Source organism: Paenibacillus sp. P4_A9 (assembly GCF_056402415.1).
In genome coordinates this window covers 1-45,944 of the sequence record NZ_JBFUHL010000043.1, presented here as the reverse complement: position 1 = coordinate 45,944, position 45,944 = coordinate 1, and the positions used below count along the sequence as shown (strand labels likewise).

Below are 45,944 nucleotides of genomic sequence, written 5' to 3'. Positions count from 1 at the left end.
GAGCAGATGAGATTAAATCCACCATAATTTTGAATAGATTTTGGTGATATAATGTAAAATTCTCGAACTTCATCGTATAGACAGAAATGACAGCAACAACTTTACCTTGGTTAATGACAGGAGCAGCGAGGAGTGGAATGCCTCCTTCCAAACCTTTGTTAATAAAGAGTTTTTTCTCCTGAAGAATAGTTTGGATATAAGGGAAATCCTCCACCTTCATCGATTTGCCCACTTCGAATTGCTTACTGTTGGATTTTGCCAAAAGGCGAAGGTAACTGCCGTATTTATTTACCGTATAGATGCTGACTGCCTGCGATTTCATGACGGATTCCACGACACTAACGGTCGAAGTAAAGATTTTCTCTGGCTCCAGACTCTCCAACTCTTTAATAACGGAATAAATTTTACCAAAGCTATCTCCGTTATTCATAATTTGCTGCTGAAGCTCCTCTTTGACCTGTCGAGTCTCCTTAAACACCTCAGTTAAGAAATCGTGCTTCTCGGAAAGCGTATCCAGTTCCTGTCTCTTCGCTTCAAATAAAGTGTTTTTCCGCTCTACGGTATATCCGACGACTAACCCAATAAATATGTAAATGGCGATATGGAAGAAGAAGTCTGGGTCGTAAAAAAGGGAAAGCAATTCCCGGCCTGTATTGAGTTGATTGTCTATATAAAGTACGGTTGACATCCCGACAGCAAGCATGGATTGCCTATTGCCATAGAGAATGYCAAGTAAAATGATATATATAATTTTAATATCGAAAAAGTTTGATAAGCTGTCACCGATTTGCTGTCCGATCCATGCTGTTACTGCAAAAGCGAGTACATTCTCAGCATATGGCAACAGTGAACGAATGATTGGAATTAGTCTTGATGGTATATCTCGTTTCGTTTCTTTAACCCTAGTCTGCCTATGGGATAAATGCTTCTGAAAAAACCAATCATACGTCTTAGCAAGCCCCTGCTGGAACGTATATTTGTGCACCCAGTCTAACTCGTTCGAGATACGACTGTTGTCCAAACTGGAACGGTAGATATCACTTTGACGTTGATCTGCATGCACAAGCGACACCGATCCATGCATGCCTTCCAAAGTGCTAATCAACTCGTTAACTGAATTCTCCGTATTTGTGGACAAATTATAAACGCCACTCAGACTTGAATAGGACGAACGATAAATCGCGTCTGCCACATCTTCTACGTAGATGAAGTCTCTGCTTTGACCGCCATCTCCATAAACGACGAGTTCCTTTCCGTTCATCACTCTTTCCATAAATATGGAAATTACGCCACCTTCACCGACACTGCCTTGACGTGGACCATATACGTTAGAAAAACGGAAACAAAGTGTCTCCAGTCCATACATTTCCTTCCACTTGTTGCAATACGTTTCACCGATCCATTTATTAATGCCATAGGGAGAAATGGGATCACATGCCGCAGATTCAGATAGAGGGATTGCCTCATTGTTTCCATATACAGCAGCAGAAGATGCAAAAATAAACTTATGAACATTGTATTTCTGTGCTAAGGTTAGCATATTGGACAGTCCGAGAACATTGGATCTCGAATCAAGTAGCGGGTCTTCAACAGATATCTTCACATTCACTTGAGCCGCTAGATGAACGACAGTATCGAATCGGTTGCTGCGAAAGACCTCCTCACATTTCCGATCCTCCACAGATAAGATGTATCCCTTATGTTTAAAATCCACATTTTGCTTATTGCCGGTAGACAGATTATCAATAATGTAAACTTCATAGCCTTCTTTATAGAACCGTTCAGCGACAAAAGACCCAATAAATCCATATCCTCCTGTAATTAGCACTTTCATACCGATTTCCCCCAGGATAGATTTGATGTTCTTATAGTACTTATAGCATATTTTTTAGCAATTTCATAGTAATTTTCTACATATATTTAGCAATTAATAGTTCTTTAGAACTATTTTTATAATGAATTTCATTAATATTCCCAGGATTTGTATTGTAAAGACTTCCCCTGTCTGATACGATTTCAAAGATAGTTCATCAAGGGGGTAAATATCAATGAATTCTCCTCGTTTTCGCACGCTTATTGCAATCGTCCTAATTTTAGGACTTATCAGCTTTTTGGGTTACTGGAAGCTGCATGCAACTGATATAAACCGAGTTTCTTACTACTCAGTAGAAACGGATCAAGTTCTGAACAACMCCTATATGGGGTTTGTCATAGATGCAAGATATGATGAAGCCACGCAGCCCTTTCGGCTTGCTTATGCCAATTTGACATGGGCTGACCTGGAACCGGAAAAAGGGAAGTATGCATTTGATGCAATTGAAAAAAAATTTAAGTTTGCATTGTGGAAGTCAAAAGGGGTTTCACTTATTCTGCGAGTCATTCTTGATTATCCTCGAGAGAGTAAGCATATGGATATTCCAGACTGGTTGTATACAGAAATCGACGAAAAAGGTGACTGGTACGATATTAATTATGGGCAGGGATTCAGTCCTGACTACAGCAATCCTATACTAATCGAAAATCACGAACGTTTGATCCAAGCATTAGGAAACAGATATAATAACGATCCCCAAATCGCCTTTTTCGAGTTGGGGAGTATTGGGCATTGGGGCGAGTGGCATACCAAGAATGAAGGGGAYGCGCCCATCGCGTTTCCTAAAGAAGAAATTACCGATCAATATGTCAAACCGTATTTGCGTTATTTCGACCAAAAACGGCTGATGATGCGAAGACCACATGACATTGCATTGAACAATAATTTGGGGCTATTTAACGACGCTTTCGGGGACCGTAAGTCAACGATCGATGGATTCCTGAAATGGTATACCGATGGTTATAAGTCATGGTTAACTCAAAATGTTCAACCTGCCATGCCTGACTTCTGGAAGTCAGCGCCCAGCGGCGGCGAATTTACACCTGATGGCAACTATTTGAATAATGCTCATATTGAAGAAACCCTGCTGCAAACGAAGCTGACGCATGTCAGCTGGCTTGGTCCAAGCGCCCCCTCAGATGAACCTTTCGGCGGTCGTCTTCAACCGAATATCGACCGATTTCTGAAAACCATTGGATATCGTTTCGTAATTGCCAAGGAGTCCCATGAAAAGATTATTCGTGCAGGAAAATCTCTGCATGTCAAACTCAGCATAATCAACAGAGGTGTGGCACCATTTTATTTTGCTTGGCCTTTGGAACTTTCACTGTCCAATGAACAAGGCGATATCGTCACCCGTATGCGAACAAATTTGGATATTCGCGAATGGCTTCCAGGAGACATGGAGGTATCTGACACATTGCCTATACCGGCGAACCTCCCGCCTGGCACTTACAACGTCAACGCTGCGATACTCAACCCGCAAACCGGCAAACCAGAAGTAGACTTCGCGAATGACGGCAGGAGAAGTGACGGTCGTTATTCACTTGGAACTGTCCAAGTAATGGAATAGCAAATAAGCCCATGCTTTTGCATGGGTTTATTACCTATACTTATAAGATCGGTGAAATCAATTTCGAAATCGACTCCAGAAACCGGATTCGAAGCGACCGCTTCTCATATTCCTCCAGCGTCAACTCCATACACCCCTCCATATCCGCCCAGAAGGTGTTCTCCAGTTTCGTTGCCGTATCCTCATGAAATATCAGCGCATTCGTTTCGAAATTAAGCCGCAGGCTGCGAATATCGAAATTCGCTGTTCCCACAGAGGCCACTTTACCATCGACGATAATCGTTTTCGCATGCAGGAAACCGTAATCATACAGATAACATTTCACGCCTGCTCGGAGCAGCTCACCCACATAATACAAAGAAGCCCAATGCACGAATAGATGATCCGCTTTCTCTGGTATCATAATCCGCACATCAATCCCCGAAAGCGCAGCAATCCGCAAGGCATTCAACATACTTTCTTCAGGTATAAAATAAGGCGTTTGCAGCAATATGCGGCTCTTAGCCATATGAATCAGTTTGAGAAACGTATGCACAAAATGCGGCCAAGTCTCATTGGGACCACTAGCGACGATTTGCATCGGGACCTGTCCTTGTACGGTATCCTCCTTAATCGTTGGAAAATAACGAGCATCCACCTCCAACGCATCTGACGATGCTAGGTTCCAATCAAGAACAAACCGGGATTGCAACGCACGTACGACACTGCCTGTTAATCGAAGATGCGTATCCCGCCAATAGCCAAACTTTGGGTTTAAGCCTAGGTACTCATTACCAATATTAAATCCRCCTATATAGCCGATTTGACCGTCAATAATGACAAGCTTTCGATGATTTCGATAATTAACCCGATAATTAAGAAAAGGAATACGTGATGGAAAGAAGGCTGCTTTTTGTCCGCCTGCCTGTTCAAATTCCTTGAAAAATGAGTCCTTCAACTTACGCGAACCGATATCATCATACAAAAAGCGAACATCCACGCCCTGCTTCGCTTTTTGGGTGAGCACTTCCATAATGCGCTGACCCAGCGAATCATTCTTCACAATATAATATTGCATATGGATATGCTGCTCCGCTGCCTCGAGTCGGCTAATCAAATCATTAAACTTTTCGACCCCGTCCGTGAAAATATGTACGTCATTATCCTGCGACAGGAACGAATCATTCGTAGCTACATTCAAATAAATCAAATAGCGATACTCGGTTAGCATTGGATCGTTATAGGKAAAAGTTCCCTCCATGAGCTGCTGCCGCTGCTCGCCAATCACAGTCTGCATCCGTTCTAGCATACGCTTATTCCATTTATACAGTTTTCTGCGACTCAAATTTTGACCTAACATCACGTAGAGTAGGAAGCCGAGAATAGGAATGAACAACAGCACCATCAACCATGACCATGTTGCAGCCACATTACGACGCTCTAAGAACACCACGGTGAGCGCCAATAAAATATTGACGACGAATACCACGGTCAATACATGCGATAGCCAATCCACGCCCACAACCCACCAACTCCAAACCTCTAAAGTCTGCTGATCTTATTATACCTGAATTTTCTAAATAACGAAAAAGACCCCCTCATTCTTACGAATCAGGAGGCCAACTTCCTTAACCTTATGAGGTCATTTCAGTGTAAAGTGCGATATACTGCTGAGCAGATTTCCGCCAACTAAAGTCGCCTTTTTTCATATTCTGCTGAATCTTCTTCCAACTGTCACGATCATTCTTATAAAAGAAAACCGCGCGCCGGATGATATGCAGCATATCATGCGCGTTATAATGCGTGAAGGAGAAGCCTGTGCCTTCCCCTGTAAACTCATTATACGGCTGCACTGTATCCTTCAGACCGCCCGTTTCCCGTACAATTGGCACGGATCGATAGCGAAGTGCAATCAATTGCCCGATACCGCATGGCTCGAACTGGGATGGCATTAAGAAGAAATCCGAAGCGGCATAGAACTGATGAGCTAACGCTTCATCGAAGTATATGTGCGCTGACACTTTCGTGGGATGTGTTACCGCGGCGTTCCGAAACATTTGCTCATAGACAGGTTCGCCTGTTCCAAGTACAACAAGCTGTATGTCTAGCGCTAGAATCTCACGCAGCACGTGCTGAATCAGATCTAAACCCTTCTGCTGTACTAGGCGAGTCACTAGCACGATCATTGGAATGTCGGCATTCACAGGAAGTCCTAGACGCTCCTGAAGTGCCAACTTATTCTGCCCCTTCTTCGATAAGGAATCTCGATAATTCACAACCAGATTCTTGTCCGTCATAGGGTCGAAAACATCGTAATCAATCCCGTTCACGATGCCCGTTAATTGGTCTTTGCGGTGACGCAGCAGGCTGTCCAAAAACTCACCGTAAAACGACGTTTGAATTTCCTCTGCATACGTTTGACTTACCGTTGTAATCTGATCCGAATACAAAAGTCCACCCTTCAGAAAGCTAGCGCCGCCGTGAAGCTCTAACGCGGTTCCGGAGAAGTGATCGTCCGACAACCCGAACAAATCCTTGAACACCTGTTGGCCAAACACACCTTGGTATTTTAAGTTATGAACCGTCGTCATCGTCTTGATCTTGCTAAAGAAAGGCAAATGCTGATAATGCGCCTTCAGCAAAACAGGAATCATACCTGCTTGCCAATCGTGACAATGAATCACGTCCGGTTGGAAATCTAAGTAGGGCAGCGCCTCAATTACGCCTCGACAGAAGAAGCCGAATCGCTCAGCCTCATCCCCGTACCCATAGATCCCAGGCCGGTTGTAGTAAAACTCATTATCGACGAAATAAAAGGTAACCCCTTCATACACCAGCATATCAATCCCGATATATTGCTTTCGCCAACCCAGCTGCACTTCGAATGCCGTAACATGGGTCATCTCGTCCTTATATATAGCCTTGATATCGCCATATTTAGGCAAAATCACACGTACATCCAACCCCTGACGCGTCAGCTCCTTGGGCAAGGAGCCGATCACATCCGCTAATCCACCTGTCTTTATAAAAGGCACGGCCTCCGAAGCCGCGAACAGTATTTTCATCTTGCCACTCCTCTAAACCAGCAATTAGATTACTTTCGTTTTCGCTGCAATGAATGGTGCTTTATTGTCACCGGTTAACACTCGACCACGGCTAATGAAGACATCCTTATCCAGAATTGCATTCTCGATAATGACGTTTTCTTCAATCTCGCAGTTTTGAAGGATAATACTGTTTTTCACGTATGCCCCTTTGCGGATTTTTACGCCACGGAACAAGATACTGTTCTCCACTTTTCCTTCAATCTGACAACCATTCGCGATAAGCGCGTTTTTGGCTGCAGCGGAGTCCAAATATTTGGCAGGCGGCTCATCCTTAACCTTGGTATAAATGAGGTTCTTCTGGAAGAAGAGCTCGCGCCAAATCGCTGGATTCAGCAGCTGCATACTGTGCTTGTAGTAACCTTGGATCGAGTTCACAATACCCAAATGACCTTCAAACTTGTAGCCGTAGACACTAAGTTTATCAATGTTTTTCATAATGCCATCACGTACCAAATGATCATATCCTTGCGCTAGGCAGGATTCCACCATATCCAAGAGCAAAGCCTTGCTCATGATATACATTTCCATGGAGATGTTGTTCGTCCGCAAGCGGCCCGTGTGATCTTCCATCAATGTAACTTGACCGTTATCCTTCACCGCCATGCGACGGAATTTCCCATGAACTTCTTCATCCGTTTGTTTATAAATCACGGTAATATCAGCTTGCATATCTTCGTGGTAACGCACCGCATCGCGCAAATCTAGATTGCATACCATGTGACTGCGGGAAATAATCACGTACTCTTCTTTACCACGATAGAAATAGTCACGGTGGCTATAGAATTGATACAAATCGCCGCGGGAGATACCCGTCGGTTCATCGAGTACAGATGGAAGGACGAAAAGTCCGCCGCGTTTACGATCCAGATCCCACTCTTTGCCAGACCCAAGATGATCCATGAGCGAACGATACTTGTGTTGTGTGAATACAGCCACATTATCAATACCTGAATTCACCATATTGGATAGAGCAAAATCGATTAACCGATAGCGTCCACCGAAAGGCACAGATGCCGGGCAGCGGAAATAAGTCAGTTCCTCCAAATCATCCGGTTCATTGACTAAATTAATGACTCCCATCACATTTTTCATCTGACATCATCCCTTCTCTTTAGCGTTGCCTGTTACCCGTTCGTTACCGCCAATTAGTACAATTTCACCCTTGCCATCTACAACAGCACCATCTTCAACGACCGTATTTTCACCAATAATCGCTTTGATGATCGTTACGTTATTACCAATCTTGGCATTCGGCATGATGACGGAATCCTTAATTTGGCTGCCTTCGCCAACCTGTACACCGAAGAACAGAACAGAATGATCGATATCACCGAAAATCGCACAACCCTCATTAACTAGGGATCGTTTAATATTCGCTGTTGGTGCTACGTATTGAGCTGGTTGGTATGGATTCTGAGAATACACGCGCCAGTCTTTATCATTTAATTTAAGCTCGTTATTGTCGTCTAATAGGTCCATGTTGGCTTCCCATAGACTATCGATGGTACCAACATCTTTCCAATAGCCTTGGAACGGATAAGCAAACATTCTCGCTTCATCCTTCAGCATCATTGGAATGATATCTTTACCGAAATCTTTACTGGACTCCGGATTCGCCTCATCTTCGAGCAAATACGATTTCAATGCTTTCCAGTTAAAAATATAAATCCCCATCGAAGCCAAGTTGGAGTTCGCTTCCTTCGGCTTTTCAGCGAATTCCGTAATCTCCTGCTTCTCGTTGACACTCATGATGCCGAAGCGGCTCGTTTCTTCCCATTTCACTTCGATAACCGCGATCGTTGCGTCCGCTTTTTTCTCTTTGTGATAGGAAAGCATGAGGTCGTAATCCATTTTATAAATATGGTCACCCGAGATGACCAACACGTATTCTGGATCATATTGCTCGATAAAGCCTATATTGCGATAGATGGCATTTGCTGTACCTTTGTACCAATCGCCGCCTTTTTGCTCCATGAACGGTGGCAGCACCGTAACTCCGCCATATTTGCGGTCAAGATCCCATGAGCTTCCGATACCGATATACGTATTAAGTACTAGAGGCTGATATTGTGTTAAAACACCAACCGTATCAATCCCTGAATTCGTACAATTGCTGAGAGTAAAATCAATGATGCGATATTTGCCGCCAAAATGAACAGCTGGCTTAGCTAAATTGTTCGTCAGTACGCCTAATCTTCGCCCTTCTCCTCCAGCGAGGAGCATGGCAACACATTCTTTACTGCGCATATTTGATTTCCCCCTTCAACTTCTTCAATCTCTGATTGGAATTCACTCACACACTTGATATAGACAGCCGCAAGCGGCGGAATACATAGAGATAAACTATACGGATAACCGTGCATGGCACTTGCCCTACTTGTGATCGGCAGTGTATTTCCTTGTCCGGAACCGCCAAATTCAGTTGCATCACTATTAAAAACAACCTCGTACACGCCTAACTTTGGAACGCCGATTCGATAATCCGGATGAACAACAGGTGTGAAATTACACACGAGAATGAGTTCATCCTCCGGCAGATTCCCTTTTCGCAAATAAGTGACAACACTTTGGCTCTCGTCATGGGGGTTAATCCATGCAAAGCCTTCTGGATCATGATCCAGCTGCCACAGGGCTGGTTCTTTCAAATAAAACTGATTGAGCGACTTCACGTAATGGTGCATCTGCTCATGCTTCTCATAGCCATCCAATAAAAACCAATCAAGCTCCTCGAGATCCTTCCATTCGTCGAATTGACCGAATTCACTTCCCATGAAGAGCAGCTTTTTCCCTGGATGCCCCGACATGTAGCCATATAATACCCGCAGATTAGCAAATTTCTGCCAATAGTCTCCAGGCATCTTATGCAGGAGAGAACGCTTTCCATGCACAACCTCATCATGAGATAGGGGAAGTACATAATTTTCGCTCCATGCATACATGAACGAGAAAGTGATTAGCTTGTGATTATATCTTCGGTGGATGGGATCCAGCTTCATATACTTCAGCATATCGTTCATCCAGCCCATATTCCACTTGTAGTTAAACCCAAGTCCGCCCTCGTGTACGGGAGCCGTCACCAAAGGCCAATCGGAGGAATCTTCCGCCATCATTAACGCATCCGGGAAATAGGAGAAAACGACTTGATTCAGCTTGCGAATAAACGCAACCGCCTCTAAATTCTCATCGCCTCCATGTTCATTTTGGATAGGCGCCTCATCCCATCTGCCGAAATTCAGATGCAGCATGGAAGCCACAGCGTCCACTCTTATACCATCCATATGATACATGTCCATCCAGAATACGGCATTTGAAATTAAGAAGCTCTGAACCTCCGGCCTGCCAAAGTCAAAGGTTAATGTCCCCCACTCCAGCTTTTCCGCTTTGCGAGGATCCTCATATTCATACAAGGGCTTGCCATCAAACATGCGGAGTCCATGACTATCCTTACAGAAATGGCCTGGAACCCAGTCCATAATGACCCCGATCCCCTTTTGATGACAGGCATCAACGAATCGCATGAAATCCTTAGGCGCACCATGACGGCTTGTAACGGAATAGTAACCTGTTGCTTGATAACCCCAAGAGCGATCAAAGGGGTGCTCGGCCAGCGGCATAACTTCGATATGGGTATAACCCATTTCGACCGCATAATCCACCAATTCACTCGTTAATTGCTCGTACGTGTACTGCTCTTCACTCAGTCGGTCTTTTTTACGCCAAGTGCCTGTATGCACCTCGTAAATGGACAGCGGCTTGTTATAAGTTGGTACCTCTTTCTTCTTCTGTTGCCAGTCTTGATCCTGCCAGTCGTACCCACCCAAATCAACAACCCGGGAAGCTGTACCAGGCCTTAATTCGGAATAGAAAGCATAGGGATCAGCTTTAAGTAAGATCTGTCCAGTTTGGCTATGAATTTCGTACTTGTAATAGTCGCCTTCACGTGCTTCCGGGATGAAGATCATCCAGAGGCCTAACGAACTAATCTTCTCCATACTGTGCTCGCCGGATTGCCACTCGTTGAAATCTCCAAGTACATTCACGTTTCTTGCATGAGGTGCCCATACGGCGAATCGAACACCTTCATGCCCTTTTTCATTGCTAACATGTGCCCCTAAGATACGATAACTGTGGAAAAGGGATCCTTCATGAAGCAGAAACAAATCCTCGGAGCTGGGTATACCAACATTTGCTCCCACATTATCCCTCCCCTATTTCAACATTTTTTTCATTTAAGCTGCGTGTTGCAAGATTTCTCTACTTGTATAAATACAACAAACATGTAATGAATTCCTTCAATTTCCACATGAGAAAAAAAGGAAATGTATGAACCTTTGGTGAATTATTGGGAGGACAAGATACGAAAGGTGGATCCATCATAATGAAAGACAAAGTAAAAGGACTTATTCTAGGATTAACCATTGGTTCCGTATTAAGTGGAACCGTAGCTTTTGCAGCAGGAACTCAAATCGAGGTGGCTTTCCGTAATCTGACTTATATGTTTGATGGTGTCGAAAAAGCCCCCATTGATGGCAAAGGGTTTATTTATGAAGGCACAACCTATGTACCGCTACGATTCATGAGCGACTCCCTTGGCAAGAAAGTGGCGTTTGATGAGGCAACTAGTACCATTTGGGTCGGAAATAATCCAAATCAAGTCGTTGCTGCATACAATGGCGGGACTGTAACGAAGGGTGAATTCGATGCGTTCTTTGGCCTCAAAGCACTGTTCAATAATGCTCATGCAGCCTCCAAAGATAATGTTGACTATCAGACAAGTGTACTTAAGGAATTAATTGCAAACCGCATTCTTTATAGCCGCGCTTCTGAGGCAGATCAAGAAGCTGCCAAGAAAAGTGCCGCTGCACTAGTTGCGACTTGGAAGCAACAATTTGGCGAAGATAAATTTAAAGCCGACTTGAAAAACGTGAATGCCACAGAAATGGCTATCCAATATTATCTTGTTGGCAGTATGACTGGTATAAACTATGTGAAATCTAGTATTACGGATGCTCAGTTAAAGGCCAACTATGAGGCAACACTAGCAGCGAATAAAGATGCGTTTACAATTGCATCTGTGCGTCATATTTTGATCGGACTTACAGACACAGAGGGTAAAGCCGTTCGCACAAAAGAAGAAGCACTTACACTTGCCCAAGACGTTCAACTGAAGCTCAAAAATGGCGGAGACTTTACTGCGCTAGCCAAACAATATTCCACCGATCCAGGTTCTAAAGATGCAGGCGGACTTTATGCAGATGCGGATGTTAGTCTGTGGGTTGAAGGCTTTAAAAATGCGGCTATCTCACAACCTGTTGGAGCTATTGGTGATCCCGTTGAAACAGAGTTTGGCTATCATGTGATTAAAGTGGAATCGCGCTCTGTTAAACCTCTTGAAGCGGTGAAAGAGACACTTCGTGCAACACTTGAACAAGCGCAATATCAACAATTTACCGAAAAAGAACTACCTAGTTTGATTGAAAACATCGATTTAGGTCAATAAATGAGGGTTCAAAAAGTCGGATTTTCAGCACCGAGAAGGTTGCGAGAACCTGAAGAAGGTGGAGCGGAGTGTAGGCAAAACCTACATGAGCACCTGCCTTCGAAGGTGAACGTAAGATTCGATGTCGAATAGACTTCTTGGCTTGCTTCGTGATCAAATGACGACTTTTTGAACAACCTATATAAATGGTGTACAATGGATGTTTAGTTAAGTTTATTAGTTGAAGGATGGATTACAGCATGTTTTATGCAAAAGATTGGGTCGATTATGAGCTGCTTGATACAGGCGGCGGCGAAAAGTTAGAGCGCTGGGGTACGATTGTGCTTCGCAGACCCGACCCGCAAATTATTTGGCCCTTACAGAAAGAAACACCAGCTTGGCGTCAAGCTGATGCTCATTATCACCGCAGCTCAAGCGGCGGCGGCCAATGGCAGCAGAACGCAGAGCTCCCTGAGCGCTGGACGATCACTTATGATCAGAAGCTGACCTTTTATATTAAGCCAACGAGCTTTAAGCATACGGGTCTCTTTCCTGAACAAGCGGTCAATTGGAAATGGATGATGGACAAGATTAAGGGTGCCGGTCGTCCCATTAAAGTTCTCAACCTTTTCGCTTACACGGGCGGCGCTACGCTTGCTTGCGCTCATGCAGGCGCTGAAGTGTGTCATGTGGATGCCTCTAAAGGGGTTGTCCAATGGGCGAAGGAGAATTTGCACCTGAGTGGCATGGGCTCCAGACCTGTTCGATTCATTACGGATGATGTTTTTAAATTCGTTCAGAGAGAACAGCGCCGCGGCAGCAAGTACGATGCGATTATTATGGATCCACCGTCCTATGGACGTGGACCTAACGGTGAAACTTGGAAATTGGAAGATGACCTCTTCCCTTTCATTCAGACTTGCCAATCCATTTTGACGGACAATCCATTGTTCTTGTTGATCAATTCGTATACGACAGGTATCTCGGCTACTGTGCTTCAGAACATTTTGACGATGGCGATGAAAGAAAAGCATGGCGGAACGATCTCCAGCGGTGAAATCGGCCTTCCGATCACGCATTCCGGTCTTATGCTCCCTTGCGGTATTCTGGGACGCTGGGAGGCGTAAGCGGTGGCGGGATTCAAAGATGGTAACGGCGCATCGCAAATACCGATTTTGTTCGAAGACAACCACATTCTTGTGGTTGAGAAGCCCGTCAACATGCCTACGCAGGAAGATGAGTCTCGTGATCTTGACTTGCTGAACGCCTTGAAGGCGGATCTCAAAGAGCGTTACAACAAGCCCGGTAACGTCTACCTTGGGCTTGTCCATCGCTTGGATCGACCCGTTGGCGGCGTCATGGTCTTCGCCAAAACGTCAAAAGCCGCGTCCCGATTATCGGACGCGGTACGAACAAGGCTGCTCGACAAGACATACGTCGCTGTCGTGCACGGTAAACCCTCACAGTCGGCCGCTACGCTGCGGCACTGGCTGTGGAAGGATACGCGGACGAATACCGTCAGCGTGGTCAAGGCAGGCCAGCAGGATGCCAAGGAGGCGGTGCTGGACTATAAGCTGCTCGGCAGCCAAGACGGGCTCAGCTTGATCCAGATCAAGCTGCACACCGGGCGGCCGCATCAGATCCGCGTGCAGCTGGCTGCCATTGGCTGCACGTTGTATGGGGACCAGCGTTACGGCAGCGCTGTGAACAAACCTGGGCAACAGCTTGCGCTGTGGGCAACGGCACTTGCCTTTGAGCATCCTGTGCTCAAAGAACAGATGCACTTCCGGTCGCTGCCTCCGGTGCAGCGGCCTTGGAACGAATTTACCATCCCCGAGCTTTGAGGGGATGCACTAATTCGCTAATTCGCAACCTTGCCCAATAAATAAATAAGCAATTTTTGATTATGAGCGGAAACGCGATTCAGGTACGAATCCAACAGTTCTTCACGGATTCCACGGCCTCTCTCGCATTCCGCTTTTCCTTTGTCCGTTACGTGGATCCAGACGATTCGACGATCCTTTTCGTCACGTACACGCGTAATCAACTCCGCTTTTTCCATCCGGTCTAATAAGGTTGTGACGGCAGCAGGTGTCGTGGATAAGTATTCGATTAAATCCGAAGGCTTCATACGGTCGTGGACCAGGAGCAATTCAAGCACGTTCAACTGACCTTCCGTAATCGTAGGGGCTAAGCCTACCTCCATCTGATTTTTCAATTCCTTCGATAATTTTAGCCATAGCTTTCCGAATTCATCGGAATACATCCTCATCAACTCGCTTCCATTTTCACCTATTTACAGCAAGTATAGCACGCCTATTCGCTAGTTTAAAGATTAATGCCATTAATATTTTCTTACAAAAATTGCAAGTTAGTTGGACATGCTGTGGTTTGCTGAAACCTGGTGTCGAGCCCTCTCAAAGTTTGTCAACTCCTGTGTGGGATGACAGGCGAATCGACTCTTTTTAACATATTGCCCAGTGCCTACATATACTGATCGAAGGTGTCATGCACCCTTGTAGACAACAGCGAGTCCCTTTACTTTCGAGGAAACTTGACGTTCAAGTCTGTTAACTTACATTCAAGGAGTGATTGGATTGGAAGATTGGAAACTGGAGCTAGGCCAAAAAGCGCTGGAAGCCGGCATACTGAAAGACCCACAGTGGCTTGATCGATTAGACGAACCGATGCCCCTGTGGGTCTTATTAGAGTTAGCTTTTGCACTAATTGAAAGACTGGATCCCCCAACGATTAGTTACGATTGAGGAAAGCGTAAAATCTCAACAATCGATTCTGTTTTACTCACTGAAATGAGTGACTTGCCTTGAGCTTTACGATCTTCCAATGGAGCTGTTTCTGTTGAGAACCGATGCTTCTCGCCAGTGCTCATCACAGCCGTAACCACGTAATCCATTTTCACGATTAATGTTCGGATTAAGGCTGAACCGTTAGGTCTGACACGCTTACCTTCCTTGAATTCGAAGGTAATAATACCCTTCCCGCCGCGACCTTGAATTGGATAATCCACAACGAGAGATCGCTTCGCATACCCGAGGTCCGAGATGACTAGCACTTCCCCTTCATCCCCATAAATCCACTCGGCAGACACGACTTCATCGTCTTCCTTGAGCTGGATGCCGCGCACACCAGCGGCCGCACGGCCCATCGGGTTTACTTCTTCCTCACGGAAACGGATGCTCATGCCATGCTTCGTGACGAGCAGAATTTCCTTCGTATTGTCACTCATATGAACATGCAGCACTTCATCTTGTTCACCAAGCTTACAAGCAACAATCGCGTTGGAACGGTTCGTCATGTACTCTTTGAGCTCTGTACGCTTGACTTGACCCTTCCGTGTAACGAACACGAGTGACTTCGTCGGATCTTCAAAGCCCTTTACTGGAATCACATTCACGATGCGATCTTCCTTCGCAATCGGGATGACATTCACAATGGCAGTACCGTTCTCTTTCCACTTGTACTCCGGCACTTGATGGACAGGCAATAAGTAATATTGTCCCTTCTTCGTGAAGATCAGCAAGCTCTCGATCGTGTTGACATCGAGCAAGAAGCGAAGATAATCGCCGTCCTTCATGCCTGTATTCTCAAGGTCTCCACCCGAACGCGTGTAAGAATTCTTACTTGTCCGCTTCAAGTAACCTTCGTTGGACAAGGTAACGAGCACATCTTCTGCGGTTACAAGGACTTCCAGATTTACTTTCAGTTCTTCAACCTCACCTTGAATCTCTGAGCGGCGATCAATGCCGTATTTCTTACGGATTTCGCCCATCTCATCTTTAATTACGCCTAGGAGCTTCTTCAAGCTGCCGAGAATCCCGCGCAAGTACGCGATCGTTTTCTCAACATCTTTCAATTCCTTCTCAAGCGTTGTTATTTCCAAATTTGTTAAACGGTATAATTGCAGGACGAGAATGGCATCAGCTTGTCGTTCCGAAAAATGAAACTTCTCTACGAGATTATTTTGTGCGTCCTGCCGATTTTTCGATGCTTTAATCGTAGCAATAACCTCATCCAAAATGTTCAGAGCTTTAACAAGCCCTTCTAGGACATGTGCCCGATCTTCCGCTTTCTCCAGCTCATATTGCGAGCGGAACGTCACGACCTCTTTCTGATGCTGAATATAAGCTTCAAGAATCTCGCGGATACCGAGCTGACGAGGCGCTTTATTCACAATCGCAACCATGTTGAAATTATAGGTAACTTGCAAATCGGTTTTCTTCAGTAAATAAGCCAAAATCCCTTGTGYATCCGCTTCCTTCTTGAGCTCGATAACGATACGAAGCCCATTCCGTCCACTCTCATCCCGTACTTCGGCAATACCCTCGATTTTTTTCTCCAGACGGATGTTCTCCATCGCAGTAACTAACCGGGATTTAACGACTTGATAGGGAATTTCCGTAATGACAATTTGTTGTCTGCCGCCGCGCATCTCTTCGATTGCGGTTTTGGAACGGACGTAAATACGGCCTTTGCCCGTACGATACGCATCACGAATGCCTTCTTCCCCCATGATGATACCTGAAGTTGGGAAATCTGGTCCTTTCACAATCTCCATCAATTCGTCGACGGTGATTTCAGGTTTATCGATCATGGCTGTACAAGCGTCAATGATTTCACGCAGATTATGAGGCGGAATTTCCGTCGCAAAGCCTGCAGAGATCCCRCTAACGCCGTTTACGAGCAAATTCGGATAACGTGCAGGTAATACAACCGGTTCTTTGGTTGAATTATCAAAGTTATCCTTGAACATCACGGTACGCTTCTCAATATCGCGCAGCAATTCCATTGCAATTTCAGATAAACGTGCTTCGGTGTAACGCATAGCTGCCGGTGGATCATCATCTAACGAACCCCAGTTACCATGCCCATCGACGAGGGTATGCCCCATTTTCCACGGCTGCGCCATACGGACCATACCATCATAAATGGACGCGTCTCCATGAGGATGATAATTACCCATAACATCCCCTACGGTTTTCGCTGATTTCCGATAAGGCTTATCCGGCGTGTTGCCAGAATCATACATCGCGTATAATACACGACGTTGAACAGGCTTCAAGCCGTCTCGAACATCGGGGATTGCGCGATCCTGAATAATATATTTGGAATACCGACCGAAGCGATCGCCAACGATCTCCTCCAGAAAGGCTGGTAAAAATTCTTCTATAATGCTCAACTTCTCGTCACCACTCTTTTTGGTCTACTCAACATATTCGGTAAAATCAACATTCTCGATGATCCATCTCTTGCGTGGATCTACTTTATCGCCCATCAATGTGGTCACACGTCGTTCTGCTTTGGCCGCATCTTCAATCTGCACCTGAAGCAGTGTTCGGCTTTCCGGATTCATCGTCGTTTCCCACAGCTGATCCGGATTCATCTCGCCAAGTCCTTTATAGCGTTGAAGCTCCGTATTCTTACCGAGTTCTTTGACCACAACCTGCAGTTGATCATCCGTCCAAGCGTATTTATGACCACCATTTTTACCTTTTCTCGTAACTTTATACAAGGGTGGCTGTGCAATATACACTTTACCAGCATCGATCAAAGGCTTCATGTAACGATAGAAGAAGGTTAACAGGAGTACCTGAATGTGCGCTCCGTCTGTATCCGCATCTGTCATTAGAATAATCTTGCCGTAATTCGTCTCGTCTGCTTCAAATTCGGAGCCAACGCCTGCACCTATCGCAGCGATAATGGCTTTATACTCTTCATTTTTCAAAATATCGAGCAGCTTCGCCTTCTCAGGATTCATCGGCTTGCCTTTTAGCGGCAGTATCGCTTGATGCTTCGAATCGCGCCCTTGCTTTGCAGACCCGCCAGCGGAATCACCTTCCACGATGAACAACTCATTCCGTTGCAAATCCTTGGATTGTGCAGGCGTAAGCTTACCATTCAGGTTCGAGCTCTCGCTCTTCCCTTTCTTGCCGCTGCGAATCTCTTCACGTGCTTTACGTGCTGCTTCTCTCGCTCTGGATGCTTGTACAGCCTTTTTCAGCATCATTTGAGCGATTTGCGGATTTTCTTCAAGGAAAACCGTCATTTTATCGGATACAACGGCGTCCACTGCACTACGTGCTATGGCACTTCCCAATTGGTCCTTGGTTTGGCCTACAAACTCGACATCGCCCATTTTGATATTGATAACGACCATCATACCTTCTCTGAGATCCGTTCCGTCGAGGTTTTTATCCTTTTCCTTGAGAATGCCCCCTTTACGGGCATATTCATTCATCACACGAGTATAAGCTGCTTTGAAACCCGTTTCATGTGTTCCGCCGCCGCGGGTAGGTATCGAGTTAACGAACGAAGCAATCGTCTCTGTATAGCCATCATTGTATTGCAACGCGACTTCAACTTCAATTTCATCCTTCTCAGAGGCAAAATGAATCACAGGATGCAGCACCGTCTTCTCTTCATTCAGGAAAGCCACAAACTGACTCGCTCCGCCTTCATACTGAAAAGAATCCACTTTATCGGTGCGATCGTCTTTCAGGTTAACTTGGAGTCCGGAATTCAGGAAAGCAATTTCTTGCAAACGCTCAGCAAGTGTATCGTAATTGATCGTTGTCCCGCCTTGAAACACACGTTTATCTGGTTTAAACGTAACTTTCGTACCTGTACGATTGGTATTACCGATAACCTCAAGTCCAGTAACCGGTTCACCAACATGCTCGATACCTTTATCATCTACCCAGTATTCAAAGCGCATCTTATGCACTTTGCTATCACGGTTAATCTCCACTTCTAACCACTCGGATAGTGCGTTAGTTACAGAAGCACCAACACCATGCAAGCCCCCGGATTTCTTATAGCCTGACCCACCGAATTTACCGCCTGCATGGAGAATCGTAAAGACGACTTGCGGCGTAGGAACACCAGTCTTATGCATACCAGTTGGAATTCCGCGGCCATTATCCTGAACGGTAACGGATTGATCTTTATGTATCGTGACATTAATTTTGGAACAATGCTTCGCCAGATGCTCATCGACTGCATTATCTACGATTTCCCAGATCAGATGATGAAGACCTGAGGAACTGGTACTGCCGATATACATCCCTGGTCTTTTACGAACAGCAACAAGCCCTTCCAGGACTTGAATATCATCTGCTTCGTAATCTGTCGTGGGTGTCGGGGCTTTCCCTTTCGCAAATTCTAGCTGCTCAGCCATTGGAGCCCTCCTTTATCTCTCTTATCTCTAATTTAAAATATCTTTGCGTGAAAAAACCGTAAACGATACGATTAGCGCCGCTAGCGTCCATACGCTTAAAACACTAAGCGAAAATGCTAAATCCATTCCTTGAATGGGTGGGATCCCTCCGGTCAAATACTTCGTCAGGTCCAAATTGACCATAAACAAATATTTGGCTGTTTCCCACGAGGAAACCATGTTCGAAAGAATAGTCCCTGATATTAATACGGCAAGCATGACCCCCATACCTGCTGCGGTTGATCGAATTAGTACAGAAAGCATGAGCGACATAATCGCTACGACAATGGCTGTGAACCATACTAAGCCGAATTCCATCAAGAGGAAGAACCATTGGTCCACGGCGCGCACTCGACTAAAATCGACATCTGCACCCGTCAACTGTATGCCTGTAAATATCGGCAAGTTCCATCCGTTATAGCCGAAAACAACGCCTGAAATCAAATAACAAATCAATCCCGTCGACAAAACAGTCAGTGAAGTGAAGAAGACAACGGTAATTAATTTACTCAATAGGATTTTCCAACGCCTGACCGGTCTTGTCAACAATAATTTAATAGTCCCCGTAGAATGCTCAGATGATACGATATCTGCTGAAATGACCATGATAATCAAAGGAATAAATAAACCCACGGCATTTTTCACAAATTCACGTGTAAATGTAACCGCATTCGGCGAGCTTGGATTCACATCTTTTTCGAGATAATAGTTAGCAATTTGAATTTGAACGCGAAGCTGCTGCTTCCACTCATCAGGTGTTCTAGCTGAACTCAGGCGTTTTTCCCAATCGGTAACCTTTTGCCGTTGATCAGCCTTCCAATCCGATGTACCAAATTGCTTCTGTGTATGTTGAGCAACTCGCATTTGAGCATAAGTGAACATGGGAATTAAAGCAAGAAGAATAAGTAGAATGACGTAAAACCGCTTTTTCTTAATCATTTTGATCATTTCATTTTTAACTAAAGCATATAGACCTGTCAATTCATTCACCTTCTCCTACTCTATTCGTTCCCCTTCGGTTAAACGCAAGAACAAATCTTCGAGTGTTGGATTTTTAATTTCTACCGCATACAGGCTAATTCCTTTTTCGATCAGGAGTTGACTCAACTTCGGAATATCCGCTTGATCCATTTGCGTTGAAATCTGCTTAACGGTTGTTGGTAAGTTTGTTAGGTTATCCGTCTCCATTGCGAGCGCTGAAATCACAAAATCTGATGATTGGAGTACTCGTTCCGCTTCTTCACCTGGTGAAACCGTCCATACAACTCTGCCGCCTTGAGCAATTAGCTCATCTACAGCACCTACTTGAATCACTTCGCCATGACTAATAATCGCGACACGATGACACATTTGCTGAAGTTCGCTAAGCAAGTGGCTGGAGACAAACAAACTAAGTCCATCCGCAGCTAACCGTTGAATAAACTCCCTCATTTCTTTAATTCCCTGAGGATCAAGTCCATTCGTGGGTTCGTCCAAAATCAGTAGGCTTGGTCGCCCTAGGAGTGCTTGCGCGATCCCTAAACGCTGGCGCATACCCAGAGAATAGGTGCGCACTTTATCATGGATCCGAACATCCATCGAGACAATTTCGACGACTTCCTGGATTCGCTTCTCATCCACATCGGGCAGCATGCGGGCAAAATGCTCGAGATTTTCCCAGCCTGTTAAGTAGGAATACAGTTCAGGATTTTCAACGATACAGCCCACTTTTCTCATCGCTTCGTCATGATCCTTATGAACATCAAATCCACAAATATGTATAGTCCCTTCCGTAGGACGTATTAAATCCACAAGCATGCGAATTGTTGTTGTTTTGCCTGAACCATTAGGGCCAAGGAAGCCAAAAATTTCACCCGCATAGACATCAAAAGAAATGCCTTTGATGATTTCTTTGTTTTTAATATTTTTTTTTAGATTATTGACAGATAGAACGATCTGAGGCGTTGCTATAGCCATCTTCCATGCCCTCCCTATTTTAAAATTTGGACAATCCGATCCGCGATTCGTTCATAACCATCTCCATTAGGATGGAAATGATCGGCAGAAGATAAATATTTGATCAAATTTTGCTCAAATAGGTCGTAGGTAGGAACGATGAGCATCTGTGGATATTGATTCGTGAGCTTAAAGACGCCGTTATTCCAGCGCTGCACCGTTAATGAGCCCTCTCTCGATGGGTCAAGATCTAGAAAAGGATGATATAAACCGATATATAATAGCGTTGCTTTCGGGTTCGCTTTGTTGATGGTTGAGATGATTTTCTCCATTTTGGCCAGTGCAGGGTCTACCCGCTTTTCTGCCGCCTCTGGATTAAATTCAGTTTGATTAGTTCCTTTAAAAAGCCCATCCCCTCCTGCAAAAATATCATTTCCACCGATGGTAAGCAAAATGATATCCGCTTGCGACAGCGCATCTTGCGTCTTTTTCTGCGCCAAATCTGTCAGAAGTTGATCGCTTTTATAGCCAGGAATCGCGAGATTATTCAATACAAAAACAGGCTTACCGCTTTCTTTTTCCAGCTTTTCGCGGACTCGTCCGACATAACCTTTTCCAGTATTGTCGCCTGTTCCAGCTGTGAGTGAATCTCCTAATGCTACGATTTGGAGCTTACTGGTGCTGTCGATGATGGATGGTTTCGTAGGTGCTGGAGTGGCGAGTTGCAATTCTCCAGATGCTTTAGGAAACCATATTTGATTCGCCGCGTAAGCAAAGCCAACAGCGAAAACAATCGTAGATATGGACGCGGTTAAACCAATGGCACCCCAGATGAAGCGAGATGATTTCAATGCTGTCCCCTCCTGCGAATCTTTGGCATATTTTCATTTTAAGATTATAGCTTCTCGCCAAATTTTGCAAACATTATGGAGATTAAGCGAGTTTAGCGGATGCGGCTAGATCTTTAGTCGCACCTAAGTGAGGTGCTTTAGGGGGATGGGAATACGCGAGTGCGGATGAATAAACGCAAAAGAAAAAGCTGCCCAACCACCATACGGCGACTGAACAGCTTTTTTCCTAGTTGCTATACGGCATCCTGCAAAAATTTATACTGGGCTTGGATCAAGCCATAGTAAATCTTTTGTTCCTTCATGAGCTCTTCATGATTGCCGATTTCCATCAYGCGCCCGTGATCGAGGACAACGATTTTATCAGCATTCCGAATCGTTGATAGGCGATGTGCTACGATAAAGGACGTACGGCCCGCCAGGAGTGTCTTAAGTGCCTCTTGGATTTTCAACTCCGTATCTGTGTCGATGCTTGCTGTCGCCTCATCTAGAATGAGCACACGCGGATTGGCGAGCAGCGCTCTAGCGAAGGAAATCAATTGGCGCTGCCCCATGGACAGGACATTACCGCGCTCTTGCACCTGTGTATCGTACCCATTTGGCAACAGTGCAATAAAATCATGCGCATGAACAGCCTTAGCCACTTGCTCGATCTCATCATCTGTAGCATCTAAACGTCCAAAGCGAATGTTATCACGAATCGTACCTGAGAATATAAATGTATCCTGGAGCACGACACCAATTTGTGAACGAAGGCTTTGAATCGTGACGCCATTAATGTTATGTCCGTCAATCTCGATGCTCCCCTGATTCGGATCATAGAAGCGACAAAGTAAATTCATGATCGTACTCTTCCCTGATCCTGTGTGACCAACTAGCGCAATGGATTGCCCCGCCGTCACGTCCAGGTTAATGCCATTCAGAGCAGGACGTCCTGGCTCATACTCGAAAACGAGATCCTTGAACTTCACATTCCCTTGTACATGAGGTAAATCCTTCGCACCTTCGATTTCAGCCACCGTCGGCTTCTCATCGATAAATTCAAAAATCCGCTCTGCCGAAGCCATCGCAATCAAAAGCTGCGAGTACATTTGCCCTAACCGGTTGATAGGCTCCCAGAAGTATCCAATGTATGTCGCGAATGCAACTAGCAAACCAACTGAGATTTCCTCGGTTTGAATCAAATGTGCGCCATACCAGAACAAAATACAATATCCGATCGCACCCGTAATTTCAATGATTGGACCGAACGATTGATTCAGCAATGAAGCTCGGTTCCAAGACAATCGATTGGTCATATTCATCTTCGTGAAAAAGTTAATGTTCTCTTTCTCTTGTGTATAGGCTTGAGTCACACGAATCCCTTGTATACACTCATTCAGATGCGCATTCAATCGGGACTGCTTCATTGTAACATCTTGCCATGCGCGGCGAATTTTGGTGCGAAGCTTCGTCGACACCATAAACATAATTGGAACCGTAACAATGATCGAAGCACCTAATTTAAAGTTAAACGATAACAAAATAATGATAATCCCCACTAATTGCACAACATCAATCAATAAGTTGACTACACCGTTCGTAAACAAATCTTGCAGCGAGTTGACATAGTTCGTTACACGAACGAGAACAGACCCCGCAGGTCTTGTATCAAAGAATCGAAAGGAGAGCTTCTGAATATGACTAAAGAGGTCATGACGCAGATCATAAATGACACGCTGCCCGATCATATTCGTATATTTGATACGAAATGTATTGGCTATCCATTGAATCAAATATACGCCGAGCATAATACCAACAATGAGTACTAGTAATTTCGAATCCTTAGGAATAATGGCATTGTCAATCGCTTTACTGATGAGAAGTGGAACTGTCAATTTCGTAATCGCGCCTAAAAACATCATGATAATGATAATAGGCAGCATTTGTTTACGATAAGGTTTCATGTAACTAAACAAGCGTTTTAATTGGCCCCAGTCAAAAGGTTTTTCGATCAGTTCATCATCTTGATAAACGAATCGATGCCCTGTTTGTGAATCTGGATTCGGTGAAGCTGCCTCAGCTTGATTTGATGGAGTACTCAATGTGCCAACCTTCTTTCTGGGTTAGAGGCAAGGAATATTGGTTTATCCTGTGAGTCTGAATCTGTAGCATCTGCAGAAGTCCCCTCTTCTCGGGCAACCGCAGCTTGGTTCTGTGCAGTTTGGTTTTGCGGTCCGTCCGCATATTGAATGTCATACGTTTGACGATATAAGCCATCTTGCTCTAAAAGCTCTTGATGGGTTCCTCTTTGAATAATTCGGCCTTTATCAAGCACAATGATTTCATCCGCATGCTTCAAGGAAGAGATCCGATGTGCGATGATGAACGTCGTACGGCCTTTCATAACTTCCCCGAATCCAGCTTGAATCTCATGCTCAGTTTCCATATCAACTGCACTCGTGGCATCGTCTAACACAAGAATTTTCGGATCTTTGATCAAGGCTCTAGCGATCGCAATCCGCTGTTTCTGCCCTCCTGAAAGCCCAAGTCCACGTTCACCGACAAGCGTTTCATAGCCTTCAGGAAGCTCCGAAATGAAGTCATGCGCTTTAGCAAGTTTAGCTGCACGGATAATCTCGTCCATCGTTACATCTTTGCGGCCATAAGCGATATTGTTGCGAATTGTAGATGAAAATAAGAATGTTTCTTGGAAAACCGTAGAAATTTGGCTGCGGTAGCTTTCAAGCTGCAAGGATCGAATGTCTTTACCATCCAGCATTACCTTGCCTTCTTTGACGTTATAAGCTCTCATTAGGAGAGAAATCACGGTTGTTTTGCCCGATCCTGTGCTTCCTAAGAGTCCAATAACGGAACCAGGAGGCGCATCCAATGTAAAATCATATAAGGCCGGTTGTTTTTCGGGATAAGCGAATGTCACATGATCGAATCGTACATGCCCGTCGACCTTGGTCAGCGCAGCGGCGTTTTCACTGTCTTTGACATGCATGTAATGATGAAGAACTTCAAGAATTTTTTCCCCAGATGCTTTGGTTTGCGTAAAGTTATTAATGTGAAAGCCTAGCCCCCACAACGGCCCGATTATGTACCAAATGAGACTAAAGCAGGCTACCAATTCACCTAGTGAAATCGTCCCGTTAATGACCATATAGCCGCCAGCCCCGAGTAAAATGACAACACTCAAGTTCGCTAGAATTTCCATAATCGGAAAATACTTCGCCCATATGCCTGACGATTCAATATTCATGGACTTATAATCTTCATTGCGCGCTGCAAACTTGGATACCTCATGCGGTTCGCGAGCAAAGGATTTAACCGTCCGTACACCTGTAATATTTTCTTGCACAGCCGTCGTCATCGTACTTAGGGACTGTCGTACCATCCGGAATGCAGGGTGGATTTTGCCCTCAAAGCGAACTGCCGTAAATGCCAGGAATGGCATCGAAATCATCGTAAGTAAGGCTAACTTCCAATTGATGGAGAACATCATGCCCATTCCAAAAACGAGCATCAACATGACATTCAGGAGTTGAGCAAAGCCGAAGCCAATAAATTGGCGAATCGCTTCCAAATCGGCTGTCAACCTGGACATCAAGTCTCCAGTTCTTGCTTGATCGTAGTACTGGAACGACAGATATTGCAATCTGTTGTAGAGTGCATTCCGTAAATGGTAAGCAACACGGTTTCCTAAGCGACCCCCGCATAAACCATGCAAAAACTGGAACATCCCTTTAGTAGATACAACAACTACAACGATGAGTGCCAGTCGCGGCACAAGGTCAAATTGCTTCTTGGTGATGACTTCGTCAATCAAATACCGAAGTAAATTGGGATACACCAAGCCGAGCGCGGTAGCGATTGCAAGACATGCAATGGCTCCAAATAACAGTTTTTTCTCTGGCCAAAAATATGGCTTCAGTTGCCTGAATACATCCACTTTGGGCCCTCCTTAAAAGGATAGATTTGAAACGCTTAATGTTTGTGAACACTTTATGAATCTTAACACCATCACTATATGTGAGCAATTCGAGGATACTCGGATTTAAACGCTTAAAGAGGCATAAATTCACAAAAACGTGTAGTAATCCCCCCTATTCTTTTAAATCATCGGGATAACCGCCAATGAAAGCCTTTACATGAGCATTCCAAAAAAAGGGGCAACTAAGTTCCTCAGAACCTAGTCCCCCTTTTGTTCAACGACTAAACAAATGCCTTTAACTGATGCTGTTTGGATATGAGTTCATCCAAATCAATCTTCATTTGTAGGGCATCGCGAAGCCCTTCTGCGTGCTCTTTGACCTGCTGCTCCATGATTGATTTCTGAGCAACTAACCAATTTTCCAATTGGATGCCATACGCTTGTTCAAGCTCATTCGTTTGCCCTTCAATAAACGCAACAACCGGCGCATTGATTCGATTCTCCAACTCGGCTTTCAACTTACTCTTACCATCACCCTCGAAAAATTGCTTCGCATTCTTGAAATAGCTCTGAAGCAGCTTCAAGCTCACATCCGATGCCTCAAGCTTCGTCGTCACCTCAGGTGTCACAAACGTATTGGACTCGTAGGAAGCCTTCTCAAAGCCCTCTAGCAGCAAGCTCAGCTCCTCACCCCAGCGATTCATTCGCTTGCCGCTGATGAGATTCATGCGATTCTCTACACGAAGCGTAGTGGCAAGGACTTCTTGCGATAGATCATGCCCAATCATCCGCAACAGCTCATTCCATGCAAATTGGAGTGCTGCTTTCGGATCCTTGGCTTCATCGCGGAACGTAGAAGGATTGAAGGCGAAATTATACAGTTCGCCAAACCGATACATCGTGCGTTGTTTGACGTAGTACATCAACTCTTGAATTTCTTTTTTCAATTCCTTAAGCTCAGCATCATATCGCGTATCATCAAGCAGATCCAAGCCCTGCTGCTCCGACTCATCTAACATGATCAACTGGAGCCTGCGCTCTTCCTCACCCGATTGCGCCCGCTCTAACCACTTCTGCATCGTACCAATCGCCCGATGGAGCTCCAAGTTAGCTGAATGGATGGCCACATCACTGAGCTCGTTCAAGGTGAATTGAACAAATTGCTGTTCAAAGGGTTGAATGCCCGATTGTGCAACTAAGCTTTCATTGCCATTGATTTTACCTTCTGCAGCCAAATAACTAGAAATCGGATAAATACGCGGATGACGAATGCCATGCTGCACTAAATTCGTTTCCACGTGCTGAACGACACCTGCCAGCTCCTCAGAGCTTGCCGCCAAATCAGCTGCATTGACGATGAAAAACATTTTATCCATTTCAAAGCTATCTTTCACGCGGCCAAGCTGAAGTAGAAATTCACGATCTGCTTGGGAAAAAGCATGGTTATAATAAGTGACGAAAAGGATGGCATCTGCATTTTTGATATAGTTAAAAGCGACACCCGTATGACGGGCATTAATGGAATCTGCCCCCGGTGTATCAACGAAGATTATGCCCTGATCCGTCAAAGGATTCGAATAATATAATTCAATAAATTCAACAAAGCAGGACTTGTGCTCTTCCGCCACATAGCCTGAGAACTCATCTTTTGTGATCCGAAGCTCAGTACCCAAATGGCTTGAAGCGGCTTCCCAGCCTTTTTCTACCGCTTTCAGGAAAGAGAAATGCGGTTTTCCTTTGGCCGTTACATCAGCAGGAGAAAGCTGACCAATCCGCTTTAACGCAGAAGTCATATCTGACGCCTCAACCCCTAGGATTTGCAGGGAGTACAGCACATCCTCCAGGATCGCGTCCGCCTTCTTCATCTTGACCTTGGCTGTGCCATGCGGCCAGCCTTCCGTCGGCGGCATGATCTTGTTGATCGCCGCGGTCGTCGGGTTCGGCGACACCGGCAACACCCGTTCGCCAATCAAAGCATTGGCGAACGACGATTTGCCGGCGCTGAACGCGCCGAACAGCGCAATCGTGAACGTCCGCTGCCGCAGACGTTCCGCTTTCTCGCGCATGGAGCGCGCGAGCGACCTCATCGACGGCAGTCCGTCGATGAGACTGGAGGCCGCCTGCAAGTCGGCGGCCTTGCGCTCCATGCGCCTGCCGTGTTCACCCGTGGTGAACACGGATGACGGCACCGACACAGCTGCCTCCGAAGGGGCAGCTGTGTCGGTACCCGCAGCCGCCGATGCTGTCGCGGCGGCCTGCAGGATCGTGCCCATGGAGGTCGTGTGCAGGTTAGCCCCGCTCAGCGGGGCTGCTGCCGGCTCCTCCATGGCCGTGAACTGCTGCGCATCCGGCAGCGCCGGCGCAGACGGTCTTTCCCAGCTGGCCATCGCCAGCAGCTGGGTCTCAGCCGCCGCCTCGGCTTCCGCGAGGCGTGCGAGCTCGCGGCAGGCGCTAAGCCGGCCGCTCAGGGCTTCCAGCTCAGCCGCTAGCGCAGCGGCGGCAGCACTGGAACCATCGCGGACCGAAGCCGCGATAATATCAATCACCGCAAACGCCTGTTTGCGGTACAGCAGCTTCAGTTCACCAGCCAGCTGCTTCATGTAGTTCAACGTGTATTCGCCGCCAAACGTCGCTCCTGTATTCACCTGGGACGCGATCAAGTCGCCAGTCACTTCAACCTTCAGAGCTTCAATCTGAGCAATTAGCGCTTGATCATGCTGTCCTTGCTCGTTCGCAGCCTTTTTCAGTGCATCCCGCAAGTGCCAATCCAGTTGTGCTTCCACTTGCTCTGCCAAATCCGCTTGAAACGCTGTTAGCCGTTTCTCTTGTTCTGCAGCGGTTTGTGCAGCGCGAGAGAAGAATCCGACCTTAAACCCTGGCTTACGGCTCTCCAAATAGGCGTGGGCGTAATCACGGGTTAAGGAAGGCGTAATATTTGCATTCTCAATAATCGAACCAACATCTTTACGAAGTTCTGTCGTTAATGTTTCTGGCAAGTTTGTCAACACCGTTAGTTCATCTTGCTTGGCAACAGCTAAGGTTTGAACATCTTCAACATCGCCTTCTTGACTAAGCGTTTCCAGTAATTCCGCCTTCTGCGGTTCATGCTGCTCTGCCAGCCATTTGCCATGCTCGGTTGCCAAATAACGCGCAGAAGCATCAATGCTATAGCTGCGCAAGAGATCACCGCGCTCAATAAGACGGCTAAGCAACCACTGCAGCTTGGCATACTCATTATGCGGATGAGAAGGCTCCTTCATCGTTACGAACAGTAAATCATCCGGCTCAATACCCCAATTTAAGAAAGCTTGCTTCGTGCCCGTCTGATACTGTTCGAAAGGAAGTTCCCATTCCTTATGTTTATCAATCATATTGACGACTAGATAGAGTGGTTTACCCCACTCCTTCATTTTCTTCGTAAAAGCAAGATTTACTTCAGACTGCACATGGTTATAGTCCATGACATAGAAAACAACATCAGCTAGATGTAAAGCTGATTCAGTGGATTGATGATGAGCATCATCCGTAGAATCAATACCCGGGGTGTCCAGCAAGGCTGTATCCTCGCCAAGAAATGAAATGGGATACGATATTTCAACCGTTTCGATATCGGTTCCATTCACACAATAAGCCTCAAGCTCGCTCAGTGGAATTGTCGTTGTCATCCCCTGCGGATCGAGCTTCCCTTCCTGGCTGCGTTGTGTCACATGGGCACCAGGTTGCCCATTTCGAATACTAACAATATTAGCACTCGTCGGAATGGGACTGGACGGTAACAAGGCATGCCCGCACAGCTGATTAATGAGTGTTGATTTCCCAGCAGAGAAATGCCCGCAGAAGGCAATATTCATCCGTCCACTTTCGAGCTTATCCAGCAATTGCCCCATTTTCGTGGCATTATCCTCATCACCCGAATGCCCAAGCACCTGCTGCATCTTCTTAAGCGCATCCGGCATGACCGTGATGCTTCTAGCTACCAATTGCGTCATTCGTTCATTCCGCTCCTCTTATGATTCGATATTTATTTATCTCAGCACTACAGAAAAAAAATCTCCCAAAGGGAGATTCTGGACTTACGTGAGGGCGATTTTTTCTTTTTCCGGTAGGAAAATTTCAAAAACGTCACGATGTTGAAGAATCGTAATATCCGAATCCTTCACTTTCATCACAACAACCTCGGATTTTGTTTTCATTTTGTCTATGTAATTCTGAGGAACCTCACCGGATTCACTGACAGTTACACCTTCAATGACTTTTTCCTCATTATCGGCTAATGGCGTGTTGATGACTTGCTCATAAATATCGGAGAATAATTCGAAGCTATTGGTATATACGGCGATGCATTTCATTTCAATCCCATCCTTTGTCTGCATTTCATTTGTTTGTAATAGTTTTCCTAGTTGGCTTTGGTTTCATACGTTTCTTACCCTCGCGACAGCTGTCCAATAACGGACATAGCGTACAATTAGGGTTTAGAGCCTTACAGTGATATCGACCAAAGAAAATTAATCGATGATGTGTTTGCGTCCACTCGTCTTTAGGCACTTTTTTCATTAGCTTCTTTTCAACTTCAAGTACGGAATCATCCAAGCCGACAAGACCTAAACGCTTGGAGACTCGTTCCACATGAGTGTCTACCGCGATTGCGGGTACGCCGAAAGCGTTCGACATGACAACATTAGCTGTCTTCCTCCCCACTCCGGGTAATTCAACCAGATGCTCATGCTTCTCAGGAATTTTACCACCAAACTTGTCCAGTAGCAATTGACACAGCTTATGAATATGACTAGCCTTGTTTCGAAATAGTCCAATTCGCCGAATGTCCTGCTCCAATTCTTCTAAAGGAACTGCTAAGTAGTCCTCGGGTCGTTTATACTTCTCAAACAAGTCCTTGGTAACCTTATTCACAGTTTCATCCGTACACTGGGCTGATAACAATACAGCAATCGTTAACTCAAATGGATTACTGTGATTCAACTCACAATGAGCGTCCGGATATAATTCGCCGATGGTATCCAGGATATATCTTACTGCCTTCTGTGTCATAGCTGATCTTCCTTAGGGTCGTAATATTCTCCAGTTTAGCGAATTGTTAGTTCAGAATCAATCCTTGAAAGCGTCAAAATGCGAACATTTTCTAAAAAATATGGATTTTTTTTTGAAATTCAGAAAAAAACCGCCTGTTCGAGAAGATTAGCTTCTCAAATCAGACGGATGTCCTCTTACTTTTGTTCACATGCCTACTTTTCAATCTCAACAATTTTATCATCTAAGACATAAATATTTAATTGATCACCAGCTACGAATGAAGTTGGTAACACATTTGTTGAGCCAGCATGCAAATATGCTCTTGGGAACAAATTATACGTTGTACGCTCCCCTGCACCAGCAGCTTTCACAAATACTTGGTTCAGTGAAGAGCTATATTGATCAAATTCACGTTTAGAAGCTACAGCAACTTGGATAAGTAATTTATCATTGATATCCTTCATCAATTGAACACGATCCCCCACTTTAATCGAGGAGAAGCTCCAATCCACGCCACCACCCAGTTTCACACTGTAGTTGCTGCCTGCGTTAACAACTTGACTTTTACCTGTAAAATCTTGAACTGTCAAGCTTGAGCCTGTTGCATTTACAGCAGTCACTTTACCACGAATCGGCGTAACTAACTCTGCTTTCGTTACAGTAAGCCCTTTGAAAGTAAATTTCACATAATCATCAATAGCTAGTTCTGCGAAAGAAGCACTGCTTCCATCTGCTTTCACGATAGGAACGCCATCCAAATTAATAACAGACGACACATTCGCACTATCTATTACCGTAGCCACTTTCAAAGCTGGATTCGTTATTAAGGTTTTATACACCTCTGTTTTACTAGTGACGATTTTGGTAATAATCGTTTGATCAAAGCTAAGCAATAGACTAATATTATCCCCGACTTTCAAGTCCGCTAGTGTACTGTTAGGCTTATTAGCAAGTTCGACTGTTGGGGCAAAATTAATTTTAAATGTTAAGCTTTGCCCGCTGTCTGTTTTCAATGTCACATCGTTGGTTTGCAGATTTAGCTGCGTTAACGCACCGTCTAATTGTGAGGACATTTCAATCTGCTTAACCGAATCATTGGAAACAAGAAGATCTACGTATTTACCTGCCGGGAATAGGCTAATAAAGTTAGAAAAAGGCAGCTTATTCCCCGCGTACATGATCGACACACTGTCACTCAAAATATAGGCATGCGGTTTTCCTGCATGATCGATCACGGATAAAAATTTAGATGAGTCCTGATAACTAACAATTTTTGCAAAATATACATTCTCAATCGAACGATTCGTTACCGTAATCATCGTAACCTTATTATTCAATACATCAAGCTTTAACTGGTCACCAACAGCCAAATCATAAATACTTGCATTCGATAGTCCAGTTATGACAACACGCGCATTATTGCTTAATTCGAAGGCATCTACCGTCTTGCCTGATGTTTTATTAATCAAAATCGTAGATTGATCGTCTGTAAATTGTTTGAAGGTTCCTTCAACGACGGTACCTACATCAGCTTGCTTTTTAACAACAATCTTAACAATTTCACTATTCTTAACCGTGTATTCAACCGTATCTCCAACATGAATTGCATCCACAGTAATTAATGTGTTATCAGTAAGCGTGGCGATTAAACTACTCGAGAAACCAAATGTCTCAGGCTCTCCTGAGGAAGGCTCAAGCAATGTCATTTGCATCGTATCTTTATTCAACGATTCTATATCACCGATTGCTGTTTTGTTCACAGGAATTTGTTTAACAACGATAGACGTGTATTTGTCGCTGTCCGCTAGTTGGCTTCTACGAATTTGGATCGTGCTGCCTGCGACGATCTCACCTAAGCTTAGTCCGCGTCCATCGGTGTCTGTAACGGCAACATCCGACGCTAAATCGTAGCTCTCATAATCGTCTAGAGTCGCTTTCATATTTGTCAGGTTAAGCTTCAACAATTGCCCCTCATGCACGTCCATTTTCAGTTCATCACTTAGAATTTCAACATAGTATGCTGTGCCATTCACTTGAACAAGTGAAATCTCATAAGTTTCTTGCAGTTCTTTGGATGAAATAGCAAGATCATCTTTGTTCCCAAAAAATACAGTATTAGGTGAAATCTTGTATGTACTCGTATTCCCGTCTTTATCCATCAGACCGATGCTGCCGCTAGTCAGGCTAGTCATATAGCCTCTCACAGCGCGCTCAGGCAAGTTTGTCAAATTCTTTTGTGAACGGCTTAAAAATGTCGCCATTTGAGCACGTGTTACAAGTCCTTTAGGTTTGAACGAGCCATCCTCGAATCCATCTACGATTTCCAAAGCAAATGCTGCATTGACGAATCCTAAAGTACCGCTGCTGATCTGTGTGTTATCTGTAAATGACGTTGCCTTCGTCGATAAGCTTTCTGCCAAAGAAGCTTTCCCAATGGCACGAATCACGACTTCAGCCACCCATTCTCTGGTAGCTTTTTGTTGTCCCCAAATACCCACTGACTTCGAGCCTTGGCTTCTCAATTTTTCTTGTTCCGTTGAAATTAAGCCCTTTTGCAGCGCTAACGCCACATAATTACGTGCATATTTATCAACTAACATGAAATCAGGAAAAACCGTTTCTGACGCCAACGTATCCACATCCAACTGCAAGCCCATCATCCGTGTAGCCATAATTAAAACATCTTGCTGAGTTACCGAAGTCTCCGGTGAATAGATACCATCCCCTACCCCTTCGATAACTCCCTCTAAGGCTAACTTGGAAATGTGACGAATTCCCCAATAATCTCTACTTACATCTAAAAAGGATAATCGAACATTAGAGTTTGAGTTTGAAACGGTAGCTGAAGTGGTTGGGTTCACGGATTCTGCAAGGACTGGCGTACCTGCTAGACTTGTGATGATCAAAGAGCTTAAGATAGCACTCGCCAATTTCTTATTTTTCATAATCAATTTTAACTCCTCTATAATTGCTATTTAGTTAGGTCGTTTCATAGGGTATGGAAGCTCCAGATGTCCCATTAAACTATCTACTTGCTTGCCATCTTTGAGTACATACAAGGTTTTCACTTCTGGAAATTGGAAAATAGTTTTCTTAAGTGCTTGTACAAATAATTCTTCTCCAGGAGCACCCAATTGCGTTTTAGGTCCAAATGCCAAATCAAGCTTCATTTCACCTTTGGCAGCATCGAACTTCACACTCGTAAATTTCAAATCATCGAATAATGGAATTGCTTTTGGATCTTCACTTTTTTGTAGAGCCTTGAGCGCAGCCTCATAAGCGTCAGAATCTTTCTCTACGCTGATTGTTACCACTTTTTCTACCAGCTTCATTTCATCTTGGTCACTGTAATAGGCCTTTACCTGCAGCTGTTTAAGCGGCACACTTGTAGGCTTCGGCGTTATTGTTTGAGTAGAAGTTGTTGCAATAGGTGTAGAAGTTGCTTGTGGTGCCGTTGAAGCAGCTCCTGTTAGTTGACTTTTCTGGCCACAGGCCGTTACGGTCAACGTGATGGCACTTACAAGGAGCGCTCCTTTAACTAGGCGACTTGTTTTGTTCATCTTTTTCACTCCTTAGCATTATGCCTAGACATGCTAGCCTAGTTTGTTCCGCTTCGTGTTCTCATTGCTTAATTAAGATTCAAATATTCCTTAATTGCAGCGACAAGAGAAGCAGCTAATTTGTCCTGGAATGCCTCTTTGTACATTGCGGATTCATCATTCTTATTGGACAAGTAACCAACTTCAAGCAAGACAGCAGGCATGGTGGTTTTGGTGATAACGCGAAAGTCACCCTCGCGAACCTTACGATCATTAAATCCAGTAGCTGGAACAGCGTGTTTATGGATAACATTGGCGAAATCTAAACTTTCTGACCTGTTATAGTACGTTTCAGTACCGGATACCGTTGCTTTTGCGCTGTTCCCATGAATCGATAAGAATAAGTCCGCGGAGATATCGTTGGCAAAAGAAACTCGATCATCTAATGGGATGAATGTATCATTTGTACGCGTCATAAGTACATTAATTCGCTTATCTTTCGCTAATAAGGACTCTACCTTCTTCGCTGTAGCCAGTGTAAATTCCTTCTCGTGTCTACCTGTTATGGAAAGTGCACCTGGATCGTGATCACCATGACCGGCATCGAGAATGACAGTTAGCTTGCGCTCACCAATCGTAGCCTTCCACTCATTGGACAGCTTTGTGGTTACCTTTTGGTAATCTATTGGACCGTTCAAATCCAGAATAATTCTCACCGTAGCCGGATTGTCGCTGAAATTAGAAAAGCGCACTTTGGACACAAGAGGCTGCTTAGAAGGTAATTCTCCTGAGTTCTTAACTAGCAATTTCTTGAACGAGTCATCTAGCGTCGTGTTCGGGAAATCAAACACAAGCCGTGAAGGATTCGATAAGGTTAACACCTCCGGTTTCAAGCTTCCCTCATTCGCAATGACAGTAAATTCTGTTTCAGATAGCTCTATGGAAGTTATCACTTGACCCAACGGGGCAGGAGTAGCCGTTCCTGTACCTGTTCCTGTTGACGGCTTCGTTCCCGGTGGCTTCGTCTCTGGRGTCGCCGTATTTCCGTCGGGATTTACAACATCAATGGGGCCCGTTACTGGCTTTGAGTCCGATTCATTGTCATTGAACATATGAACGGAAGATGTAGCTCCATCCCACTTAAATTCAATCCCTAGTTCCTCTCCAATAAAACGCAGTGGAAGCATTGTTGTGTTATTTTCGAGCTTGGGACTTACTTCTAATGTTTCTTTCTTCCCATTAATAAGCGCAGTGCCATTGTTAATGATGAGTTGAATATTAATTTTGTCTTTCACGATAGTTACCTTGCTGGTTGCTTCGTCCCAGCTCACTTTAGCACCGATTTGCTCAGCTATGATGCGTGCTGGAACAATGGTAGTACCATTAATGATTCGCGGCTGAACATCGACGGATTCCAATAGCTTCTCATTCATAAAAAGCTTAATCGGCTTTGAAGCATCAGCTCCAAAGGCAGTAGTTGGTATCAGCAGCAGACAAACGAGCAAAAACAAACAAATTGCAGGAAATTTCATCTTTCACCTCTATGTAATGTCGGAATTGGGGGATGTAACTAAGCAGCCATTTTAGCCAACTCTATCAATCTATCAGCTTTCTTATCATTATAGCAAAATTAACCTATACCTGACAGCGCAACCTCCTTTTCTTCGACATTCTAGTAAACTATTAGACGTAGAAAACTGCCAAAAGTTGCAAGATCGTTCCATCTAATATGCAAAAAAAAGACGCATCCCCAATCAGGGGATACGCCTCTTGAACTTAGCTTATTTGTAAGCTAAACGCTTTTGGTGAGCTTGCTCATATGCTGTGATTTTCGTTTCATGCTGAAGCGTCAAACCGATGTCATCCAAGCCTTGCAGCAAGAATTGACGACGGTGCTCATCCAAGTCAAATTGGATTTCAAGACCGTACTCATCTGTCAGTTTGTTATTCTCAAGATCTACACTCAACTTGTAGCCTTCGTGCTTTGCAGTACGTTGGAACAAGTCTTCAACTTGCTCTTCCGACAATTTGATTGGCAGAATGCTGTTTTTGAAACAGTTGTTGTAGAAAATGTCCGCATAGGAAGGCGCGATGATGACGCGGAAACCGAAATCTTGAATCGCCCAAGGCGCGTGCTCACGGGATGAACCGCAACCGAAGTTCGCTCTGGAAATCAGAACGGAAGCTCCCTGATAACGCTCTTGATTTAATGGGAAGTTCTCAATGACGTTGCCTGCTTCGTCCCATCTCCATTCGAAGAAAAGGAATTGTCCGAAACCGGAACGCTCAATTCTTTTAAGAAATTGTTTAGGGATAATTGCATCTGTATCTACGTTTACACGATCAACAGGACCTACTAGACCTGTATGTTGTTTGAAAGCTTCCATGTTCTCATTCTCCTTAAAGTTTTGCTTAAGCAAAACTAGTTCAAATTAAGCTTGTTGGTATTCTTTGATTTCCCAATCACGAACGTCATAGAAATGACCTTTGATCGCTGCTGCAACAGCCATTGCTGGGGATACAAGATGCGTACGTCCGCCGCGGCCTTGACGACCTTCGAAGTTACGGTTAGACGTAGAAGCACAGCGTTGACCTGGTTGTAGCACGTCAGGGTTCATAGCCAGACACATTGAGCAACCTGCATCACGCCATTCGAAGCCAGCTTCGGAGAAAATTTTGTCCAAGCCTTCTTTTTCAGCTTGAATTTTAACACGTCCTGAACCTGGTACCACAATTGCTGTTACGCTTGGATCTACCGTGTAGCCTTGTGCAATCTTAGCTGCTGCACGAAGATCTTCGATACGTCCATTTGTACAAGAACCGATGAAGACATAATCCACTTTAAGATCTGTCATAGGTGTTCCTGGCGTTAAATCCATATATTCAAGCGCTTTTTCAGCAGCTTTACGTTCATTCTCTGTTTCAAAGCTTTGCGGATCTGGCACCAATGCCGTGATACTTGTCCCCATGCCAGGGCTCGTTCCCCAGGTTACTTGCGGGATCAACGTATCTGCGTCGAATTCCAATACCCAATCGTACGTAGCGCCTTCGTCTGTCACAAGATTGGACCACTCTGCAACGGAAGCGTCAAAATCAGCACCTTGCGGTACATATTCACGACCACGTAGATAGTCAAATGTCGTAGCGTCAGGAGCAATTAGACCTGCACGAGCTCCACCTTCAATAGACATGTTACAGACCGTCATACGCTCTTCCATGGAAAGACCGCGAATTGCTTCGCCTGTGTATTCAATAACATATCCTGTAGCAAAGTCTGTGCCGTATTTCGCGATAACACCAAGGATTAAATCTTTCGCAGTTACGCCTGGCTTCAAGTTACCTGTGATACGAACTTCCAGGGATTTCGCTCTGGATTGTTGAAGCGTTTGAGTCGCCATTACGTGCTCAACTTCACTTGTTCCAATACCGAAAGCAAGTGCGCCGAAAGCGCCATGTGTTGAAGTATGGCTGTCACCGCAGACGATCGTTTTGCCTGGGTGTGTAAGACCAAGCTCAGGACCCATAACGTGTACAACACCTTGATCAAGGCTATCTAGGTCAAACAGCGTAACACCGAAGTCACGGCAGTTTTGGGAAAGTGTATCGATTTGTTGCTTGGAAATTGGATCTGTAATATTGAAACGGTCCTTCGTAGGCACGTTGTGATCCATTGTTGCGAAAGTTAAGTCTGGACGACGAACCTTACGACCGGACAAGCGAAGTCCTTCGAATGCTTGCGGAGAAGTTACTTCATGTACTAGATGCAAATCAATATAAATAACGCTGGGCTTACCATCTTCCTGGTTAATAACGTGATTATCCCAAATCTTCTCGAACATTGTCTTTTTACTCATATCCAGTCACCTCTTGTCATTATCCGCATTAGTTTGCTAATGTCTTACCCTCGTATAGTACTTTAGCACGGATTGTCTCATAGTTCCAAGATATAATAACTATAAGCTTGATAGATAATTCCTATATAGCAAAATAAGGTTGACATATCTACTGATAATGATTATCATTCTCTTTGCGAACTCGAATTGGCCATCGATTCAAAAAATGTAAAAAGAATGATTAGGGGGAAATTTTTGTGAAAACCATATTTAAACCACTTACTTTTTCAATCGCACTTCTATCGTTAATCGTAACCGCTGCATGTGGAAATTCTACGACAACAACGACGCCTTCACCAAGCGCCGCTGCCGCTGCAAGTGTGGCGCCATCTGCAACACCTGCTGCAGATAAAACAATTACACACGCACTGGGAACAACGACAATAAAAGGTACACCGAAACGCATTGTAACATTGGAATGGGCATACACAGAAGATGTACTTGCACTTGGCCTTCAACCCGTAGGTTCAGCTGATAATAAAGGATTTAATACAGCAGTAAATGTAAAGCCAGCACTTGACGCTTCTGTTATTGATGTAGGAACTCGTCAAGAGCCTAACTTAGAAACAATCACTGGCTTGAAGCCAGATCTGATTATTACAAGCACATTGCGTTCGAGTAAAAACTACGAAGCTCTCTCCAAGATCGCCCCAACGATCGCATTTGAATCCTACCCAGCTGAAGGAAAAGGCGATCAGTACTCCGATATGATTACCACATTCAAAACAATTTCAGATATCGTTGGTAAGAAAGCTGAAGGAGACAAGGTACTTGCTGATCTAGACAAATCCTTCGCGGATACCAAAGCGAAATTAGTCGCTGCTAAAAAGGATGGCGCCGAGTTCGCTTTAACACAAGCATTCAGCAATCAAAACAATGCCGTTCTACGTATGTTCACCGACAACTCCATGGTCGTTCAGATTATGCAACGCATCGGCTTGAAAAATGTATTTAAGTCCGCGAAATTTGAGCTTTATGGCTTCTCAACTGCTTCCGTTGAAGCTTTACCTGCTGTTCAAAATGCGAACTTCTTCTACATCGTTCAAGATGCGGATAATGTATTCGACAAACAATTAAAAGACAATRCCGTATGGAAAGGTCTTTCCTTTGTGAAAGACAACAAGACATTTAAGCTTCCTGGCAACACGTGGACTTTCGGCGGACCTTTATCTGCCAAATTATTTGCTGAGCTAGCTGCTGCTTCATTAACGAAATGATCCAACCTGCGATGAACTCGAAATCGAATCGATTCGTTAATATCGAGTGGAAATCTCTCCTTGTATTTGGAGGAGGGGGGCTTGCTCTCTGCCTCCTGCTATTTCTCAACCTAACGCAAGGAGAAGCGAACATTACCGTTCATACGGTTATTCAAGCTTTGATATCTCCACAAAATACCCCCGACCATTTAATGGTGCGGGGGCTTCGCATGCCGCGCGCAGTAATAGGTATGCTCGCAGGTGCAGCACTTGCTGTTGCAGGTGCACTCTTACAGACTGTCACCCGTAATCCACTCGCATCCGCCTCAACATTAGGTTTGAATGCGGGTGCCTATTTCATCATCGTTTTGGCCGCTGTTTTTTTCCCAGCTCTGAAGTCTGATCATGCCTTACTTTTAGCATTAGTTGGGGCCTGTGGCGCAGCGATTATGGCCTATTACATGTCAGGCGGCCGCAAAAGCTCTCCTCTACGCATGGCACTTGCTGGCATGCTTGTAACACTCGTACTCTCTGCCTTCACAAGCGGACTGCAAATCATGTATGAGGAAGCGACAAATGGCTTATTCATGTGGGGTTCAGGTGCATTAGGACAGAACGATTGGGAAGGTGTCCAGTATGCACTCCCTTGGATTTTCATTGGGCTCGTTGTTGCTTTTCTGTACAATCAAAAGTTAGATATGCTTGCTTTAAGCGAAGAAACTGCTATCTCATTAGGTGAGAAAATCAACCTAGTTCGATTAATTGCTCTAGCTGCAGCGATTTTGCTCGCTGGTGTGACTGTGAGCGTCGTAGGACCCATCGGTTTTATAGGACTTATCGCACCTCATCTTGTCCGGCTAATTGGCTTACAACGACATCGACTTTTGATTCCAGGAAGTGCGCTCTGGGGAGCCGCAGTTTTACTTGGTGCGGATACGATTGCTAAAATGTTCCACAGTACACTCGGCGAACTTCCTGCAGGCTCCGTAACCGCCTTACTTGGCGCACCTTGGTTAATCTGGCTCGCAATCCGCGGTACTCGAATGAAGGCTTCTGCTGAGAGCAGTTCTATGAGCGTCGGTTACGTTGGCACCAAAATACCATATTCAATTTTAGCAGTGGTATCTGTTATTGCCCTTATTGTCTTGGTGCTATTCGGCTTAACCGCAGGTGCTTTGCATATCCCGATATCCAATGTTATTGCCGTAGTATCTGGGCATGGAGAAGAAATGGCACGCAATGTCATTCTGAACTTGCGTCTGCCTCGCATTCTAGTTGCGGCACTCGCTGGCGCCTCCTTAGCCGTTGCTGGTTCAATGATGCAAGGAGCTGTTCGTAATCCGCTTGCTGACCCATCCGTCGTTGGCGTGACATCTGGTGCCGGAATGGGTGCCCTGCTCGTCTTAACAATTTGGCCTACAGCGTCTGCTACATGGGTACCTGTAGGTGCTATTATCGGAGCACTTCTTTCCGCGGGCAGCGTCTATGCCCTTGCTTGGAAAAAGGGACTAAATCCCGTCGTTCTGATTCTTGTCGGAATTGCAGTTTCCGCAATAGGCTCGGCTGTCATTCAATTTCTCGTGATCCAATCCAAACTCGGTGCCGCCCCAGCGCTTACATGGCTGTCAGGCAGTACCTATGCTAGAGGTTGGAAAGAAGTCATCCAACTACTGATCACAACGATCATTCTGATGCCAAGTGCTTGGCTGCTTGGTCGGCGTGTAGATCTATTAGCATTTGGTGACCACGTGTCTATTGGACTAGGTCTGAAGTTGCATAAAACAAGACTGATTTCTGTTGCAATCGGCGTGTTTGTTGCTGCGATTGCCGTTGCCGCGGTTGGAACAGTAAGCTTCATTGGCTTACTAGCGCCACATGCTGTTCGTCTCTTCATGGGACAGCATCATCAGAAGTCGGTCGTGCTTTCGGCCATCTTAGGGGCTATCCTGCTTACAATGGCTGATATTGTAGGGAAAACGATCCTCATTCCCAAAGAGATTCCGTCAGGTATCGTCGTCGCTGTCATCGGTACCCCATATTTATTGTTCTTAATGTATCGCAGTACAATTCGAAAATAACTAAATTTATCCAAAAAAGGCAGTGATACTGGTGGAATCCAGATGTCACTGCTTTTTGAGTATTTATTCCTATATTGCTGCTTGAAACGTCCCGAAAAGCTTGATATGATAGCCTTCTAGCACGATGAAAAGGAGACGCATTTTCTCATGGAATTACGTCAATTACAATACGCAATCCAAATCGCCATAGAGCGGAATTTCTCTCGGGCGGCCGAGAAACTTCATATCGCCCAGCCGTCATTGAGCCAGCAATTATCCAAGCTGGAGAAAGAACTTGGCGTTCTCTTATTTCAACGGAGCACCAATTCAGTTGAACTGACGCATGCAGGTTCCCTTTTTGTAGAGAAATCCCAAAAAATACTCGATATGATCGAAGGTCTTAAGAAGGAAATGGAAGACATTTCGCAAATGAAAAAAGGCCGACTCGTCATCGGCAGTATGCCCATTACCGGATCAACCATTTTGCCATTTGTCGTACCTGTCTTTCAAGCGGCTTATCCCGATATCGAGATTACCCTAGTTGAAGAAACGTCAACTAACTTAGAAACTTTAACAGTTAACGGTCAGACGGATATCTCACTGTTATCTTTACCGCTTCGCGAGGAATCGCTTGTTTACGAGACTTTGCTCGAAGAAGATATCGTGCTTGCCGTCCCACCTAAGCATCCGCTTGCGTCGAGTCAAGAGCCTGTTCGTATCGCGGCGCTAGAAAATGAAGCATTTATCGCATTAAAAAAGGGACAAGGCTTTCGTAAACTGACCCTGGACCTATGCCAAGAAGCCGGGTTTACGCCTAGAATCGTGTTTGAATCCAGCAATATGGAAACGGTTCAATCCCTCGTTGCTGCAGGAATGGGAATCGCATTCGTCCCTTACCTTATCTCTAAACGCAGTTTAAGTGAGCTTTCACCTGTTAACCTTACTATTGAAGGAAATCCCACACGTAAACTTGTTATTGCCTATCGCAAGGGCCGCTATATTTCGAAGGCTGCCGAAGCTTTTATCTCTACAATGAAAGAGGTTATGCTAACGATTCGTTAGCATAACCTCTGATCTCCCAAGGAGGGAACTCTATGAGCCGAACATTAATCATTTTCCTATGTATGGCGAGTTTGTTGGATGCAGGATTAACCGACTTGGGTCTTCGATTGCAGCTAATCGGTGAAGCGAATCCAGTCATGAAATTTCTGTATGAGCATAGCTACTTGGCTTTCTATGGGATTAAAATCATTCTCCCCATCTCACTCTTTTTCATAGCGGCGAAAGTCGGCAAACGTGTGTTCATCCATCATTTATTCCGCTTCTCAACCGTCGTTTACATGGGTATTCTTCTCATGCATGCCTTCTGGATCTCATCTTCAATTTCTCAAAGCTTAAATATTTGAATCGTGCGCTGTAATTGTGTCACCATGCGAAGCATTTGCTCGGACTGAATAACGACCGCTTTAACCGAACGTGTTTGCTGTACCATTGAAGTCGATACTTGCTCTGTGCCTGCAGCAGATTGCTGCGTAATCGCGGAGATGTTTTCCATGGTGCCCGTGATAAATTGCGCCGCGTTCAACATCTTCTGACTTTCTCCTGTAAACTCACTCATTCGTTGAGTAATGAATTGGATGCTTTCGACCATCTCACCGAATATCTTTTCCGTTGCTTCGATCGATTCCGTCTGCCTACGAGCAATTTCCTCATTGATCTGAATATTCTTCTGGGCCATTTTAATACTATTCTCGATGTTATGTACCATATGGAATACACCCTTCGCCGATTTCGACGACTCTTCCGCCAGCTTGCGCACCTCTTGTGCAACAACCGAGAATCCTCTTCCATGCTCGCCTGCACGTGCTGCTTCAATCGAAGCATTTAGGGACAGCAAATTAGTTTGTTCGGCAATCTCAGAAATCGTACGTGTGATGGAAGAGATACCAGCAGCTTCTTTCACCAGATCATCGATGGTCCCCGATACATTACTTGTTGCAAGTACAATATGAGAAACACTCTCTGATTGACTTTCGACCGCGCGCATACCTTTTTTCACCAGTTCTAGTGTTTTACCGCAACGATTGTTCATTTCATGGGTTGAATCTACATAGTCCGTGATCTTTGTTTCAATTTCCTTTACAACGGAAAAGCTTTTGAAAACACCTGATGAGATCTCATTAGCTCCCTCCGCAAGTGAAGTTACGGATCCGGTTGCTTCAACAATCATCGTATTAATACCTTCGTTTTTGTGATAAATATCACGGCTCGAGTCCGCCACATGCTTGGAAATCGAGGCAGTTTCATTCAGAAGCTCCTTCAATTTCACGATCATCGCATTAAAGGATCGTCCCATGTCGCCTAACGCATCCTTCGAGGAAGCATCGACCGTTTGTGTGAAATCTCCTTTTGCAATATTCATCGCCACACGTGTTACATTATCGATCGGCTCTGTTAACGCTTTTTCCAAGAACCGTACATAAGGAAAGCTGAACACCATCAGGATGAGAGACGAAGATAAAGCAAAGATCACAGAAACGTCTGCCGTTAGCATAAGAATTAGGATAATAATAGTGTAAAAGGCAACTACGGTATAATAACCAAGTTGAAGCTTAGCGCGGAATGATTGAGCTAGAAACCAGTTCATAGGAGATCGACCTCTCTTTTAAGAAATGTAGTTTTACTGCCATATGATGAGGTCCATGTACCACGTCATCAATGGGTCTCCGAAGCAAAAACAGATTAAACCAGCGACAGCGATGAAAGGACCATAGGGAATTGGTGAACGCCGATCCAGTTTACCTGAGGCGATAAGAGCCACACCGATGACGCTGCCAAGCAGCGCCGAAAGAAAGATGCATAACAGCACAAGCTTGATTCCCATTACAAGTCCAACTAATGCCATCAATCGAATATCCCCAAAGCCCATAGCGGGCTTCCCCATCCAAGTTGCCACAAGAGATACGATAATCAGCGTGCCTCCTCCTACCACAAATCCAATTGCATAATGCCAAATTGGCAGAGGGTGAACAAACAACCGTAATCCTGTAAATAACAGCATAGCTGGATAGATGATTTTGTTAGGCAACAGCATGTAGGCTAAATCACTCACTGTTAGAATGAGAAGCACAGACACAAGCGGGTATGCAATCCATAGTTCATCTACACTAACTAAGAAGGGAAGAGAGGCAAATAATATGCCTCCTGCCAACTCTCCGACGATATACACAGGGGATATATGTGCACCGCATGTGTGACATTTCCCTCTTCGGATGAACCATCCAAAGATTGGAATCAAGTCTATCGCGTTAAGCTGACGTCCACAGCTTCCACAGCTAGATCGCGGGGTTACGACGGATACGCCTTTCGGTACCCGAAGCCCCACTACATTAAAAAATGAACCGAACAAAGCTCCCACTATGAACAATAGGACTGTGTAACTCCATGCTTCCCACCCCATCGCCAAACCTCCTCTTGATGACTAACCTCAGTGATCCTTATTTAGAAATCTGCTTTCTTGGCATATTCACGATTACTTACCGGGGCTGTCCCCAATTGAACCTGTAACCAGGCAGCTAATTGATTAAAGCTCTCAATGGTTACTGTAATGGATTGCTTCTGCCCGCCTGCTGTTGCCACTTCGATCTCGATCTTATTCTCAGCTTCTGTACAAACGACCAAGTATTGTGACATTTCGCCGTTCATTTCCTCACTCCAATTACACATTACACTGCTTGTGAAATTTTTCATAGGTCCATTCCCCCTGAATAAGTTGATGATCTTACCGCCATTCACAGCCTTTAAGCCTCCTGTAAACATCTCAGTCGATTCCTGAGACTTGTTCGTTGCGCTTGTGGATACCTGCTCGCTCGGTGCCGGAATAGAAGGTACAGCTATTGACGCAGATGCTTGTACCTCATTTTCCATTGTGAGTGTCATTTCATTCAAGTCATCCAAACTTAACTCACTCTCAGGAATTTCAAGCTCAGTTACTTCTGTTACTTCAACTGCCTGTACAACTTCAATCGGCTCAACGAATTCTTGTGCGTCGACTAGATCAATAGCTTCAACTTCTTCGATGAATTCAACTTCTTCTACGGTTTCTACGGTTTCTACGGTTTCTACGGCTTCTACAGGTTCTACAACTTCAACAGCTTCTACCGCATCATACATCTCTGTACTAACGTTCTCCTGCTGCATGAGCTCCCACTCTGGCTCCACGTCTCCTTGCATCACAGCTGCAAGACGCTCCATCTCTAATGTTCGATCCACATCTGATGCTGT

The 45,944-nt window shown here is 44.9% G+C and carries 34 protein-coding genes; 9 read left to right on the top strand and 25 right to left on the bottom strand.

Translation table 11 applies throughout. The features are described from left to right. A partial coding sequence (locus AC1DVJ_RS22485) for an NAD-dependent epimerase/dehydratase family protein (protein WP_477593490.1) occupies positions 1 to 1,834 on the bottom strand: 1,834 nt, incomplete at its 3' end. 214 nt (positions 1,835 to 2,048) lie between these two features. On the opposite strand from AC1DVJ_RS22485, the gene AC1DVJ_RS22480 reads away from it, so the two are divergent. Continuing rightward, entirely contained in the window at positions 2,049 to 3,446 is a 1,398-nt protein-coding gene (locus tag AC1DVJ_RS22480) for a DUF4832 domain-containing protein (protein ID WP_477593488.1), read from the top strand. 40 nt (positions 3,447 to 3,486) lie between these two features. Here AC1DVJ_RS22480 and cls read toward each other — a convergent pair whose 3' ends face one another. The 5 genes from cls to glgB form a co-directional block, all read right to left on the bottom strand. Beyond that, positions 3,487 to 4,941, bottom strand: coding sequence for a cardiolipin synthase (gene cls / locus AC1DVJ_RS22475; protein WP_477593486.1), 1,455 nt, complete (start codon positions 4,939 to 4,941; stop codon positions 3,487 to 3,489). 118 nt (positions 4,942 to 5,059) lie between these two features. Further along, positions 5,060 to 6,490, bottom strand: coding sequence for a glycogen synthase GlgA (gene glgA, locus AC1DVJ_RS22470; protein ID WP_477593484.1), 1,431 nt, complete (start codon positions 6,488 to 6,490; stop codon positions 5,060 to 5,062). A 24-nt stretch (positions 6,491 to 6,514) separates the two neighbouring features. After that, a complete protein-coding gene (gene glgD, locus AC1DVJ_RS22465) occupies positions 6,515 to 7,624 on the bottom strand; it encodes a glucose-1-phosphate adenylyltransferase subunit GlgD (RefSeq protein WP_477593482.1) in 1,110 nt (369 codons plus the stop codon). A 6-nt stretch (positions 7,625 to 7,630) separates the two neighbouring features. After that, on the bottom strand, positions 7,631 to 8,779 hold the full coding sequence (locus AC1DVJ_RS22460) for a glucose-1-phosphate adenylyltransferase (protein ID WP_477593480.1): 1,149 nt from the start codon (positions 8,777 to 8,779) through the stop codon (positions 7,631 to 7,633). Beyond that, positions 8,722 to 10,728 (bottom strand): 1,4-alpha-glucan branching protein GlgB, encoded by a 2,007-nt coding sequence (gene glgB, locus AC1DVJ_RS22455; RefSeq protein WP_477593478.1) that lies wholly within the window; start codon positions 10,726 to 10,728, stop codon positions 8,722 to 8,724. The genes AC1DVJ_RS22460 and glgB overlap by 58 nt, the downstream gene beginning before the upstream one ends. A gap of 182 nt (positions 10,729 to 10,910) precedes the next feature. On the opposite strand from glgB, the gene AC1DVJ_RS22450 reads away from it, so the two are divergent. The 3 genes from AC1DVJ_RS22450 (at position 10,911) to AC1DVJ_RS22440 (ending at position 13,855) form a co-directional block, all read left to right on the top strand. Next, positions 10,911 to 12,032 (top strand): peptidylprolyl isomerase, encoded by a 1,122-nt coding sequence (locus tag AC1DVJ_RS22450; protein ID WP_477593476.1) that lies wholly within the window; start codon positions 10,911 to 10,913, stop codon positions 12,030 to 12,032. A 239-nt stretch (positions 12,033 to 12,271) separates the two neighbouring features. Further along, the gene (locus tag AC1DVJ_RS22445) at positions 12,272 to 13,138 is read left to right on the top strand and encodes a class I SAM-dependent methyltransferase (protein ID WP_477593474.1); all 867 of its coding nucleotides are present in this window, start codon (positions 12,272 to 12,274) and stop codon (positions 13,136 to 13,138) included. 3 nt (positions 13,139 to 13,141) lie between these two features. Next, positions 13,142 to 13,855 carry an RluA family pseudouridine synthase gene (locus AC1DVJ_RS22440; RefSeq protein WP_477593472.1) on the top strand — a complete coding sequence of 238 codons (714 nt, stop codon included), beginning with the start codon at positions 13,142 to 13,144 and terminating at the stop codon, positions 13,853 to 13,855. A 17-nt stretch (positions 13,856 to 13,872) separates the two neighbouring features. Here AC1DVJ_RS22440 and AC1DVJ_RS22435 read toward each other — a convergent pair whose 3' ends face one another. Next, the gene (locus AC1DVJ_RS22435) at positions 13,873 to 14,277 is read right to left on the bottom strand and encodes a MarR family winged helix-turn-helix transcriptional regulator (RefSeq protein WP_477593494.1); all 405 of its coding nucleotides are present in this window, start codon (positions 14,275 to 14,277) and stop codon (positions 13,873 to 13,875) included. 331 nt (positions 14,278 to 14,608) lie between these two features. Between AC1DVJ_RS22435 and AC1DVJ_RS22430 the strand changes: the two genes are divergently transcribed. Continuing rightward, positions 14,609 to 14,776, top strand: a complete 168-nt coding sequence (locus AC1DVJ_RS22430; RefSeq protein WP_477593470.1) for a hypothetical protein — start codon at positions 14,609 to 14,611, stop codon at positions 14,774 to 14,776. On the opposite strand, the gene gyrA is transcribed toward AC1DVJ_RS22430, so the two are convergent. The 15 genes from gyrA to leuC form a co-directional block, all read right to left on the bottom strand. Beyond that, entirely contained in the window at positions 14,767 to 17,208 is a 2,442-nt protein-coding gene (gene gyrA, locus AC1DVJ_RS22425) for a DNA gyrase subunit A (protein ID WP_477593468.1), read from the bottom strand. The genes AC1DVJ_RS22430 and gyrA overlap by 10 nt on opposite strands. 24 nt (positions 17,209 to 17,232) lie before the next feature. Next, a complete protein-coding gene (gene parE / locus AC1DVJ_RS22420; RefSeq protein WP_477593466.1) occupies positions 17,233 to 19,206 on the bottom strand; it encodes a DNA topoisomerase IV subunit B in 1,974 nt (657 codons plus the stop codon). Positions 19,207 to 19,233: 27 nt separating this feature from the next. Beyond that, positions 19,234 to 20,226: an ABC transporter permease subunit gene (locus tag AC1DVJ_RS22415; RefSeq protein ID WP_477593492.1), complete on the bottom strand. Its 993-nt coding sequence runs from the start codon at positions 20,224 to 20,226 to the stop codon at positions 19,234 to 19,236. A 15-nt stretch (positions 20,227 to 20,241) separates the two neighbouring features. Then, positions 20,242 to 21,201, bottom strand: coding sequence for an ABC transporter ATP-binding protein (locus AC1DVJ_RS22410; protein ID WP_477593463.1), 960 nt, complete (start codon positions 21,199 to 21,201; stop codon positions 20,242 to 20,244). A 14-nt stretch (positions 21,202 to 21,215) separates the two neighbouring features. Further along, positions 21,216 to 22,031, bottom strand: coding sequence for a GDSL-type esterase/lipase family protein (locus tag AC1DVJ_RS22405; RefSeq protein ID WP_477593461.1), 816 nt, complete (start codon positions 22,029 to 22,031; stop codon positions 21,216 to 21,218). A 233-nt stretch (positions 22,032 to 22,264) separates the two neighbouring features. After that, on the bottom strand, positions 22,265 to 24,112 hold the full coding sequence (locus AC1DVJ_RS22400; RefSeq protein WP_477593459.1) for an ABC transporter ATP-binding protein: 1,848 nt from the start codon (positions 24,110 to 24,112) through the stop codon (positions 22,265 to 22,267). Beyond that, complete coding sequence (locus AC1DVJ_RS22395; RefSeq protein WP_477593457.1) at positions 24,109 to 25,965, bottom strand: ABC transporter ATP-binding protein; 1,857 nt, start codon at positions 25,963 to 25,965, stop codon at positions 24,109 to 24,111. Before AC1DVJ_RS22395 ends, AC1DVJ_RS22400 begins: the two co-directional genes overlap by 4 nt. Before the next feature lie 263 nt (positions 25,966 to 26,228). Beyond that, positions 26,229 to 29,936, bottom strand: coding sequence for a dynamin family protein (locus tag AC1DVJ_RS22390; protein ID WP_477593455.1), 3,708 nt, complete (start codon positions 29,934 to 29,936; stop codon positions 26,229 to 26,231). Between the two features lie 84 nt (positions 29,937 to 30,020). Further along, the gene (locus tag AC1DVJ_RS22385) at positions 30,021 to 30,296 is read right to left on the bottom strand and encodes a hypothetical protein (protein ID WP_028554377.1); all 276 of its coding nucleotides are present in this window, start codon (positions 30,294 to 30,296) and stop codon (positions 30,021 to 30,023) included. A gap of 25 nt (positions 30,297 to 30,321) precedes the next feature. Beyond that, complete coding sequence (gene nth, locus AC1DVJ_RS22380; RefSeq protein ID WP_477593453.1) at positions 30,322 to 30,993, bottom strand: endonuclease III; 672 nt, start codon at positions 30,991 to 30,993, stop codon at positions 30,322 to 30,324. A 194-nt stretch (positions 30,994 to 31,187) separates the two neighbouring features. Continuing rightward, the gene (locus tag AC1DVJ_RS22375) at positions 31,188 to 33,920 is read right to left on the bottom strand and encodes an S-layer homology domain-containing protein (RefSeq protein WP_477593451.1); all 2,733 of its coding nucleotides are present in this window, start codon (positions 33,918 to 33,920) and stop codon (positions 31,188 to 31,190) included. 30 nt (positions 33,921 to 33,950) lie between these two features. After that, positions 33,951 to 34,535, bottom strand: a complete 585-nt coding sequence (locus AC1DVJ_RS22370) for a GerMN domain-containing protein (RefSeq protein ID WP_477593449.1) — start codon at positions 34,533 to 34,535, stop codon at positions 33,951 to 33,953. Positions 34,536 to 34,603: 68 nt separating this feature from the next. Continuing rightward, positions 34,604 to 35,947: an N-acetylmuramoyl-L-alanine amidase gene (locus tag AC1DVJ_RS22365; protein WP_477593447.1), complete on the bottom strand. Its 1,344-nt coding sequence runs from the start codon at positions 35,945 to 35,947 to the stop codon at positions 34,604 to 34,606. 348 nt (positions 35,948 to 36,295) lie between these two features. After that, positions 36,296 to 36,901, bottom strand: a complete 606-nt coding sequence (leuD, locus tag AC1DVJ_RS22360; RefSeq protein WP_477593445.1) for a 3-isopropylmalate dehydratase small subunit — start codon at positions 36,899 to 36,901, stop codon at positions 36,296 to 36,298. Between the two features lie 45 nt (positions 36,902 to 36,946). Further along, entirely contained in the window at positions 36,947 to 38,368 is a 1,422-nt protein-coding gene (gene leuC, locus AC1DVJ_RS22355) for a 3-isopropylmalate dehydratase large subunit (protein ID WP_477593443.1), read from the bottom strand. A gap of 236 nt (positions 38,369 to 38,604) precedes the next feature. Here leuC and AC1DVJ_RS22350 point away from each other — a divergent pair, with 236 nt between their 5' ends. The 4 genes from AC1DVJ_RS22350 to AC1DVJ_RS22335 all read left to right on the top strand — a co-directional run bounded on the left by AC1DVJ_RS22350 (position 38,605) and on the right by AC1DVJ_RS22335 (position 43,066). Continuing rightward, a complete protein-coding gene (locus AC1DVJ_RS22350; protein ID WP_477593441.1) occupies positions 38,605 to 39,624 on the top strand; it encodes an ABC transporter substrate-binding protein in 1,020 nt (339 codons plus the stop codon). Positions 39,625 to 39,635: 11 nt separating this feature from the next. Further along, positions 39,636 to 41,681, top strand: coding sequence for a Fe(3+)-hydroxamate ABC transporter permease FhuB (gene fhuB, locus AC1DVJ_RS22345; protein WP_477593439.1), 2,046 nt, complete (start codon positions 39,636 to 39,638; stop codon positions 41,679 to 41,681). Between the two features lie 147 nt (positions 41,682 to 41,828). After that, complete coding sequence (locus AC1DVJ_RS22340; RefSeq protein ID WP_477593437.1) at positions 41,829 to 42,722, top strand: LysR family transcriptional regulator; 894 nt, start codon at positions 41,829 to 41,831, stop codon at positions 42,720 to 42,722. 32 nt (positions 42,723 to 42,754) lie between these two features. Continuing rightward, positions 42,755 to 43,066 (top strand): DUF5658 family protein, encoded by a 312-nt coding sequence (locus AC1DVJ_RS22335; protein ID WP_477593435.1) that lies wholly within the window; start codon positions 42,755 to 42,757, stop codon positions 43,064 to 43,066. Here AC1DVJ_RS22335 and AC1DVJ_RS22330 read toward each other — a convergent pair. From AC1DVJ_RS22330 to AC1DVJ_RS22320, 3 genes are all read right to left on the bottom strand, one after another. After that, positions 43,048 to 44,307 carry a methyl-accepting chemotaxis protein gene (locus AC1DVJ_RS22330; RefSeq protein WP_477593433.1) on the bottom strand — a complete coding sequence of 420 codons (1,260 nt, stop codon included), beginning with the start codon at positions 44,305 to 44,307 and terminating at the stop codon, positions 43,048 to 43,050. The two genes, AC1DVJ_RS22335 and AC1DVJ_RS22330, sit on opposite strands and share 19 nt — an antisense overlap. Positions 44,308 to 44,340: 33 nt before the next feature. Further along, the gene (locus tag AC1DVJ_RS22325; RefSeq protein ID WP_477593431.1) at positions 44,341 to 45,120 is read right to left on the bottom strand and encodes a prepilin peptidase; all 780 of its coding nucleotides are present in this window, start codon (positions 45,118 to 45,120) and stop codon (positions 44,341 to 44,343) included. A gap of 41 nt (positions 45,121 to 45,161) precedes the next feature. Further along, positions 45,162 to 45,944 (bottom strand): hypothetical protein (locus tag AC1DVJ_RS22320; protein WP_477593429.1); only part of this gene is annotated, 783 nt, incomplete at its 5' end.

Bases quoted from the DNA above. Each gene is read 5' to 3' on its own strand.
- AC1DVJ_RS22370 (WP_477593449.1), bottom strand. From the start codon at position 34,535: ATGAACAAAACAAGTCGCCTAGTTAAAGGAGCGCTCCTTGTAAGTGCC.
- AC1DVJ_RS22375 (WP_477593451.1), bottom strand. From the start codon at position 33,920: ATGAAAAATAAGAAATTGGCGAGTGCTATCTTAAGCTCTTTGATCATC.
- AC1DVJ_RS22410 (WP_477593463.1), bottom strand. From the start codon at position 21,201: ATGGCTATAGCAACGCCTCAGATCGTTCTATCTGTCAATAATCTAAAA.
- AC1DVJ_RS22335 (WP_477593435.1), top strand. From the start codon at position 42,755: ATGAGCCGAACATTAATCATTTTCCTATGTATGGCGAGTTTGTTGGAT.
- glgD (WP_477593482.1), bottom strand. From the start codon at position 7,624: ATGAAAAATGTGATGGGAGTCATTAATTTAGTCAATGAACCGGATGAT.
- glgA (WP_477593484.1), bottom strand. From the start codon at position 6,490: ATGAAAATACTGTTCGCGGCTTCGGAGGCCGTGCCTTTTATAAAGACA.
- nth (WP_477593453.1), bottom strand. From the start codon at position 30,993: ATGACACAGAAGGCAGTAAGATATATCCTGGATACCATCGGCGAATTA.
- leuD (WP_477593445.1), bottom strand. From the start codon at position 36,901: ATGGAAGCTTTCAAACAACATACAGGTCTAGTAGGTCCTGTTGATCGT.
- AC1DVJ_RS22325 (WP_477593431.1), bottom strand. From the start codon at position 45,120: ATGGGGTGGGAAGCATGGAGTTACACAGTCCTATTGTTCATAGTGGGA.
- AC1DVJ_RS22330 (WP_477593433.1), bottom strand. From the start codon at position 44,307: ATGAACTGGTTTCTAGCTCAATCATTCCGCGCTAAGCTTCAACTTGGT.
- parE (WP_477593466.1), bottom strand. From the start codon at position 19,206: ATGGCTGAGCAGCTAGAATTTGCGAAAGGGAAAGCCCCGACACCCACG.
- AC1DVJ_RS22390 (WP_477593455.1), bottom strand. From the start codon at position 29,936: ATGACGCAATTGGTAGCTAGAAGCATCACGGTCATGCCGGATGCGCTT.
- AC1DVJ_RS22450 (WP_477593476.1), top strand. From the start codon at position 10,911: ATGAAAGACAAAGTAAAAGGACTTATTCTAGGATTAACCATTGGTTCC.
- leuC (WP_477593443.1), bottom strand. From the start codon at position 38,368: ATGAGTAAAAAGACAATGTTCGAGAAGATTTGGGATAATCACGTTATT.
- AC1DVJ_RS22340 (WP_477593437.1), top strand. From the start codon at position 41,829: ATGGAATTACGTCAATTACAATACGCAATCCAAATCGCCATAGAGCGG.
- AC1DVJ_RS22460 (WP_477593480.1), bottom strand. From the start codon at position 8,779: ATGCGCAGTAAAGAATGTGTTGCCATGCTCCTCGCTGGAGGAGAAGGG.
- fhuB (WP_477593439.1), top strand. From the start codon at position 39,636: ATGAACTCGAAATCGAATCGATTCGTTAATATCGAGTGGAAATCTCTC.
- AC1DVJ_RS22435 (WP_477593494.1), bottom strand. From the start codon at position 14,277: ATGTATTCCGATGAATTCGGAAAGCTATGGCTAAAATTATCGAAGGAA.
- AC1DVJ_RS22385 (WP_028554377.1), bottom strand. From the start codon at position 30,296: ATGAAATGCATCGCCGTATATACCAATAGCTTCGAATTATTCTCCGAT.
- AC1DVJ_RS22445 (WP_477593474.1), top strand. From the start codon at position 12,272: ATGTTTTATGCAAAAGATTGGGTCGATTATGAGCTGCTTGATACAGGC.